Origin of the sequence: Anabaena cylindrica UHCC 0172, from assembly GCF_034931625.1 — a bacterium.
In the GTDB taxonomy this organism is placed as follows: Bacteria; Cyanobacteriota; Cyanobacteriia; order Cyanobacteriales; family Nostocaceae; genus Anabaena; species Anabaena cylindrica_A.
The window spans coordinates 1-57,671 of record NZ_JAYGGY010000079.1; the positions used below are offsets into that span (position 1 = coordinate 1).

The following is a 57,671-nucleotide window of genomic DNA, read 5'->3' on the forward strand; positions in this document are numbered from 1 at the left end:
CACTACGTTACGCTCAGTATGACATAAGTCCAAATTTCACCCGTTTGCAGTATATTACTGAACTGATAAAGCATATTCAGCATCAGCATTTGAAATATGAATACGTTGTTCAAGTCTGACAATATAAGAAATAAACTCTATACTCTCACCATTCTCAAGTTTAAATGCTCGAATTACATTAGTAATTGTGTCCTTTTGTTCATCACTCAAATCATCAATAATTAAAAGAATTTGTAGTGACTTCTGGAAAGCCTCTGTGAGAACTCGATCAATCTCTCGTCCAACAAGTCCAACAAGCTGATCTGAAAGTTTTGGACGAATTTGCTTGATCCAACCTGAGACTAGGCTGATGTATTTGGGATTTGAGTATATATAATTTATGATTTTATCAACCCATGTCTTAATAGTTTGGTCTCTGATCTGTTTGTCAGTAACAATACTAAATGCAGAAGCAAACCGCATGAGTTGAGGAATTACTTGTCCATTGAAATAATTTGACTTTTCCTGAGAGCGTGTCTTATTTTCGCCAAAGCACTCATACTCGATTAGTGCAATCTTAAAAGGTTGCTTTTCATGTTCACTGTAGACAATCAAAATTGCGTCAGGAATACCTCTAATACCTTTGATGATTTTTTCACCACGCGCTTCAACACCAGATGACAAGAAAAGGCGATTCTCTGAAATAAGAAGTGAGTGATCAGGGCTATAGCGAGGAAATAGATTATAAAAATTCTCGTTGACAAGGCTTTCAAGACCACTAAGAGGATCTGTCTCATTTTTAAATAGAATTGTCTGAAACGTACCCATGACATTAATTTTAGCGTCTGGTACTTCTGACAAAACTTCTGAAAGTTCACTGGGATCTACTTCGAGAAGGTTATCTTCTTCGTCTTCTTGCGTGTTTAAAGGAAAAGTCACAGGTATTTCAACACGATTTTTATCAAACTCCTCATGAAGTGCTTGGATAGCGTTCTCATCTTTTATGGCTTTAGCGCCTTGTAAAAACTTAAGAGACCAGCGGTTACCACCATATTTTGCAAGAAAACGAATATCAAAGGTATTCGCATACTCAATATCAATGAGTTTATAGACTGCAACATAACGATCTGCGTCAGGCCACGGCTTTTGATCTGTGGGTTCACCTAGTTTTGCCCTAAGTCCACAAACAGTTTGTTTCTCATGGCTTACTACAAGGAAAATAATGTCGCCCCTTTTTTGTCCTTGCTTGGTGAAACCGGCAACTGAATACTTAATAGAAAGATTGTAGTTAGTCAGTGAATTTCCACAGTGAAGAATGCGACATGACATTTATATTTTTCCTCTTACTTACAGTCATCATTCAATAGCAATTTCTTTTCTTATTACGAATTACCAACTACAAAATTACCACTCCTTGGATATCGAGGGGAAGTGATCGCACCCTAGATGTAATTCCTGCCTATTTCCAAGCATTAGCCATCCAGCATCTCATGGAAAGGGTTAAGTTGTTGCTAAAACTCACATTTGAGGGAGCGATCGCTTATCGAAGATATTGCTTGTCTGTTATTAATACCGGAGAGCGATCGCCTTAACCCTTTATTTAAATTTCCTCAGCCTCTGAAAATTTTGGCACCAACAATCCAGTAGCATAGATGCGGGCATTTGTTTGGGCAACTATACTATAAGACTGACGAACATGAGCATTTATAGCGACTGTTTTCACATCGTACATCTGCATAGCCACCTTGGGATAGAAACCAATACCGATAATTAGCACCAAAAAACAGGCCGCAATAAATACTTCACGCGGTCTAGCATCAGTATAAATAGTTTCATTTGGTAGTAAACAATCTGTACCAAAACAAGCCGTTCCTTCATCTTCCTGATTTTCCAAACCTGCATTGTTAATGTCACAGATTAGGTCTGCACCAGAACCATAAAATACCTGTCGCAGCATGGAAAGTAGATAAATAGGTGTGAGGATGACTCCTACAGCCGCTAGAAACACAGTGACAGTGCAGAAAGCAGAACTGTAAACATCGCTACTAGTTAATCCGATAAAAACCGAAAGTTCACCAACAAAACCACTCATTCCAGGCAGTGCTAAGGATGCCATTGCACCTATTGTAAACAGGGCAAATACTTTCGGCATAGCTTGACCAATCCCACCCATATCTGCCATTACCATAGTCCGAGAGCGATCGTAAGTCACACCTGCTAAGAAGAATAACACCGATGCAATCAAACCGTGAGATATCATTTGCAACATCGCACCGTTGATACCCAAATCAGTAAAGGAGGCAATACCCAGGAGTACAAACCCCATATGGGAGATTGACGAATTAGCCAAACGCCGTTTCATATTCGTTTGGGCAAAAGAGTTCAATGCACCATAGATAATATTGACAACACCGAGAATGGCTAGAACTGGTGCAAAGTAAATATGGGCATCAGAAAGAATTTCCAGATTGAGGCGAATCAGTCCATATCCGCCCATTTTCAACAACACACCAGCCAGAATCATCGACACGGGAGAAGATGCTTCACCGTGGGCATCCGGTAGCCAAGTATGGAAGGGAAAAATAGCAAGTTTGACACCAAAGGCAATTAACAGACCTGCATACAGCAGCAATTGCAGAGTCAGGGGATATTCTTTATGTGCAAGTTCAGCTATATCAAAGGTGACATTTCCCCCACCATATAGACCCATTGCTAAAGCGGCGACTAAAATAAATATGGAAGCGGCGGCGGTATAAATCAAAAATTTTGTAGCTGCGTAGCGTCGCCGTTGCCCACCCCAAATACAAACTAGTAAATATACGGGAATAAGTTCGACTTCCCACATGATGAAAAATAACAGCAAGTCTTGGGCAACAAACACCCCTATCTGTGCCGAATATAGCACTAGCATCAAAAAGTAAAAAAGGCGTGGTCTCCGGTCAACTTGCCAGGCCGAAAAAATCGCCAGTGTGGTCACAAATCCCGCCAGGAGTACCAGCGGTACCGAAAGACCATCGACTGAGACTGCCCAGTTTAGTCCTAATTGAGGCATCCAAGCATAATTTTCTACAAGTTGAAAGCTGGAACTACTGGCATCGTAATGGTTCCAAAATGCGTAGCACATTAAAGCAAAGTCTGCTACACCTACACCCAGTGCATACCAACGTACCAGCTTGCCATCTTTATCAGGCAATACAGGAATCAAAAAGGAAGCAAGGAGTGGCAGCAGGATAATTGCAGTCAGCCAAGGAAATTGATCCGCCATCATGTCAATAGGAAAAAATACTTATCAGTGAATATTGTTATTGTACTAAACTTTTTAACAATTTCTTTATAAGTTTTTACCTCAGGTTGACATAGGGAGAATATATACCTAAGAAAATTTTATGCTGAGGATTGAATTGAGTAGATGAGAGAATGTCTATTACTTGATGTATCTCATTCATATTATGCTTGAAAATTTGTTTAAATTCCTATAAATCATTTTCTACATCCAATATCCTTTTTCCGTGAATCACAGATGCAATAGTGATGGTCTCATTCTCAATTCGATAGTTAAACCTCATCCATTTTGAAATCTGGAGTTTTGAATGATTGGTTTGTGTCATTGCGACGTAAGGAAGCAATCGCAAAGCTTTGGTAAAAAAACTACAGTTCTCAAGTTATACTGCCAACGGGTAAAATCTGGACTTATGTCATACTGAGCGTAACGTAGTGCAGCGTTCGCGTAGCGTGCCGTAGGCTCTAGTATCTCGGAGATTCTTCACTTCGTTCAGAATGACACTTTTAACCCGTTTTTAGTATAGATGAGGTTTATATGCAAATTTTTCTCTAATATTATCTTCGTTTAATTCTGGTACTACACGACCTGAAAACGGAAAGTTGCCCAAGTTGTGAGTAACATCAACTATTTTGTGAACTACTGCTGCTGCATACGCAGATGAATCATGGGATATGTAGGTAGCAATTGCTTCTACATCCTCTATTGCAGCAGAAGACCAAACTACTTGATAAGCCATTTATTCAACCGTTCTTCTACAGCTACTTGTGAAATAGTCCCTTCTCTATCAGCTACTTCTAAACCACGACGGACTTTTTCAATTACATATAAATGATATTGAATATCTTCAATAGAACAATCATCTGGAAGTTGCTGTAAAAGAGATTGGACTTGATCTTTTGTGGTACTCATAATTTGATTTTGAGTTAATTTACTTTTGGGCTGGGTAAATCCCAGCCTACTTTTTTAGAAGTTGCTAAAGTTAGTAATTGCTTCTGTTATCTTACCCGCAACCTCATCTACAGTTATTGCACCCAATTCCCCAGACGCGCGGGTACGAATACTCAAGCTGTTGATTTCTACTTCCTTGGCACCAACTACCGCCATTACAGGTATTTTATCCTTTTCGGCGTTGCGAATCAACTTACCCAAGCGATCGCCACTCGTATCCACTTCCGCACGAATACCCAATGCAACCATCTTGGCTACTACCTCTTTGGTAAAGTCTAACTGGAGATCACCTACAGGTAAAAGCCTGATTTGCACAGGTGCTAACCATAAGGGGAAATCACCAGCATACTCTTCAATCAAAATCCCAATCAACCGTTCCAAAGAACCAAACGGTGCGCGGTGAATCATTACCGGACGTTTGCGGGAACCATCTTCAGCCACGTATTCCAAATCAAACCGCTCTGGTAAATTATAATCTACCTGCACCGTTCCCAATTGCCATTCCCTTTCCAAGGCATCACTGAAGATAAAATCAAGTTTTGGCCCATAGAAAGCCGCTTCCCCAATCCCTTCAAAGTAATCCATTCCCAATTGTTCCACAGCGCGACGAATCGCACCTTCAGCTTTATCCCAAGCTTCATCAGAACCAATATATTTATCACTGGCTGGATCTCGGAAACTGAGTCTAGCTTTAAAATTCTTCAGTTGCAGACTTCCAAACACCGACAAAATCAAATCTACAACATTCAAAAATTCGCTGTCTAGTTGTTCAGGAGTGACAAACAAGTGAGAATCATCAACGGTAAAACCGCGCACTCTTGTTAAACCACCCAGTTCCCCAGATTGTTCATAACGATAAACTGTACCAAATTCCGCCAAACGCATCGGTAATTCCCGATAAGAGCGTAATTCACTCTTGTATATTTGGATATGGAAAGGGCAGTTCATCGGCTTGAGGACAAAACCCTGCTCTAATTTAACTGCTTCCTCATCTTCAGCCATTAAAGGAAACATATCTTCCTTGTATTTTTGCCAGTGTCCCGATGTTTTAAATAAATCAACTCTGGCAATATGGGGAGTAACTACAGGTAAATAACCCCGTTTTAATTGTTCTTTTTTGAGGAAGTCTTCTAAAATCGTCCTCAACAAAGTACCTTTAGGAGTCCACAAAGGTAAACCTGGCCCTACTAAGTCAGAAAAGATAAATAAACCCAGTTCTTTACCTAGTTTACGATGATCACGTCTTAAAGCTTCTTCTTTGCGGCGTTTATATTCTGCTAGTTGTTCGGGAGTTTCCCAAGCAGTAGCATAAATGCGCTGTAATTGGGCTTTTTTCTCATCTCCACGCCAGTAAGCACCAGCTACGCTTTCTAAACTTATCGCTTTGGCGTTAATTTCCTTGGTGTTTTCCAAATGGGGACCGGCGCACAAATCCCACCATTCATCACCTAAATGGTAAATGGTGATGGGTTCTTGTTTAATATCTCCCAGGATTTCTAATTTGTAAGGTTCTTTAATTTCCTCAATCCGGCGTTGTGCTTCTTCCCGGCTGACTTCTTCTCGAACTACCGGCAATTTGCGATTAATAATCTTCACCATCTCTTTTTGGATGGCTTTCAAATCCTTATCACTGAAGGGTTCTGGACTATCAAAGTCATAATAAAACCCATTTTCAATCCAGGGGCCAATTGTAACTTGCGCCTTAGGAAACAGCTTTTGTACGGCCATGGCCATGACATGAGAAGCCGTATGGCGAATCTTTTTTAATGTCTCAGATTCGCTGGTACGCGGTAAATAAATTTTTTCTGGTTGTTCTGGGTTTTGGGGTTCTTGATTAGGCGACATCGGCTGTTAAAGGCGAAGTGATTACAAATAGAATTCTGAAAATATATTCTCAAAATCATAGTCCACCTGCTGATGACGCTGCCGCCATTACCTGTGGACTCTCCTAATTTATCACCCTAATCGAAAAGACCCCAACTGATACTGTTTCACTTTCAGATTGATACAAATAGGCAGCAGGGGTAAAGAATTAAAAACGAATGATTTTTTTTATCAGGCTATTTGTTAAATGGATGGTATGAAGCGCCGCAAAACTTGGGAATAATAAGAATTTGGCTCGTTCGCAACTTTTGACGGATATTTTCAATTTATGTTTCCTCCTTTAGATAGAGAAAGACTGATCCCTAGGGATCTTTACAAATCTATTGCCAAAATTATATAATTGTGCATTGTATAACAAGTTACAGATTTTTACTCCACATAACTGAAGGAGAGATATAAGAAAATTGTTAAGAATCGTAAATAACGCTAATATTAAAAAGAAATTAGGAAATATGCTTCTCATATATGGGAGATTCAAATCCATCAAGTACTGAATTGCTCAAGACAATCTTGGAACCGTTGTTAGAGGATTTTCACTACTGGTTTGAGCGATCGCTCCAATTACTGGAAAATGAGAAAATCCAATTTATGAGCGAACAAGAGCAACTTGATTTGTTACAACGGGTCAAAGAAGCACAAGCAGAACTTAGCACAGCCAAAATGCTATTTACTGCAACCAATAAACAAGTCGGGATTGATATGGCGACATTAATGCCTTGGCATCAACTATTAACCGAATGTGGAAATGTGGGAATGCGCTACCGTCAGTCAAAACAAGAATGACTTCACTGTGTGACAAGACTATATACAAGTCGCAAAGATAGGACAAAAAACTTAACATTGTTTTCATAAAAAAATAGTGTATCCCATGTTACCGTAATCTGATATATAGGATTACCAAATATCAAATCAGAAATAGATAATGTAACATTCGCCATCACGAAATTTACGGGTTAGCGAAAGTTAAGCACTTAAAAGATATAAAGTTTTAAACCCTGTTGCCCTGGAGGATAATTCTATGCTACACCTACTCTACATTCTCGCTTTCACAGTCCTTGCATTTATTGCTGTGGGTAATTTAATTCGCAATCTAGTCATGTTCAGTTTTGATAGGGAGCGTCCTTATCCAGCAAATTCCTCTTCAATGGGTAATCAAGGTAGCTATGGCTATTATGGAGCCAAAAGACAGTTTGTACCCCATCCAGAATTATTAGATAATGCCGGTAATATAATTAAAGAGCCGCTGTTAGTAATGCGTTCAATTAACGTGGAAGATGCACGCGAACAGTTAGATGCTCTTTATGAATCCTCTCCTGGTCAAAAAATGGAGCGTTCAGAAGAAGCTTAATTTGTAATTGTTATAATTCGAGTTTCAGTAGGGGTTTAGCAATATGCTTTACCCCTAATTTTTGGATTTATTTAATTAATAATTAAAGATGATTTATTGTGTCAGAAATGGCTTTCGCCACGCTACGCGAACAGGATGTCTAGGATTTAAGAATTAACAGGATTGAGATTGACATTTTTATTTTCAATCTAAAAAATCATTTTTTATGAAAGTTATTCAATGTGAAAAACAAGATTTTTCAGATTTAAGGATTTAGAAGATTTAGTATTGTTTATTGTGTCAGAATCAGGATATCCAGGATTTAAGGATTAACAGGATTTAGATTGATATTTTTTTTAAATCATTAATCCCACCAATAAGCAATCACTACACCATCTCGCTGTTCCCAATGTGACTCACCTTCCAAACCACCTTGTAACCTCATTTGTAACCGGCGCTGAAGTCGCAAACCATACTCTTCATTATTACCATCAGTAATATCCACTGAGTCCGCACGCCACTTTTTGCCCAAATCTAAAAGTTGAGAAACTATAGTATCTTGGTTTTCTGTCAAAATGTAGAGAGTATCTCCAGGATAAGCTACAAAGTGAATCATACTTGATTCTGGCATCGGGCGATAATTTGCCATTGCTAATAAAGTATCCACTAAACCACCAAAACTTAAACCATGTTCATCTGGTGCAAAAATCGGTTTCGTAAACACAAAACTCGCCCATAGATCAGAATGCAGAGTAAGATCCCTAATCACCTCTTCTCCGTTAAACTCATTAAAGCGACGTTGCCAAACCAAAGCTGCAAAAAGTTCCTGGGGACTGTATTCTTGAGCTAGGGTTTGAATTTTGGCGAGGTCTAACATAGGGATTCAATTACAGTTTGACTAAATAGGTCTATTCTCTCGACCGTGATAGATGCGTAAAATAATCACATCATCGTCAAGAATAATATAGTGAATTATAAAACCGTATTTACCAAAAGATACTAACAGTCTTTTTTATCTTTTTGTCTGAATCAGGATATCCAAGATTAAAGGATTAACGGGATTTAGATTGACAATGTTTTTTGCTCATCCTGTATATAAATCATTAAATGTGAGAAACAGGATTGATAAGATTCAAGGATTAAGAAAATGAAAGAATGAACATGATTGATTATGTATTCTCTCATTATCCTGTAAATCCTGATTCAGACATTTTTACGCTTCAATTACCACCCGCAAATTACCGCGTTTTTTCGCCACACGACAAGCGGTAGTGCTACCAACTCGCTCAAATTCCAAATCAAGAATAGTGCCACCAACACGCAAATTATGTAAAGATAAACGATTGATTGATTCTGGCAAAGCAGGGTCAATTATTCGCAAACAATTATTTTGTGCGTCAGGAACTAAATTCACCATCATTTGCAATAGTTGAAAAATGCTACCTGTCGCCCAAGCTTGGGGAGTACAAGCAACGGGATACTGTACAGGTGCATTATCGCCGTTTATTTCATAACCGCAAAATAATTCTGGAGGGCGTTGATAGGACTGCTGGGAAGTCATGTCAAACAAACCTTGAAATAATTCCAAAGCTTGATCTATTAAACCGAGCGATCGCAATCCCATCCCAATTAGAGAATTATCATGAGGCCAAACAGAACCAGTATGATAGCCCATAGGATTATAAGCAGGAGACAAACTACTTAAAGTCCGAATACCCCAACCATTAAACATATCAGGCGCTCGCAACCTTTCCGCTACACTGTAGGCTTTTTCTGGTGTAAAAATCCCCAATTGCAGACAATGGCCAGGATTAGAGCTAATACTATCTACTTGATTTCCTTCCCCATCTAAAGCTAAAGCGCAAAAATCTTGGTCTTCAATCCAAAAATCTTTGTTAAATCTAACTCTGAGATTTTGAGCTTCTTCTTGCCAGCGATCTGCCAAATCTAGACGCTTTTTCATCTTAGCAATTTCTGCTAATTTAATTTTGGCAGCATAGACATAAGCTTGCACTTCACAAAGGGCAATTGAACCATTAGCTAATTCACCTTTGCGGTTGACAATACAATCACCAGAATCTTTCCAACCTTGGTTAGTCAAACCACGTTTTGATTTCCGGTGATAGCTGAGATAGCCAGTTTGTTTGAGATTGCGATCAATCCAATCCATTCCTGCTAAAGCATTTCGCCAAAGTTGCTCTAGGGTTTCTTGGTCATGAGTCCAAGCGTAGTAATCAGCATACAACATTAACCACAGGGGAGTAGCATCAACTGTACCGTAGTAAGGTGTGTGGGGAATTTCTTGACAACGTGCCAATTCTCCCATTCGTAACTCGTGTAAAATCTTACCTGGTTCTTCTTCTCGCCATTCATCTTCTTTTTTACCTTGATGTACTGCTAACAGCATCAAAGTTTCTTTAGCAATTTGGGGATTTAACATCAAGGTTTGGGAAGCGGTAATAATAGAATCTCTACCAAATAATGTTGAAAACCAAGGTACACCAGCCGAAACAGTTTTATACTTGCCAAAAGATTGACGCAACAAATACAAGTCTTGTTCAGCCCTTTCAATCACTCGATTGAAAAGACTTTTATCAGAACTAATGCGAGTAATTTGTTGTACCCAAATTTGCTCCTCCATCAATTCAGAAGCTTTTGCTTGTCCCAAAGTCATAGCTGCATTCACAGTGGAACTAGTCTGGTTATTGGTGAGCATATTCAGCCGATAAGCGAGCTTTTGGGTTTCGTGAGAAGCTAAATCTAGCCGCCAAACCGCTGTGTAACCTTGGAAATAATCTGGTTGTCGGTGCTGGAATTGGATACGGGATTCCATGATTGCACCGTCTAAACCTTGATAAGCCAGTGTCAGAGATTCTTCTCGGTGTGATGGATTTTGTGAATGTGCCGCACCATCAGTTATTTCTTCTAAATGTGTTGGCTCTGCTAACCGCAACAATCTACCCCGTTTTTCGCGGTGATGACCTCGGACTTCAAATAAATCTACAAAATCCGCATCAAAGCTGAGACTGAGTTCAAAACTGATGCTAGTGGTACTGTAGTTAGCGACTTCTATTTCTTCAAAAAGTGCGCCATTAAGTACTATTTCCCGACGAATGCCTATGGTATCAGCATTTAGGTGATTGTTAATTTTGGGGTTAGTACACAAAACCGAGAGAGCAAAGCCTTTGTCAGCGGTGCTACTCAATAAAACAGGCGATCGCCCATCAATCTGCAATTCTAGACGACTCAAAAACCTTGTATCACAGCAAAATAGCCCCATACTAGGATTCCCGTCATTCAGGGAACAACCAGAAATGTTTCCGATAGTGTCTGTCACCAAAAATAAATCATCATCTTTAACAGTTAAAGTTGGTTGTGGTCTTTCAATAACCACACAAGGCCATTCTGGAATAGGTATCTGTTCTGCGGGAATAAAAGTCTTTCCATCCAATAAGATTTTTTCCGGGGTCATTAATGTATCCGGTGTCATGAGCTAAAATTCCCTATACAGGTTTAGATTTGCAGGACTTGGGCTGGGGAGGAGAGATGGGGCTAATAATCCAATTACCAAGCACCAAATCCTTATCACCAATCACCAAATCCTTATCAATTTATCTGTTCTCTTTTTGAAGTCAAGGCTGGAAATTGGGGATTTTTACCTGGTTTATTCGTTGATAAGCATTAAGAGATGGTATACGTAGAAAATGCTTATAATCGTGTACACTTAACAATTTTTTGAGTTTTACCAAGCCTATTTAAGTATACAAAATAACCAAGCCGTTTTTGGGTTTTTTCAGCAATCGCGCTCAAAAATTAGTAAAGCTTTAGCAACTTAGGTTTCGGCAGTATCCCATACTGTGATATTTTTGGTGTATTTGCTGAAAAAGCTATAAGTTACCTTTGCTAGGCTAAATGATAGAAAAGATAACCGAATGTATATTGGGCATAGGAACTTTGATCAATTTAAAAGAACTGGTAATGGGTAATGGGTGATGGGTGATAGGTGATAGGTGATCGTTAAGAGTTTTACCAATGACCAAGGACCAATGACCAATGACCAATGACCAATGACCAATCACCAGTTTTAATTTGTACAATTCTTTTGTGAAGTGGATCTTGTCTAGATTGGGCGTTTAACGATATTCATGAGCATTTCGACTTCCGTGCTGAGTGATTTGCTACAGTCACTACCCTACCTGCGTCCCCAGTTATATTTCAAGGCTTCACTAACGGCGCTCTCCCATGCAATGGAAGATCAGGTTTTGGCGGCCACCTTGGATCAGCCTCTGATTATTGCTAGTTTTCAAAGAGAGCGATTCTACCGCCAAGAAGCTCATCGCTATCAACGGCTTTCACTGCGTAGTAATCAAATATACGTATTGTCCGCACCAGAAACAGAGTTTGCTAATAGCTCGGAATACTATGAAAAGGTGGCTTTTGAACCGGATGATGCTTTAAGTCAAGAGTGGCATTTGGTGGTTGTTGCCGATAATTATGCTACCTGCTTGGTGTGCCGGGAAAGCCTTGGTTCTATTGCCAAAAATCAGCAGTTACCAGAAATTACTCCTGGGCTAGATATGGACACAGCGAGAAGATTTGAGGGAATTTGGACTTCGGAGAGAGGAGTCAGCCTCAAAGCGGCAGAGTTGATATTAAGCAGGATTGAGGTTTATCGACCAGATTTAGTGGACAAAATTGGTCTGGCACGTCAGAGATTTGAACTTGGTAAGTCAAGAAGAGAATCGGGAACAGTCCATAACGAATATGCCTGTGACATTGATACTGACCCGTTTGTACAGCGCTTGGTGACTTATCTGCAAGCTAGTCAGTATAAATTGCATAAAGCCTACCGTTCGATCGCTCTCCAAGCCCGCAAAGAACGCCTGGTTAACTCGATTGGGACAGCAATTAGGCGATCGCTTGACCCGCAATCAGTTCTCCAAGTAGCTGCTCAAGAATTGGGTCAACATTTGGATGCTGATCGCTGTTTAATTTATCGCGCTCAAGCAACTGATGACCAAGCTGTGATTGAACACGAGTTTTTGAATCCGGGTGTGGTTTCTGTACGAGGGCTAACTTGGGAATTAGAACAAAATCCTCTATTTCAGGAAATTACCCAACTAGGTGAAGGAATCTGTATTTCAGATACTTTAACTGACTATCGTGTTACTAGTTCAACTCCACTGTCTTTGATTGTCAAAAAGTTCGCCATTCGTTCTTGGTTGATGGAACCAGTGTTTTCTCAGGGAAGGCTACTGGGGATTGTGGAGTTACATTATTGTGATGTACCCATCTCCGAGTGGCAACCAGGAGAATTAGATTTAGTCAAAGCGATCGCCACTCAAGTCGGTGCAGCCCTGATTCAAGCCGAAGCTTTTGCTAATTTAGAAGAACTGAATAAGCAGCTAGAAGCCCTAGATCGTACCCGCAGTAACTTAATAGCCATCACTGGGCATGAACTCCGTACCCCCCTATCTACCATTCAAGTTTGCCTGGAAAGCCTCGCTAGTGAGCCGGATATGCCCCTAGAGTTACAGCAAGTCATGCTCAGTACGGCACTGTCTGACTCCGAGAGAATGCGGAAACTCGTACAAGATTTCCTCACGCTTTCTAACTTAGAAAGCGGTCGAGTGCAATGGCATCCAGAAACCCTAAGTTTACAAGAATGTATAGATTTAGCTCTCAGCCGCTTGCGTACCAGGTCATCGACAGAAAAGATACCCCAAATTAAAACGCAAATTCCGAAAACTTTACCTTTGATTAGGGCTGATGGTGATTGGCTAGTGGAAGTAATAGCCAAACTAATAGACAACGCTTGTAAATTTACACCAGCGGAAGGAGAGATTTACATCAAAGCAGCTACTAGCAAACGCAATCAAATGGTTGAGGTGACAGTAGCGGACACAGGCAGAGGCATAGAACCAAATCGTCTAGAAATAGTCTTCGATCGCTTTTATCAAGAAGAGGGAGCCTTGCGACGGACTGCGGGAGGTACAGGTCTAGGACTGGCAATTTCCCGGCAAATTGTCACTGGTTGGGGCGGTAAAATTTGGGCAGAGTCCACAGGTAAAGACCAAGGCAGCAAGTTTCATTTTACCATTCCCATTGTTCAGGGTGGTGCAGAGGAAAAGCAGTCGTTTGTGAAGAGCAAAAAATAACATAAGGACTTACGCACGACGATTTTCCCGAAAGCCTTATTTTTGCGTAGCGGTAATTCATATAAGAGAAATCCACAAAAAAGATGTACTGCTTGCAGCAGCGCTAGTTCCCTCCGGGACGCTCCGCGTAGCAAGATCCCGTAGGGTACGCTATCCAATTTCACCAAATCAAAGTGACTTTTCTTCCCCCTGCTCCCTGCTGTCACAACGACGGGATATTTTGTTAGTTGGAAGTCTCTTAACCGGACTCAATCACTAAAAACTGTTACAGTCTATGACGCGATCGCAATATAAGCTGTTAGGGGGTGTTAGTATGCCCTAAAAACGTTGAAGGACATTTTTTTATGGCAGCAACTCTCACTGGAAAAACTCCCCTCTTCGGTGGCAGCACTGGTGGACTGCTCAACAAGGCAGCAGTAGAAGAAAAATACGCTATCACCTGGACTAGCCCCAAAGAACAAGTTTTTGAAATGCCTACAGGTGGCGCAGCCACAATGGTATCAGGTGAAAACCTACTCTATATCGCTCGCAAAGAGTATGGCATCGCTTTGGGCGGTCAACTCCGGAAATTCAAAATCACAGACTACAAAATTTACCGGATTTTACCCAGCGGTGAAACCACTTTGATTCACCCAGCTGATGGTGTGTTCCCAGAAAAAGTTAACCCCGGTCGTGATAAAGTACGCTACGTACCCCGCAGAATCGGTCAAAACCCCAGCCCTGCACAACTCAAGTTCAGTGGTAAAGCCACTCACGATGCTTAATTAGTAATGAGTGCTGAGTGCTGAGTGCTGAGTCAAAATCAGGAGTCAGTACTCAGCGCTTATACTAAAAACGGGTTAAAAGTGTCATTCTGTAGCTTGCTTCCCGTAGGGTACGAAGTGAAGAATCTCCGAGATACTAGAGCCTACGGCACGCTACGCGAACGCTGCACTACGTTACGTATGGCTACGCCACGCTACGCGAACAGTATGACATAAGTCCAAATTTCACCCGTTTGCAGTATAATCAGCAGCTAAATATAAATAATAATTATGATTTTTCCCGATTTCACCCAGTTTAAGAAGCTCGCTTTAGAAGGTAATTTTGTCCCGGTTTATCAGGAATGGGTAGCTGATTTAGATACTCCCGTTTCTGCCTGGTATAAAGTATGTGCAGATCAACCTTATAGCTTTTTGCTGGAATCGGTGGAAGGTGGGGAAAAAATAGGGCGTTATAGTTTATTGGGTTGTGATCCTCTATGGATTTTGGAAGCTAGAGGTGATCAAACTACTCAAACACACCGTGATGGTTCTCAGGAAGTTTTTACAGGTGATCCTTTCACAGCTTTAAGCAAATGTTTAGCAGAATATCACCCAGTTAAATTACCGCAACTACCTTCAGGAATTGGCGGTTTATTTGGGTTTTGGGGTTATGAGTTAATTAATTGGATTGAGCCGCGTGTACCAATTCATCCTCAAGATAGCCGTAATATCCCTGATGGTTTGTGGATGCAGGTAGACCATTTATTAATTTTTGACCAGGTAAAGCGGAAAATTTGGGCGATCGCATATGCTGATTTACGTGACCCAGAAGTTAATTTAGAGATAGCCTATCAACAGGCAAGCGATCGCATTCAGGAAATGGTCAGCAAGCTATCTTTACCCCTATCGCCACAAAATACCAAATTAGCTTGGACAGCCCCCGGAAATAAGCCGAAAGCGGGAATAGAAGAATACACCAGCAACTTTACCCGTCCCGATTTCTGCGCCAGTGTGGAAAAGGCGAAAGCACATATCAAAGCTGGTGATATCTTCCAAGTCGTTGTTTCTCAACGCTTATCTACCGAATATACCGGAAATCCCTTCGCCCTTTATCGTTCTTTACGCCAAATCAATCCTTCACCTTACATGGCGTATTTTAACTTTAAGGATTGGCAAATTATCGGTTCTAGTCCTGAAGTCATGGTTAAGGCAGAATGCGACCCAGATGGGGGTATAATCGCCACAGTCCGCCCCATTGCCGGCACAAGACCAAGGGGTAAGACAAGCCAAGAAGATGCGGCTTTCGCTGAAGATTTACTCCAAGACCCTAAAGAAATCGCTGAACACGTCATGTTAGTTGATTTAGGACGCAATGATTTGGGGCGTGTGTGCGAAAGTGGGAGCGTGAAAGTTGATGAATTAATGCTCATTGAACGCTATTCCCATGTCATGCACATTGTCAGTAATGTGGTGGGTAAGTTGGCAAATGACAAAACAGCCTGGGATTTACTTAAAGCCAGCTTCCCCGCTGGTACAGTTAGCGGTGCGCCGAAAATCAGGGCGATGGAAATCATTAACGAATTAGAACCAAGTCGCCGGGGTGTGTATTCTGGTGTGTATGGCTATTATGATTTTGAAGGACAATTAAATAGTGCGATCGCAATTCGGACGATGGTATTGCATAATCATACCGTCACAGTCCAAGCTGGTGCTGGTTTGGTAGCTGATTCAGAACCAGAGAAGGAATACGAGGAAACGCTAAATAAAGCCAGAGGTTTATTAGAAGCAATTCGTTGTTTGCGATAAATTAAGTATATAGGACTCCTATTTGATTAAAGATTTTTGTATAAATACGTATTTATACTAATATTTTCGCATCTTGGACGTAAGAGAATATTATTATTCTCGTTTGAGCAGATGTGGAGTCAATATGGATCAGATAGTAGATAAAATAGCTGCGCTAGGTGTACCTGGTCTTGTATTACTTGTAGCTATGGCAGTTACAGGGTGGGCAGGTGCTGCGGCAATAACAGCAGCATTAGCTGTACTTGGCGGACCATTTGGAATGCTTGGAGGAATTGCTGTACTTGGGATTCTTGGCTTGATATCAAAAGGATTGGCAGAATATGGATTTGAAACAATTTTTAAAGCAACTGTAGACGAACTGAGAAAAAAAGGTAAGTCTAAATCTGACATAGAGCGCGAAGTTGAATCATATCCAATTTCGCATGATCTGAAATTGAAAATCAAAGATTATTTGAAAACGATTTCCTAGTTTCAAGATTCATGAGACCACGCTTTGATAAATTTACACTTAATATTTCAATTGTGAAACATTTACTGCCATATTTGTACATGGTTTACAAAATCAAATATGTTGAATTTATTAAGTGTACTAAGCTGTTACGCAGCTATTTTGTAGTGTAGAGTTCTGGCAGTAAGGTTTTTGGACAAAAAAAGTAAATGCGTAACAGGTTATTAATAGTAAAAATTCAACAATATTACACCTAGAGAAAAAATATTACGGATACTAATGAATCTAGTCCAGAAAAAAACTTTCAACAAAAGGAAACTAACCAAATATATGAAAATATTAACATTGAGACTCAAAAAACTGATAGAATTCGTGCTTACAGTGAATTAATTAAATCAATATCCAAGTTTATCTGGATTGCTGTAATTTTGATCATTATTATTCACTTCTTGGGCAGTTTTTCTACTAATCACATTAAGCAAAACATCAATCCAACAACAGTAAATATATCTATTCCTGAACAACAGCAATATCAAATTTCTACTGAAGTTACATCTGCCCTTGGTAAAGCTTTAGTCGCCTCTAGACAATCTGCATCCAATAATTTAGAACAGTGGAAAAATGAGGTGATGCACCGCGTAGATCATCCTTTTCTAGATTGGTACTACAACTACTTTAATCAATTAGGAATTGGAGCAAAATCTATTTGGATTAATTTGTACTCTATTTCAGAAGAAGAAAAAGCCGAGAAACTAATTGGCAGTTTTCAACAAGAATTTGCTAAACAAGTTTTTCAACCATCGTTAATGCAGCTAGAAATGGAACGTTTTACAAGACAAGCTGTTGATATATATGTTTCAGAAGCAAATCGCAATTTAGCAGGAGTTCAAAGTGCTTATAATATTCCTCAACCTACCTGGGAAAGATTTCTCGAAGGTTTAGGCAGCATAACTTATAATGCTGGGGGACAGCAGCAAGACCTTACACTTAGGGCTGTTTCGCGTGGTACAGGCTATTTAGCTACTACTGCAATGATCAAGGCTATTGGTTCTATTGGTACTAAAAAAGTTGTTGCAACTACAGTAAGTAAAGCAACTTCTAAAGCAGTAACGAAATTAGCAACCAAAACAGCAGCTAAAGCCGCAGCAGAGGGAAGTGGCGAAATGGCAGTTGGTCTTCTAGGATTAGAATTGTTAAATCCACTGGCAGGTTTGGGTATTATTGTTTGGGATGTATGGGATCATTATCATACTGTTCAATTAGAAAGGCCAATTCTACGAGCAAGCCTGGAAAGTTATTTGAATGAGGTCAAGGAGTCATTGCTAAACGATCCAGAGAATGGAATTTTATCTTCGGTCAATAAATTCCATGACGGAATTCTTAATAGTTTGAACAGTAGCTTAGGTGTGAGTTGATTTACATTACTGCATATAAAGATAACCGACTTCTGAGATTATTAACCTAATCAAGGATAAAATTAATCAAAGAAGTCGTGTATCTGAATTTATAAATTGTCCGAATCACGATTGATAGGATGATACTTAGATCAATATAATTTATTATTATCTAGAACATATTGAGCGATACCTTAAGTAAGCTACACCAATGAAGCCTTATATTTACCTAGCGTCTATCAGCATACTTGTAAAAATCCTGTAAATCCTTAAATCTTGGACATCCTGATTCTGACAACCATCTCATTCACAGCATCACAACAAACTTAACAATAAAAATCCTGCTATACTAAAAAGCACAAAGCACCCTAATAATTAAATTATGATTATCCATAAAATTATCCAAGAATTAGAACAAATTCCAGAAGAAAAACTAGCAGAAATTTATGACTTAATCCACTATTTCCGCGTAGGATTAAATCAAACAAAACCTCAACCCAGAACACCAGGAATACTAACAGGAAAACTCAGCAACACCTTTTTTGATCCTCTACCTGAAGAAGAATTGCAACAATGGGAATAAATTATCTGATTGATACCCATATTTTATTATGGTGGTTTTTTGATGATCCTAAACTTGATAGATCATGCCGAGAAATAATTAAAAATCCCGATCATCATATTTTTGTCAGTAGCGTATCCCCTTGGGAAATAGCCACTAAATACCGTATTGGTAAACTACCTGAAGCAAAAGACATATTACCAATCTATCCACAACTCTTAACTCAATCACAATTTATTGAACTAAATATTAATTCAAATCATGCTATTAGAGCAGGTACTTTACCTATAGATCATCGAGATCCTTTTGATCGTATGATTATGGCTCAAGCCGAAATTGAAAAAATGCCAGTTATTACTTATGATCAAGCATTTCATACAGGATTGATTGAAGTAATTCCTAATCCTGTAAATCCTTAAATCCTGATATGGCTTGCGCCACGCTACGCTATCAGACAAAAAAAAGCGGGCTAACCGCTATTATGTGGTTAACCCGTTCAGCTTTGGGAACGCGCAGAGAAATTATTATTGCAATACCAATTTGACATTGGCGTTTTGCAGACCGCGCTGTTTTACTTCAGCCAAGGTCTTGTTAACTGCGTATTTTTGGTTAATAGAGTTGATTAACTCGGTCTGGTTGTGCTTCTTAGCAACACCCCACAAGTCAGCGATAAGGTCAAAAGAACCATCACTGTTGCGAGACCAACCTAAATCGTATTCGCCTTCCAATACAGCAACGATGTCCGAACGTACACGCTGGCCGTTATAACCACGAACATCGGCTTCGGTCTTGACGCTGATACCTAAGTCGCGTAAAGAAGACTTTAGGATTTCGGCATCGGTGATCTTGGTACGCAGAGTGCTAAAGTGAGACATTTGGGTTTCCTCCAATGAGAAGATTGATGAGAAAAACGACAACGGTTTCTTTTCAGCCAAGCCGCGCTAATTTGGGAGCGGCTTTTTTCTTCTAAACTGTTAGCTTTGTAGCTAACCTTTCCCCCCTGGCATTGCAGGAGAAAGCTTTTAAAACTCCATGCGCTGATATTCAGCGACGGAGGATGCTGCGGGTCTAGCACGCTGTCTGGCCCAGTCTCTTAAGGCTGTGACCTGTTCTTGCATCGTTCGTGACAGCGGCAAAGTTGACTTCAATGCAGCAATAATATCTAATTGGGTGAACTCCCGATCTTGGGCAAAAGCTTCATACATAGCCGCAATGATCGCTTGTTCAATTTCTGCCCCAGAGAAGCCGTCAGACATTTTGGCTAGTTGTTCAAGATCAAATCTAGCAATATCTTCCCGGCGTTTGGTCAGGTGAATGTTGAAGATATCCTGACGTTCTTCAGGTGTGGGCAGATCCACAAAGAATATTTCATCAAAGCGCCCTTTCCTCAAAAACTCCCCAGGTAGGCGTTCTACGCGGTTAGCGGTCGCCATTACGAAAACTGGAGATTTCTTTTCTTGCATCCAGGTGAGGAAAGAACCAAAAATTCTATTTGATGTCCCCCCATCAGAATCACCAGAACCCCCACTACCCGCGAAAGATTTATCCAATTCGTCGATAAACAGAATCGTTGGGGAAATTGATTCTGCTGTTTTCAGGGCGTTTCGCAGATTTGCTTCACTCCGACCCACCATTGAGCCATCGTATACCCGCCCCATATCTAAACGCAAGATTGGTAAACCCCATAAACGGGAGGTAGTTTTGGCAATTAGTGACTTACCACAACCGGGAACACCAAGAATTAACATCCCTTTAGGTTGAGGCAAACCATACTCTCTTGCTCTTTCTGTGAAGGCATTAGAGCGTTGTTTGAGCCACTTTTTCAATTCTTCCAATCCACCAATGGCATCAATGGTTTCATCTTCTTCGATGTACTCTAGAATGCCATTGCGCCGAATCAGTTGCTTCTTCTCAGATAGAACTATATCTACTTCATCTTCCGTTAGTCTTCCAGTTGTTACCTGAGCCTTACGGTATACTTTTTCTGATTCGTCTTTAGTTAGACCTAAAGCTGCTCTGAGAAGTTTTTCTCGTGCCTCTGTGGTGAGTCTTCGGCCACGATGCTGTTCTTGGTGGTTAGTTAAAACTTTGTTCAACTCAGCCATATCTGGCAGTTGGAAGTCTAAAACAACAACCTCTTTTTCTAGTTCGATGGGAACTTGCTGCATGGGAGACATTAAAATAATGTTCTTTTGCATTCCCTTGAAACTAGCGATCGCATCCCGTAGCGATCTGGTTGTTGCTGGCGCATCAATAAACGGATGTAAATCTTTAAGAATAAATATACCGGGTTCTTTCTGGCGAATAATCCACTCAATCGCTGCCTCTGGAGACACTGTATTATGTTGAGTCACATTCCGGGGTTGACCGTACTCGACGATACCGTGAGTTACTGTCCACACATATACCCGGCGTTGGGGCTTTAATAATTGAGCGATCGTGTTAATTGCTTGCTCTGCCCGCTCTTCCTCGGAGGTCACAAGGTAGATTAGAGGGTATTGAGCTTGAATGAGGATATTGAGCTCTTCTTTCATACAATCGACCTACTTGAGACCTTATAGAGACAGTACAGTCATCGCTGCTTGTTATAGATAACTGAAACTATGAACTAACTTATTCATAATTCCTATATCTAGCAAGGAACTAATTCTTCCTCACCCTTGGGATGAGTTTCATCTTGTTCCATTTCGTCAATGGATAGATGATCGTGACCTATGACTCCTGGTTGATTACCTAAAGCTACTAGTTCGGCATTACGTAAGGTAAGTGAACTTTCACAACTAGGACAGGAATAAACTCTATGTGTTCGCCCATAAGCAGAAGCTTCTAATTCTTCTACCAATTCTGAATTTGTCAGGTAGAAATTCAGGGCGCGTTCTGCAAGTTCTGACATCGGTTCAGAATCAACTGCTGATCGAATTTTCAATCTTCTGTGCAGTTCTGGCGATAGATACAAAGTAACCTTTTGCTTAGTTTGCATATGACTAAATAGCGGTCTTACCCGGGTATGTAACTAACGTTATCGGCTCTTTGATTTCCTGTCAAGATGGTAAAACGTTTTAACAGCTATTTTGTTACATATCTTAATGAATGTTGCCCTCAATTACCCACAACATCATTAAGCTGAGTGATGTATGAAACAATAAATCTAGTGGAGAAACCGGGACTAAAAGAAGTTTATTCCTCTTGAGAATGAGGATAGAAGCTGATCTAACTCTACTATCGGTAAATTGGGTAAAGGGTGTAATTATGTCTATTGCTGCGGTCAAAACCTATAATTTGAGGCGAATAATTGTGGCTTTAGTCTCCGGTGTTGGCACAGCTATGATTTTTTCAGGGTGTGGTACTAGTTTCCCAAACTCCAAACTGACATGGGAGACTTACCAAAATCCTCGTTATGGGTTTGAGTTTCCCTATCCGAGCAATTGGACTTCTTTAGCAGCACCAGACAACAACGATGGAGTTACTTTTATTTCACCACAAAACCAAAACGTAGAAATTCGGGCTTGGGCAAGTAAGGAGTCACCAGAGTCAATTACCCAAGACCAAGAGACGATAAAACAGATAGATCATAACTTTGAAACGTCTCAAGGCGTTTCTGGAGTCTTAGTAGTAGAAGTTGGTCAACAGGTCAGTTCCATGAAACTGACCATTACGCAGGGGCAAGAAGTCTATTATTGGCAAGGACAAACCAACAGTCAAGAATTTAAAGATTACTATCAATTGTTTTATTACATTGCCCAGCATTACAAGATTAGGTTAGAGACTTCCAAATAAAAAATATCCCGTCGTTGAGGGCAGCACTCAGAACTCGGTACTCAGAACTCGGTACTCGGTACTCAACACTCAGCACTCATCACTCAGCACTCAGAACTCAGTAATGACTAGAATTAATGAACCAGAGGGGACACAAACCTGATAGATTTAGCTATCAGCGAGTAAAAACTGGTAAAAATGAAAGTCCTGGTTATTGGTGGCGATGGGTATTGCGGTTGGGCAACTGCACTCTACCTTTCTAATCGAGGTTATGAAGTTGGAATTTTAGACAGTTTGGTGCGGCGGCATTGGGATAATGAACTCGGTGTTGAGACTTTAACCCCAATTGCACCAATTCAGCAGCGTCTCCAGCGATGGCAAGATTTGACTGGTAAATCTATTGACCTATTTATCGGCGATATTAACAATTACAGTTTTCTGCACAAAGCTTTACACCAATTTCAGCCAGATTCCATAGTGCATTTTGGTGAGCAGCGTTCAGCCCCGTTTTCGATGATAGACCGCGAACACGCAGTTCTCACTCAGGTAAATAATGTAGTCGGTACATTGAACTTGCTGTATGCAATGCGGGAAGATTTCCCTGATTGTCATTTGGTGAAGTTGGGGACAATGGGTGAATATGGGACACCCAATATCGACATTGAAGAAGGTTTTATCACCATTGAACACAACGGACGCAAAGATACTTTGCCCTATCCTAAGCAGCCCGGATCAATGTATCACTTGAGTAAAGTGCATGATAGCCATAACATTCACTTTGCTTGCAAGATTTGGGGCTTACGGGCAACAGATTTAAATCAAGGTATAGTTTACGGCGTTCTCACCGAAGAAACGGGGATGGACGAACTGTTAATTAACCGTCTTGATTATGATGGCGTTTTTGGTACAGCATTGAACCGTTTTTGTATTCAAGCTGCGGTAGGACATCCTCTCACTGTTTACGGGAAAGGTGGACAAACTCGCGGACTGTTGGATATTCGGGATACGGTGCGATGTATTGAATTAGCGATCGCTAATCCTGCCCAACCTGGTGAATTCCGCGTATTTAACCAATATACGGAACTATTCGGTGTTGGTGACTTGGCAATGATGGTGAAAAAAGCCGCAAATTCACTGGGATTAAATGTGGACATCCATAACATTGATAACCCCAGAGTTGAAAAAGAAGAACACTATTTCAACGCTAAAAACACTAAACTGCTCGATTTAGGCTTAGAACCACATTTTCTCTCTGATTCTCTACTTGACTCGTTGCTAAACTTTGCCGTTAAGTATCAACAACGAGTTGATCACAAACAAATTCTGCCCAAAGTATCTTGGCATAGAAAGTAAGTGAGAGTACTGAGTACCGAGTACTGAGTACCGAGTGGTTAAAAATTATTCCTACTCATTACTTGTTACTCATCGCTCGGTACTGACTTGCTCCTCCTGACTCCTGACTCCTAACTCCTAACTCCTGCTTTCCAGTTTTTTATGAGAATTGCCCTATTCACTGAAACCTTTTTACCCAAGGTTGATGGGATTGTTACCCGTCTACGTCACACTGTTGATCATCTGCAACGGGATGGTAATCAAGTCTTAGTATTTGCTCCTGAAGGGGGCATAACTGAACATAAAGGCGCGAAAGTTTACGGCGTGAGTGGCTTTCCCTTACCTCTGTATCCAGAGTTGAAATTGTCACTTCCTCGTCCAGCCATTGGTTACGAACTAGAGCGATTTCAGCCAGATATTATTCATGTTGTTAATCCTGCCGTTTTAGGATTATCGGGGATTTTTTATAGTAAAGTTCTCAAACTTCCCTTGGTGGCTTCTTACCATACACATTTACCTAAATACCTGCAACATTACGGACTAGGAATGTTAGAAGGTTTACTTTGGGAAATGCTCAAGGGCGCTCATAATCAAGCTGAATTAAATTTATGTACATCCACAGCGATGGTGGAGGAACTATCTGGACATGGGATTGAGAGAGTAGATTTGTGGCAGCGAGGAGTGGATACAGAATTATTTGATCCTGATTTGGCAAATCCAGAAATGCGATCGCGCCTGACTCAAAATCATCCTGACAGTCCCTTACTGTTGTATGTAGGTCGTCTTTCCGCCGAAAAAGAAATTGAGCGCATTAAACCAATTTTAGAAGCCATTCCTAATGCCAGATTGGCATTAGTAGGGGATGGACCCCACCGTCAATCACTAGAGAAACACTTTGCCGGGACAAATACTTATTTTGTCGGTTATTTAATGGGGAAAGAATTAGGTTCTGCCTTTGCTAGTTCTGATGCCTTTATTTTTCCTTCCCGCACAGAAACATTAGGATTAGTCCTACTAGAAGCAATGGCTGCTGGATGTCCAGTAGTTGCAGCCCGTTCTGGAGGAATTCCTGATATTGTTACAGATGGGGTAAACGGATATCTTTTTGATCCAAAAGCAGATATTCAAGAGGCAATTGATGCTACAGTTTGTCTATTGCAATACCAACAAGATGTAAATATTATCCGTAAAAATGCCCGGAAAGAAGCAGAAAATTGGGGATGGGCAGCTGCTACACGCCAATTACAAGATTACTATCACAAGGTAGTCACATCTAAAAAGTTGACCAATGCTTTCTAAATTGGCTTTTGCCTAGGGCGGTCAAATCCGCCCCAAACTTAGCAGAAAATAATATAAATAATTAGTCCTAACCCTTTCAAGTTGGTGGAATTTGGTTGTTTCAACCTTCAAAAAATCCAAAATATGAGCGAAAGATTCAAGATGATAGTAATGAACAATACCTTGTCCATTTTCTGTAGGTTGGGTTAAGCTACAGCGCAACCCAACGCATTTGTTGGGTTTCATGCTGATTGCTCCGCAACGCTAACGCGAACAACCCAACCTACAAATCAAGGCTTTTTCCAATTTGGACAAGGTATTGAATGAAATGACGTATTTCCGTTAGTCATCTTGAAAGGTCTAGTCCTAATAATATTTAACTAATCTAAAATTTCAATCTAAAATCCCAAATCTAAAATCTAAAATCCCATGACACTCCCAAACGCAGGTAGCGTCTTGGCTACATTGACTGAACTCACTCAAGTTAATCGCACTCAAGCCCTACTTAGTCGCGTCAAAGACCTGTCTGTAAATGAATTTGTTTGCTTACTGGACTTTATCACAGCGGAGTTTCAGCAATTTCTCAGAGCTATTGATCTGATCAATAATGAGGCTCTAGAAAGTATGTTGGAGAAAGTCCTAGAAGCCATTACACTCAAAATTGGTCAAATTCTCCAAGCTGAACATACAGCTATTTTTTTAGTTGACTATGACAAAGCTCAACTCTGGTCAAAAGTTCCTCAAGATAATAGCCAAAAATTTTTAGAAATCCGCACTCCCTTAAATGTGGGAATTCCTGGCCATGTGGCTAGTACAGGCAAATATCTCAACATTGCGGAAACTATTACTCACCCTCTTTTTAGTCCTGAGTTAGAAAAACAAATGGGCTATAAGATCCGTAATCTTTTATGTATGCCTGTTGTGAGTAGCAAAAAGCAAATTGTAGCTGTAGTCCAACTAGCTAATAAAGCTGGGGATGTGCCTTTTAATGAGGATGATGAGGAATCTTTTCGAGACTTTGCTGCTTCTATTGGCATTATCTTAGAAAGTTGTCAGTCTTTTTATGTGGCAGCTCGTAATCAACGGGGTGCAACTGCTTTGTTGCGTGCGACGCAGACTTTGGGGCAAAGTTTGGATTTAGAAGCAACTTTGCAAATAGTGATGGAACAAGCCCGGATTTTGATGCAAGCAGACCGTAGCACGCTGTTTTTGTATCGCAAGGAAATGGGTGAATTGTGGACGAAAGTAGCCACAGCTAATGACAAAAATTTAATAGAAGTCCGTATTCCTTCTAATCGCGGTATTGCAGGTTATGTAGCCTCCACTGGTCAAGCACTCAATATCCCCGATGCTTACCAAGACCCCCGCTTTGATCCGACTACAGATAATAAAACTGGATATATAACTCGTAATATTCTGTGTTTGCCAGTTTTCAACTCTGCTAATGAATTAATTGGTGTCACACAGTTAATTAATAAACAACAAGGTAGTTTTAGTACTTCCGATGAAGAATTTATGCGGGCTTTTAATATCCAAGCGGGAATAGCTTTGGAAAATGCTCGTTTATTTGAAAGTGTGTTGTTAGAGAGACAGTATCAAAAAGATATTCTCCAGAGTTTATCAGATGCTGTAATTTCTACAGATATGCAAGGTCAAATTGTGACTATTAATGATGCAGCACTAGAGTTACTGGGTTGCCCGTTGAAGTCCAGCAATGGTAAAAGTAACAAGCTGTTGTGGAAACAAAATTTATTAGGTCGTCAAGTTTGGGAGGTAGTACCGATTGAAAACCTGCAAATGCGGCTGGAAGATAGTTTAAAATACGGGGCTAGGCATTATGTGCCAGAACAAACTCTGCTGGTGGGATTATATCAACGAGAGAGTGGTGAAACTCAAAATTCAGAAGCGATCGCTCAAAAGTTAATTCTAGCTGTGCGCGATCGCACTAACCCAAATATTTTTGTCCCTTGGAATCAACTCCTCACTGCCCAATCTGAATTACTCAGTGCTGATGTAGTCAAAACCTTAGAACGTAGCATCAATCTTACCGTCAATCCCTTAACTAACCCAGAAGGTGGAGTTAGGGGGGGTTTGGTGGTATTGGAAGACATCAGCCGAGAAAAACGCCTCAAAAGCACTATGTACCGCTATCTCACACCCCACGTAGCCGAGCAAGTTATGGCTTTGGGAGATGATAGCTTAATGGTGGGTGAGCGCAAAGAAGTAACTGTCTTGTTTTCCGATATCCGTGGTTACACTACCCTGACGGAAAACTTGGGAGCAGCTGAGGTAGTATCCTTGCTGAATCAGTATTTTGAGACGATGGTTGAGTCAGTTTTTCACTATGAAGGAACTTTAGATAAGTTTATTGGTGATGCTTTAATGGCTGTATTTGGTGCGCCACTACCATTAACTGAAAATCATGCTTGGCGAGCAATACAATCAGCTTTGGATATGCGTCTCCGACTGAAGGAGTTTAACTTGAAACGGGTGATTCAGTCCCAACCACAAATTCGGATTGGGATTGGCATTAGTTCGGGGGAAGTGGTTTCGGGGAATATTGGTTCACGTAAAAGGATGGACTATACAGTAATTGGAGATGGAGTGAATTTGAGTTCCCGCTTGGAAAGTGTCACCAAGGAATATGGTTGTGATATAATTCTGAGTGAATTTACTTACAACTTGTGCCGCGATCGCATTTGGGTACGTCAACTTGATAGAATTCGTGTCAAAGGTAAACATCAGGCTGTAGATATCTACGAATTAATTAGCGATCGCTCTACTCCCCTAGATGCCAACGCGGAAGAATTTTTGCACCATTACAATGCCGGACGTGCTGCTTATGTATCACGGGAATTCTCCCAAGCGATCGCTTGCTTTGAAACTGCTCAACGTCTCCGACCCCAAGACCAAGCAGTGGATACCCACCTAGAACGTGCCTACAATTACCAAAAAACACCACCTCCAAAATCTTGGGATGGTGTCTGGACAATGATGACAAAGTAGTTATTGGTAATTAGGCATTGAGTAAAATTTTTTCCCTTACCTAATCTTCAAATTCAGAATCATCGTTTTGGAAGGGTTCTTCACCTATCCTTAGCTGCTTTTTCGAGCGTTTTAATTCCTTCCACAACAGCTTGATTTGTTTGTAAGCTTCCTCTGGTGGGAGTTTACCACCTGTTTCCAAGTTACAGATATAACTTATGCGCTGGGCAAATTCTTGTAAATTGGCGTTGAAAACTAAATTTTCCGGTTGTACATGACCGTAGTAGCGACCACGAGGATAGAGAAAATCGCCTTTGTCCATTATTTTTTTCTCCATGTATTTAACACTCCTGCTGATTTTCTTGTTTGCAGCAGAACCACTAGTACCGCAGGGCGGAAATCAAAAGTCAAAAGTCAAAACGAATACAGTGTAAGTTTTTCAGAGATTGGGAATATTTGGTTTATTTACGCCGTTCTGTACTAGCAACTCTTCATCTCTATTTTTTGAGGACAGGAGAAAGCAAATGATTACACTTTAAACGATCACAATCTATGTAGGGCAAGCCCTTGGCGCTATTGGTAAACTTTAACTTTGACAAAACAATCAAAACATCAGCCACATAAGTTAAGTCATTAAACAGGGGTTTGTAAAAAATTTATGTCAAAGTGACCAAAGCTATTGACGAGCAATCACCCGATATATCTTCTTGTAAAGAAATATTACAATTTCCTCAAAATAGATTTTAACAATGCTCCTATGCTCGCAACTATTTTATTTTATTCCTTCATCCGTAAAAATGGGTTTTAATTGACTTCAACAAAAAAAATTATTAAAGGTATTAATCTATACTTTTTAGATTATTATATAATTTTATTTACCAAAATTACAAAAAGTTAACTAAAAATCTTAGAGGTTTTATGTAGAGTTGACCCGTTTCATTGAAAAGACGGGGGAATAGGGAAGAGAAAACACAATGAAATTAGCACCTTGTTAACTCATCACCAATGGCTAATAACTAAAGATAAAATGGTTAAGCCGAAGATCACTGCCTAGAACTGTACCTACCATGATGTCTGTTAATACCAAGCTATACGAAGGCAAAGCGAAAATTCTATATACCACAGACGACCCTGAAGTCTTGTTGGCTGATTTTAAAGATGATGCGACTGCATTTAATGCTCAAAAGCGGGGCAGTATTCAGGGAAAAGGCGGCATAAACTGTACTATTTCCAGTAAATTGTTTCAAAAGTTAGCAGCCTATGGCATCAAGACTCATTTTATTGATTGTCCAGCCCCCAATCAAATGCGGGTCAGGGCTGTGAAGATTTTGCCATTAGAAGTAGTTGTCAGAAATATAGCTGCGGGTAGTCTATGTCAACAAACAGGGCTGCAAATAGGTACAGTTTTGCAACAGCCTTTGGTAGAGTTTTATTACAAAGACGACCAACTAGGAGATCCGCTGCTCACACGCGATCGCTTGCGGCTGCTGAAACTAGCCACTGAGGAACAAGTTGATAGCATTATCCATCTTGCATTGCAAATCAATGATTTTCTCCAGAAATTTTGGCAACAGTGTGGCATTACCCTAGTAGACTTTAAACTCGAATTTGGTGTGGACTCACAACAGCAGTTGCTCTTGGCCGATGAAATTAGCCCTGATACCTGCCGTTTGTGGGATATGGCAGAAAACGATCCTAACCGTCGAGTTATGGACAAAGACCGTTTCCGTAGAGACTTAGGGAATGTAGAGAATGCCTACCAGGAGGTTTTACAAAGGGTATTGCAAAATGTTGAGAGTTGAGTATAAACTCGTTTGCTTCAAGGCTTTGAGTGATTATAACTGCGAGTGAGTAGTCCTATGCCTTTGATGGCTAAAGACTCATAATTAAATTTGTAAAGGTGTGTGTGGTAGTGAAGAAGAATATGAATAAAATGCATTTATCTCCTGTATTGTTGGCAGTTATTGCGATCGCTGCCCCTTTGGATAACTCAATGAGTGCGATCGCAGCGCCCAAACCAGATATCACCCAAACGCCTAATGTCCAGCAGCAAGTAACAGAAGTTTCCACTCTAGAAACAAATCAGCTGTTACAACAAGAAACTAATCAAAATAGTGAAAACCCAGAATCTGATTTAACTGCAAAAGCAGTAGTCATCAAAACTGAACCTCACCAATCTGCGATCGAGGTCAAAGTCTTAAACCCTAACTCAACATCAATAGCAACACCAGAAGTAATTTTACCAACAGCTACGATAACGGCAAAAACTGCACAAGCATTAAAAGCAGCACTATCTCCCCAGTCAAAAACGGTAGAAACACCAGAAGTAATTATCCCAAAAACTACAACAACAGCAAAAACTGCACAAGCATTGAAAGCGGCACTATCTCCCCAGTCAAAAACGGTAGAAACACCAGAAGTCATTATCCCAACAGCTACAACAACGGCAAACACTGCACAAGCATTGAAAGCAGCACTATCTCCCCAGCCAAAAACGGTAGAAACACCAGAAGTCATTATCCCAACAGCTACAACAACAGCAAACACTGCACAATTTGCCCAAGCAGAACCTTCCCCAACCCCTGACACCGTTCCTACTGAAGAAAATATCGATCCACCCACAGTGGAACCTGTCTTCCCAGCTACTCCAGAAACAACAGAAACCACAGAACCCACAGAAACAGCAGAACCCCGTGTATTAGTTTCAGAGGTAGCTGTCCAATCTCCCACGGGGCCAATCTTACCCAAACTGGAAGAAGAAGTTTATAAAGCCATTCGTACCCAACCAGGACAGACAACAACCCGTACCCAATTGCAACAAGATATTAATGCTATCTTTGCCACAGGCTTTTTCTCTAACGTGCAAGCTGTTCCAGAAGATACACCTTTGGGTGTGCGTGTTAATTTCGTTGTCAATCCTAACCCTGTCTTGACTAAGGTAGAAGTGGATGCTAATCCTGGTACTGGTGTTGCTTCCGTAATTCCTGCGACTGCTGTGGATGAAATATTTAAAGCGCAGTATGGAGAAATCTTAAACCTGCGGGATTTGCAAGAAGGTATCAAACAATTAACAAAGCAATATCAAGATAAAGGTTATGTCCTAGCCAACGTAATTGGAGCGCCGAAAGTCTCAGAAACTGGAGTTGTGACTCTACAAGTAGCAGAAGGTGTAGTTGAGAATATTAAAGTCCGTTTCCGTAATAAAGAAGGACAGGAGACAAATGATAAGGGAGAACCAATTCGCGGTAGAACTAAAGAGTATATTATTACACGGGAAGTAGAATTAAAACCGGGTCAAGTATTTAACCGCAACATAGTACAACAAGACTTGCAAAGGGTCTTTGGGCTGGGATTATTTGAAGATGTGAATGTCTCTCTTGACCCTGGTACTGACCCCAGCAAAGTAGATGTAGTATTAAACGTGGCTGAACGTAGTAGCGGTTCAATTGCGGCCGGTGCAGGTATTAGTTCGGCTAGTGGATTATTTGGTACTATTAGCTACCAGCAACAAAATCTGGGGGGTAGGAACCAAAAACTAGCATCAGAAATACAGCTAGGTGAAAGAGAACTGTTGTTTGATCTCCGCTTCACAGATCCTTGGATTGCAGGTGATCCTTACCGCACTTCTTATACAACCAATATTTTCCGCCGTCGCTCAATTTCTTTGATTTTTGAGGGCAAAGATGACAATATTGAAACCTTTGACCCAAATAATATTACTAATGAAGATCAGCAGGATCGCCCCCGGATTACCCGGTTAGGTGGTGGTATATCCTTTACCCGTCCCCTTTCCGCCAATCCCTACAAAAAGTCAGAGTGGGTTGCTTCAGCGGGATTGCAATATCAACGGGTTTCTGGTCGTGATGCAGATGGCAATCTCAGAAAACAAGGGGCAATATTTGATGATAACGGTAATATCATCAGCCAGCTAGTTCCCTTGACCCAATCGGCAACAGGCGAAGACGATTTGCTATTGTTGCAATTGGGCGCACAACGCGATCGCCGTAATAATCCTTTACAACCAAGCAGTGGTTCTTACCTCCGTGTCGGAGTTGATCAGTCTGTACCCATCGGACAAGGTAATATTTTACTTACCAGATTACGAGGTAATTACAGCCAATATTTACCCGTTAAATTCCTCAGTTTTGGTAAAGGCACACAAACCCTAGCATTTAACCTCCAAGGAGGAACAGTTTTAGGTGACTTACCTCCCTACGAAGCCTTTACTCTTGGTGGTAGCAATTCTGTTCGGGGTTACGACGAAGGCAGATTAGCTTCTGGACGCAGTTATGTGCAAGCATCTGTAGAGTATCGCTTCCCCGTTTTCTCTGTAGTGAGCGGCGCTCTATTTTTAGATTATGGTAGTGACCTGGGAACTAGTACTAGAGCATCTGAAGTGTTGAATAAAAATGGTAGTGGCTACGGCTATGGTCTAGGCGTGCGTGTACAGTCACCATTAGGGCCAATTCGCATAGACTATGGCATGAGCGATGATGGCGATAGCCGGATCAATTTTGGTATAGGGGAAAGGTTTTAAATTAGTACCGAGTATCGAGTACCGAGTATCGAGTACCTAGTACCAAGTACTTGCTAATTTTCACCTTTGCCTTAATACTATTCCCCATACAGTTGATCAGCGTTTCTACTAAATAACGTAAGTTGCTAGTTAGGGAAAATGTCTGATATGGCTAACGCCACGCTATGCCTACGTCACACTACGTGAACGCGAACAGGATATCCAGGATTTAAGGATTTACAGGATTAAAACAGAAAATTATTCACTAATGACCAATGACCAATGACCCATTACCGTTCTCAACTAGATAACTAGCAACTTGAGTTAAATACAGCAAATGAGCAATACTAATCAAAATATATCGGCTGTTCGCCTATGCACCAGCACACTTTAGCTGGGGAAATTACCCAAACAGGTGTGGGGCTGCATAGTGGTGTGAGTACCCATGTGCGGATATTACCAGCAGAGGTGGGAAGCGATCGCGCGGGGCGCAGTGCTGGAAGCAATCGCTATTTTGTGCGAGTGGACTTACCAAATTCGCCCATTATTCCTGCCCAAGTTAGCGCAGTTAGTCAGACTATGCTTTCCACTCAATTGGGTGAAGGTGAAGTCTGTGTCCGCACGGTAGAGCATTTGTTGGCTGCTTTGGCTGCTATGGGTGTAGATAATGCCCGCATTGAAATTGATGGATCAGAAGTGCCGCTTTTAGATGGTTCTGCCCAGATATGGACTCAAAGCATTGCCGCAGTTGGCTTGGCATCACAACCAGTTAGCAACACACAAGCATCTATAACTATTCAAGAACCAATTTGGGTTTATCACGGTGATGCTTTTGTTTGCGCCCTGCCAGCAGAAGAAACCCGTTTTACCTATGGGATTGATTTTGAGTTGCCCGCTATTGGTAATCAATGGTACAGTTATTCACTAATTACCAATTTAGAAACCGCCGACAATACTGAAAATACCTTTATTACAGAAATTGCTCCTGCCCGTACCTTTGGTTTATTGCATCAGATCGAACATCTTCAGCAGTCGGGTTTAATCAAAGGTGGTAGCTTAGATAACGCCTTGGTTTGTGGATCTGAAGGTTGGCTAAATCCACCATTAAGATTTGCAAATGAACCAGTTAGGCATAAAATTTTGGACTTGGTAGGAGATATGAGCTTGCTGGGTAAATTTCCTGTTGCTCACTTCTTAGCATACAAAGCCAGTCATAATTTACACGTTCAACTGGCACAAAAAATTTTAGAATTAAACCCAAAATTAACTAAAATTTAAGATTGTATGCTATTTTTTAGCCTACTTTATTTCCCCATTCCCAATTAACTCAATTACTAATGTCAACTCTCACCCAAGCTAACTCTACTGAAGTGACTACATCTGAAGGAGATGGACTCAACAGCAACACACCTGAAATTAAAACAACGTTCACAGTTGAAGAGATTCAGCAACTATTACCTCACCGCTATCCCTTTTTACTCGTAGATAAAATTATTGACTATGTTCCTGGGAAACTAGCAGTGGGTGTTAAAAATGTCACTTTTAATGAACCTCAATTTCAAGGTCATTTTCCTGGACGTTCACTGATGCCTGGTGTTCTAATTGTGGAAGCAATGGCACAAGTAGGCGGCATTGTCATGACGCAAATGTCTAATTCACCTGGTGGTCTGTTCGTATTTGCAGGTATTGATAAAGTCCGTTTTCGCCGCCAAGTAGTGCCGGGAGATCAGCTAGTTATGACCGTGGAACTGTTGTGGGTCAAACAACGTCGTTTCGGTAAAATGCATGGTCGTGCTGAAGTTGACGGACAACTAGCTGCTGAAGGAGAATTGATGTTTTCTTTAGTGAGCTAAAATTTTATTTTGCTGGTCTGGGCATAACCGTGAACTGCCCTCAGTCAATCCTAAAAGAGCGTAACAGTAAAAACAAAAAACCACAATAGTATTTACTGATTTCTGGATTTTCGCCCCTCACACATTGTTTGCCCGACACTTTTTTTCACTGAACATTTAATACACAGCACTCAGTTCTGGAGAGTCCCCTTTGAAAACGCTTATTCATCCAACTGCTGTAATACATCCTAATTCTGAACTCCACTCAACAGTGCAAGTCGGCGCTTATGCTGTGATTGGAGCGAATGTCAAAGTCGGTGCGGAAACTGTGATTGGCGCTCATGCTGTGCTAGAAGGCCCATGTGAAATTGGGGCGCGAAATCATATTTTTCCTGGTGCAGCTATCGGTATGGAACCCCAGGATCTCAAGTATGTGGGAGAACCTACTTGGGTCAAAATTGGGGATAATAATTCCATTCGTGAGTACGTTACTATTAACCGCGCTACTGGTCGCGGGGAAGCGACGGTAATTGGAAATGGTAATCTACTAATGGCTTATGTTCATGTAGGTCATAACTGCTTGATTGAGGACTCGGTGGTAATTGCTAATTCTGTGGCTTTAGCGGGTCATGTTCACATTGAGTCCAGAGCTAGATTAAGCGGGGTTTTAGGTGTCCATCAATTTGTACATATTGGTGGTATGTCTATGATTGGTGGTATGGCACGTATTGATAGAGATGTTCCTCCTTATATGTTGGTGGAGGGAAATCCTTCAAGAGTGCGATCGCTTAATCTGGTGGGTCTAAAACGCTCAGGAATGTCGGTTAAGGACTTCCAAATCCTCAAAAAGGCTTTCCGTATTCTCTACCGTTCTAATCTGCTTTTTAAGGATGCTTTGGCTGAGTTGGAACAAATTGGAGATACGGCACAATTAGAACATTTACGCCGATTTTTGCTACTTTCTAAGATGCCGGGAAGACGCGGTTTGATTCCTGGAAAAGGCAGAAAAAGCACTGGTGATTAGTCTTGATAATTCATTTGATTAGGGAATATGGCAATACTCCCTAATCACTGGAAGAAGAATATGGATTGATTGAACCGCGAAGGCGCGAAGAGCGCGAAGGAAGAAATAAAGAAGAAGGAAGAAGGAAGAGAAGAAAATACAACATCTAAAATCTAAATGCGTATATTTATTAGCACGGGTGAGGTTTCGGGTGATTTGCAGGGATCACTTTTAATTGCGGCACTTCAGCGTCAAGTTGCGGCTACGGGTTTGAAGTTGGAAGTTGTGGCTTTGGGTGGGGATAAAATGGCCGCAGCTGGTGCGACAATTTTAGGCAATACTAGCGGTATTGGCTCGATGGGTATTATTGAGGCTCTACCTTTTTTTATTCCTACTGTTCAGGTACAACGCCAAGCGATCGCTTATTTGAAGCAAAATCGCCCTGATTTGGTGGTGCTGATTGACTACATGACTCCTAATATCGGCATTGGTAGTTATATGGAGCAGCACTTTCCTGATGTGCCTATAGTGTATTATATTGCACCGCAAGAGTGGGTGTGGTCAACGAGTTTTGAGAGAACGAAACGAATTGTCAGTTTTACAGATAAGCTATTGGCAATTTTTCCCGAAGAAGCTCGTTATTATCAGCAGAAAGGGGCTAATGTTAATTGGGTGGGTCATCCCTTAATTGATAGGCTGGAAAATACTCCTAGTCGAGAAGCAGCACGGACTAGTTTGGGAATTAAACCAGAAGAAATTGCGATCGCGCTTTTACCAGCTTCTCGCCAGCAAGAATTAAAATATCTATTACCCCTCATTTGCCAAGCTGCTCAAAATATTCAATCTAAATTACCAGAAACCCATTTTTGGATTCCTCTCTCTTTAGAAGCATTCAGACAGCCGATAGAAAAAGCAATTCAAGATTACGGTTTAAAAGCTACAGTTGTATCAGGTCAACAGCAAGAAGTTTTTGCAGCGGCTGATTTTGCAATTACCAAATCTGGTACTGTTAATTTAGAATTGGCATTGTTAAATGTACCGCAAGTAGTTGTTTATCGCCTGAATACCATTACTGCTTGGATTGCGCGGAATATCCTCAAAGGTTCCATTCCCTTTGCTTCCCCAGTCAACTTAGTTGTAATGCGGGGAATTGTGCCAGAATTGCTGCAAGAGCAAGCCACAGCCGAGAATATCACGCAAGCAGCGATGGAATTGTTACTCAATCCTGAGCGCAGACAGCAAACTTTGGCAGATTATCAGGAAATGCGGCGATGTTTGGGAGAAGTAGGAGTATGCGATCGCGCCGCCAAGGAAATTCTACAAATGCTACCCAATTAGAACTTTTTGATGGGGAATTAGTCCGAAAAAATAAATATAAAAGACCAATAGCTGTTGAATTATTTGCTGGTGCTGGGGGAATGACACTTGGTTTTGAACAAGCAGGTTTTGATGTTCTCGCAGCAGTAGAAATTGACCCAGTTCATTGTGCAACCCACGAATTTAATTTCCCTTTTTGGCAAATTTTTTGTAAAAGTATTGTTGAAATTACCGGAGAAGAAATTAGAAAATCATCTAAAATTAAAAATCAAGAAATTGATGTTTTATTCGGTGGACCACCCTGTCAAGGATTTTCTTTAATGGGTAAACGCTTATTAGATGATCCTCGTAATTCTCTAGTTTTTCACTATATTCGTTTAGTTCTAGAGTTACAGCCTAAATTTGTAGTTCTAGAAAACGTCAAAGGCATGACTGTCGGTAAACACCGTGAGTTTATTTTAGAAGTTATTTCTGCTTTTGAAGCAATTAATTATAAAGTTTATCAAGATTATCAAGTTTTAAATGCAGCTAATTATGGAGTTCCACAAAACCGAGAAAGATTATTTTTATTAGCTTGTCGTCAAGATTTAGACTTACCAAATTATCCCCAACCAGTTAGCATACATATTAGAAAAAAGAAAAATATTAATAATCAGCTTTCATTAACACCTACAGTTAAAAAAGCACTACAAGATTTACCAATAATTGAAAATTATCCAGAACTATATGAACAAGATTGGGTGTTAGCAGATTTTGGTAAAAGCAGCAGATATGTTAACAGACTAAATAGTTTTAATTCTAAATTTAATAACTACAGTTATAAACGTATTTATGATCCAAAAATTCTCACTTCCAGTTTAAGAACCAAACATACAGAAGCATCAATTCAAAGATTTGCAGATACTTTACCAGGCAAAATTGAACCAATTAGCCGCTTTTATAAACTTGATTATAAAGGTATTTGCAATACATTAAGAGCCGGAACTGCTAGTAATAAAGGTGCATTTACTTCTCCCCGTCCAATTCACCCATTTATTCCTAGATGTATCACTGTCAGAGAAGCAGCAAGATTACATTCTTATCCAGACTGGTTTAGATTTCATGTGACAAAATGGCATGGTTTTAGACAAATTGGTAATTCTGTACCTCCTTTATTAGCTAAAGCTATAGCATCAGAAATTATTAAAGCTTTGAATATAGAACCTTCTAGACCTAGAACAATTAAAAATCTTGGAGATGAGAGTTTATTGCATTTTAATATGTCGGAAGCAGCTAAATATTATGATGTAAATGCAGATATTATTGAACCTAGAATCAAAAAAGTAGGGGCGTATTGCAATACGCACTTACAGAAGTCTAAATAGGGCTTGCTGAATAAGTCCTCAAAGCGAACCTAGATGCCACACAGTGCGAAAAATGGTGGCTTGGGAGATTGGTTTCCAAATTCAACCCTTATTTTTCCATAGAAATGCAAGGATTTTGAGGCTCTAAATGCCATAGCCTTGCACTTTTTTGTTCTCAAAATCCGCGAAACCCTTATTAAGAAGCGGTTCTAGCTTTACTCAGCAAGCCCTAAATAAACAAAGCCAACCATGATTCAATCTCAGCATGGATTATGGGATTTAGATGCGTTTAACCTGAGGATTTAATGGATACTTTCTTGGCAGTTGCTATAATTTTATACAAATGAAATTTTCTTAAGATGATCTGGAACTGAATATGTTAAATAACCATCAAGTGATTGATAAATGTCTGAAATTACTTTCTCAAGGTTTATATCCTTATGTGGAACAGAAAATGAGATTGGTGTATGGTAATCAATGGCTTACTCAAGCTGGACAATGTTTGTCTTCAGATACAAATTTAAAACGAACTACAGAAGAAAGTTTACAGCAAGACATATCATCATTACTTTCTGTGATGACAAAAAGATGGGATAAAGCATTTAAAGATAAAGAGCATTTATCTAATACTGAAAGGGCATTTGCAAGTGAAATTATTCAGATTCGCAATAAATGGGCGCATAATACACCATTTTCTACCGAAGATGCTTATCGCGCTATAGATAGTATTTATCGTTTATTGCAAGCTATTGAAGCTGAAGAAGCACAAGAGGTTGAAAAATATAAACAAAAGATTTTTCAAGCTTTAGTACAAGAGCAAAATCGTAGTCAAAAACGAACACAACAACTATCTACTCAAGAAATAAAAAGTAAGGAACGTTTAGCAGAAATTCTTAACGATATTCCTTTTGAAGATGTTACCTTGTTAGAAAGATCGTTAACTCATCGTTCTTATGCCTATGAAAATAGAATCAATAAAGATAATGAACAATTAGAATTCTTAGGAGATTGTATTTTAGGTTTTTTAGCAGGTGCTTATATTTATGAATTGTGCGGGGATATTTCTGAAGGTGAATTAAGTAAATTAAAAGAGCGACTAGTTGATAATCCCCAATTAGCAAAATTAGCTAATCAATTAAATTTGGGAAAATGGATATTATTAGGAAAAGGAGAAAAATTACAAGATGGTAGCAAAAAAGAATCTCTATTGAGTAACACTTTTGAGGCTATTATTGGTGCGTACTATCTGGATTCTGGTATCCAAGCAGTCCAAGAAATAGTATATCCTTTATTTGAATCAGTAGGTGAGGATAAAATTCCTGAAAATATCAGTTTAGAAAATTTAGAAAATGCTAAAGGATTATTACAACAATACGCTCAAAAAAATAGATTTGATATTCCTGAATATACGACTATTCAAGAAACTGGAACAGATCACAACAAAGAGTTTACTGTTCAAGTTGAAATAGGAGGTAATATTTGTGGTCAAGGAAAAGGTAAGAGAAAGAAAGACGCTCAACAACAAGCAGCGGCAAATGCTTTGAAGAAACTCGGAGTAAAAGGATATGGCACTTAACGATTTCAGAGCAGTATTTCTTCCCTATTGCCTTCAGAAACAACCTGATGGAAGATATGTAGTCCTTAATAGGCGATACAAACCACTAGGTTTTAATACCAAAGAACATATCGAGTATGAAGACTATCCTATTAGTGTTAAATTGAAAGGTATAGGTTCAGCAACGGCAGAAAAACTATCGTGGAATTGTGATTCAAATACAGATATAATTTATCTGTACAACGATGGTTGTTTTCCAACAAAAAGTCCTGAAGATATGAAAAATTATCTTAAACGCTTAGAGATATTGGCGAAACTAAAAGTTGATTCGTGAGTTAATAGCAATTAGTGTCAGCAAAAGATATATTTCACGAATCAGTAAAAAAGGCTTAACAAAAAGAGCAATGGATGATTACAGATGATCCACTAAAATTTAAATTTGGCAACGTCAAATTCAATATAGATTTAGGTGCTGATAAATTAATTGCGGCTGAAAGAGAAAGTGAGAAAATAGCAGTAGAAATTAAGAGTTTTGTTAATCCTTCGGCTATTACAGACTTTTATGCTGCTTTAGGTCAGTTTCTCAGCTATCGTCTGGCTTTAGAAGCTCTTGAACCAGATCGTATACTATATATGGCAGTTCCATTTGAAGTTTATCAAACCTTTTTTCAACTTGAGTTTACACAAATTGCACTAAAAAGGTATGAAGTTCTATTAGTGGTATATGAACCAGATAATGAGGTGATTGTAAAATGGATAACATAGCCAAATATCGAAAATACATTCAAACCCTACTCACAGATTACGCCAAAGACGATATTTCAACTGACGAAGTAGATGTGGAACTCATCTTTGATACAGAACGTGACCATTACCAGTGGATGAACATTGGTTGGGAACATTTAAATCGTGTTTATATGACTGTGATTCACTTTGATATTAAAAACGGCAAAATTTGGTTACAACAGAATTTAACAGAAGAAAATCCCGCAGAAGATTTAGTAAAAATGGGTGTTCCCAGAGAAGATATCGTCCTGGGTTTACATCCTCCTTATAAACGTCCGTATACAGATTATGGAGTTGCTTAGAGAATGTTTTAAACGGAGCATTATTCATTAATAGTTAAACTCATAATTTAATCTCCTTGAAAATAACAAATTTCCTGCAAAATCAGGATTCAGAAGATTTGAAGTGAAGTAGTTTGGGTTGATTATAGAATTTATTGTCTGAATCAGAATTTAAGGATTTACAAGATTTCAAGATTTTTGTGGTTATCAAAAAATATTTTTTCCTGAAAATAATTTAATACTAGTCATCCTGATTCAGACATTGTTATCATCATTGGCAAAATTTTCATATTAACAGGATTTCGTTGTCATCAAAAATATTTAATCCCTGAATTTCTTAATCCTGCAAATCCTTAAATCCTGGATATCCTGATTCAGACATTGTTATCATCATTGGCAAAATTTTCATATTAACAGGATTTCGTTGTCATCAAAAATATTTAATCCCTGAATTTCTTAATCCTGCAAATCCTTAAATCCTGGATATCCTGATTCAGACATTTTCATAGCTTGATTAAAGATTCCTCACACTGACGATATTTAGCAATTAACTTATGTTGTTTTATGGGTGAATAAAGCAGCATACAGTATTCCCACACATAATATTAAAGTAACATTTTCTCAGACAAAAAAATCTCTAAAATAGTAAAAACCCCCAATTTAACGGAGGTTTTAATTAAGAATATTCTATTTGGTAGAGAATATTCTTATCTTGTAATCTAAATTAACCCTACTTCTCCCACTTAACAAAAACTAATTTTTCTTTTGTCCAGCTAAATCATTAGGATTAATATTAATCAAAGGAACCGCACCATTACCACCCATAACCATTGGGAAACGTCCATCCCATTTTTCTATCGCTTGCTTTTGCAATAACTCCGGTGTTAAAGTTAGCCTTTGTAATCTTTGTGCTTCAGCTTGACCTTTTGCACGGTTAACATCTGCTTGTGCTTCTTGAGTTGCTTTCTGAGCAATAAAACTTGCTTGTTTTGCTTCTTGTTCAGCTATTTGTTTAGATTCAATTGCTCTACTAAACTCTGGAGAGAAGGAAAAATTTACTAGAGAAACATCATCTATAAGTATACCATATTCCTCTATCCTTTTTTTGAGATTACTATCAATCTCTTCTTTAAGTTCTGTTCTTTTAGTGATGATTTCTTCTGCTGTTTTTTTAGCTGTAGCTGCTTTTAAAACTTCTGATACTGCGGGTGTCATAATGCCATCAATAATTAAATCTTCATCTCCAACTTGTTGAAAAACCTTGTTTACCTTAAGTGGATCAATATGCCAATTAACAGCGAGTTCCGTTGTAATTGTTTGCAAATCTTTAGAAGCAGCACCAGCTTTAAAACTATTTTGTTGAACCCTAACATTAAGCCTTTTAACTGATGTGACTACTGGCATAATTGGGTGAATTCCTTCATCTAAAATTGTATCTTGGACTTTGCCAAACCGCATAATTACACCCCGTTCCCCAGCATTTACAATGGCAAAGGGGCGTAAAAATATTGATACAAAAAGTAATAAACCTAGTCCCCCACCAAGATACAAAATGAATGAGAAATTATTGCCAGTATTTCTGATGGTATTATACATAATTTTTGGGTAAAGTAAATGATATATAGTGATCCTAAAAAATCATGAAAACAGATTTCCTCGTAGATGTTAGGTTATGACGTAGTTTGATGATTTATCTGTGAGCTTTATGAGTTAATTGCTGCATCTAACCCAAGTTACAAGGTGTTCACAACCGCTGCAAGGATTACTATATATGGATACACCAATAGAACGCACTATTTCGGAATATCAACATTTTTATTCCCAATTTAAATATGAAGATTCAACAAATTCATTCTTGGCCTTCCACGGTTGAAGAAGCTATAACCATTCAAGAAACCCTGCGAAATCAAGTAATTACTATAGATGTACTTAAAGAACCTATCAAGTACATTGCAGGTGTGGATATGGGTTTTCTTGAAGATGGTAAAATTAGTCGTGCAGCAGTTGCAGTACTGAGTTTTCCTGATTTGCAAGTAGTGGAAACGAGTTTAGCATACCGTCCTACGGTCTTTCCTTACATACCTGGTTTCCTCTCTTTCCGAGAAATACCTGCCCTTTTGGATGCTTTAGAAAAGATTCAAACTATACCTGATATAATATTGTGTGATGGTCAAGGAATTGCCCATCCACGAAGATTTGGCATAGCTTGCCATTTAGGATTAATTGTGGATATACCAACAATTGGTGTAGCAAAATCTCTATTTATTGGTAAATATGAAGAATTACCAGAACCTAGAGGTAGCTGGCAACCATTAATACATAAAAAAGAAACTATTGGCGCAGTTTTACGCACACGCACCGGAGTAAAACCTCTTTATATATCTAGTGGACACCGTATAAGTTTACCAACAGCAATTGACTATGTGTTACGCTGCACGCCAAAATATAGGTTGCCAGAAACCACTCGCATTGCGGATAAATTAGCATCAGACAGATAAATTTTACTTACGCAAATGTTACTCAATATCTCTTGCACTAGCATATTAGTAAGGTGCGTCAGGCTTTATAATTCGTTAATATTCAACAGATTTTCAACATCTGACGCACTCGACAAGAGACTGATAAATTGTAGATATTACAGATCATTATTTATTAAAGTTGATTTTCAAGACTTGCTTACTATTCCCGAATTATGTTAGGAATCGCACAATCAAGAGTTGAAGTAGCTAAATAAAAGTTACCTAAAAATAATGAATACATTAACTTTACAGTGGTACGATGCAGGACAGAGTAAAACTCAACAAATTGATGAGCAACAATCCAGCAAAAATACTGGTACTTTCCGCATTGGTCGTGACCCTTTACGGTGCGATATTATTTTAACTCATCCGACTGTCTCTGGGTTACACGTAGAAATATTTTTTAATTCTCAACAACAACGTTTTTATATTAGAAATTTGCGGGAAGTAAACCCCCCTCAAATTGATGGTAAGTCATTAATACAAGGTGAAATGATGTTAAGTGAAGGGAGCATAATTTATTTAGGACAGCAACAACTCCAAGTTACTGCAATTGCTATTAATAGTATTCCTGCAACAATTTTAGTTCCACCTCAACAACCTGCATATCAGCACCAAAAAAAATCAGCACCTACACAACCAAAATTAACTTATGGTTTGCAATGTTTTAAATGTCATAAAGTTTCGCCACCAGAAAATATGCAAGTAGGTTGTCCTTGGTGTGGTACGTCTTTAGCAGGAGCGGTAAGTGTGCTAGTAGCACCAAAGAGTTAAGTGTTTAACTAATATTTTAATATTTCTCATGACCAATGACTAATAACTAATGACTAATAACCAATGACCAATGACTAATTTACAAATTCAATTAAGTTGGGAAGATCCAGCGACAGGAGAAAGACGAGAACCTAAGTTAAGTTTACCTATTGCTTTTGGCCGAGAATTTGCCCGTTTGCCAGATGAAATTAGGGGTCAACGTGTCTCACGGATGTTATTGGATAGTAATGAGGTATCTCGCTATCACGTTCTTATTGATTGGGAACAAGACTGGGAAGACAATAATTTTGTAGTAATTGACCAAAATAGCGTTAATGGCGTATTAGTCAATGGTCAACGCCAAACGCGCTGTCAGTTGGCTAATGGGGATACCTTGCAAATTGGCCCCTATATGATCACGGTGCAGTTTGGTCTGAATACTACCATTCCTAGTCCTAATCAACCTTCCACAATTCAATTTAATCCTCAGACTAATCTCCCCGACTCTAGTTTATCTCCAGTCCCTTCTGTCGAACCTGTTAGCAGTAATTTTCCACCACCAGCTTTTCAGGAGATAAAAGTTGATTTACAGGCGCTTCATGCTACGGGTTTACCGGTTGATGAATGTGATTATCTAGCAGTTGGCGCTGGTTTGGGTAGTTTTATTTGGGTTGATTTACTGAGAATCAGCGGGATTAAAGCTGAAAAAATTATCGCGTTAGGACTAGAAGCGGAACCCTATGCGCGTTATAAACGGCTTTGTCTGAATTCGCAAATTCCTTTACGTGAAAGGTTGCGTTCTAATTCTGATTCTTGTCCTGATAATATTTGGGGTTGGCCTAGTTATGCTGTGAGAGAATTTTGGCATGATTTAACTAAAGGTCAATTAAAATCGGCGGTTCAATATTTATGGCAGGTTTTTGGTGAACCAACTTTTGCGGAAACTTATACTCCCCGTGCTGAGAATGTTTTTAATTCTATAGATAGAGAAGTAAAACGTATTAATTGGGATCAAATTTATCGTTATGGCAGGGTGCGGTCAATTCGTAAAACTGAAGATGGTAGATATTGTATTGCTTATTCACGCAGTCCGGGAAATTATGCTTTTTTAGTTTGTCGTTATTTACATTTAGCTACGGGATATCCGGCGATTCAGTTTCTCCCAGATTTGCAAGCTTATAGAGAAAAATATCAAGATTTCAAATCTGTGGTTAATGCCTATGAAGACCATAATCATGTCTATGAACAGCTAGAACGCCAAGGTGGGACTGTGTTGATTAGGGGTCGGGGTATTGTGGCTTCGCGGATTATCCAGCGGATTTATGAGGCCAGAAAGCAAAATCGCAATATTACAGTTTTGCATTTAATGCGATCGCCTAAACCACAAGGCAACAAATTTCAAAAAGCCCAGCGTACAGTTAAAAATCACTACGAATTTCAACCCTTTAACTGGCCAAAAGCCTGTTGGGGTGGGGAACTACGGGTGATGTTAGAAAAAGCCACACCAGAAGAACGTCAGCGACTATTAGCAGACTGGGGTGGAACTACTACCGCAGACCGTCAAGACTGGCAAAATATCGTCGAACAAGGGATTAAAGAAGGTTGGTATCAAATTGCTTTTGGTCAGGTAATGGATGTAGAACGAGATAACGAAAATCACACCATTACCCACATTCAAGAAAAAGGTTTTGGGGAAATGAAGTTAGCCGCTGATTTTATTATTGATGCGACTGGATTAGATGCCAAAGTTGATGCTAATCCGTTGTTAGAAGATTTGGTTAAACATTACAATTTACCCCTAAATCATTTAGGGCGGTTAGTAGTAGCAAATAATTTTGAATTAGTAGAAATGCGAAACACCAAGGGTCAAATGTATGCCGCAGGAGCAATAACTTTAGGCGGACCCTATGCAGCAGTTGATAGCTTTCTGGGTTTGCAGTACTCGGCTTTAGTTACTGTTGATGGACTATACACAGCCCGCGCCCCAGGAGTTGGTCATTTGAATACCTTCAATTCATTTAAACAATGGTTGAAATGGGTATCAAATCAGTCACCATAATAGAGAACAGGTAATAGGGAACAGGTGACAGGAAGATAAGAAAGTTCTACCAATTACCAATTACCAATTACCAATTACCCCTTTAATCTGCTGCTAATCGAAATGCAGGATAGGGAAAAAGACTTTTTAATCCCGTTAAACGTTCATTTAATGATTCTAAAGAACTATTCCAAAGACTTTCGTAATAGAAAAAAACCACACCTAAACCCCGCTGTTGGGCGGCTCGTACTTGAGATTTAATTTGTTTTATAGATACTGGTTTAGTTCTTAACCCTGCCATAATTCCGACTCCCGCAGGAATTATTTGCTGTACTTCTTGCATTTCTGGGCGAGAAATTTTGGCATTAAAATGATTCATGTCAGCGCGATATACTTGCACAATTAACTCATCTACTATGTTTAACCGCACCCATTGTAGCCAGTCTTGCAGTTGCAACTTGTAAGCAAAATCGTAGTAATTAGGCGAAACAGAAAAAATTGCTTTTGGCTTTATTTGCTTAATTCTTTGGTTGAGTCTGACCATGAAATCAGTAATCTTATTTGCACGCCAGCTTACCCATTCTGGGTCTTTAAAATTTGCGGGAGGATTCTTTTTAGTTTCTTGACGATACAAGGCAACTGTATATTGATCATAACCAAATTCATGAGGCAAACTCATGTGATCATCAAACTGAATACCATCAATATCATAGTTGTTAGCAAGTTCTAACAGCAGATTGGTAATAAAATCTTGTACTTCTGGATGAAAAGGATTTAACCATGAAACCTCACCAGCCGCACTAATAGAAGTTTCGCCACCGTTCCGTTTTTGTGTGAACCATTCTGGTTTATTTAATGCTAATTCCGAGGTAGGAGGAGCCATAAAACCAAACTCAAACCAAGGAATAACAAGTAAGTTTTGACGATGAGCTTTATTAATTATATCAGCCAGAATATCATGTCCATCTGAACCGCGAAAAACAAATGGTTGAATATCTATACGTTTGGCTACGTTGCTAGGATACATGACATAACCAGAATTCCAGACTACAGGATAAATAGTATTAAAATTGAGCTTTCGTATTTGTGTGACGGCATCTTGAACTTTGGCACGATCTTTGAAGATATTAAGATCGTTGTTGGTGATCCACACTCCACGAATTTCTTGACGAGGCGTTTGAGCGGTGGCAGAGGTAAAAGTATTTACCCATAAAACGGCGACCAAGGACATTAAAAATAACACTGGAAACAGAGTTTTCAGTAATTTAGAATACAAATTCATTGTTTCTCCACACTGCGAAACTAAAGAGAATAAATTTATTTTCATCCTGGTGAAAGATGTATTGATTGTAGATTTATGTAGCTGCATCAGATTTTGACAGAATCTACGAGTCATATGATCTAAGAGCATTAGGAATTTCGATTTGGTAGTTGTTTATTCAATGCGATGCCTTGTATTAGGCATTGTATTAGGCTAGGAAATTAATCCCATCTGATTGAGTAAATGTAGATTTGTTGACGTAGCTAATTAAAAGTAGTGCCTGGGTTAGATATTTTTTTGGGTAAAGCCATATCAAATTAATTTTTCAAGGTTTTTAGATCAAAATAATTCTGATTTCTTATGTTAAGCATTAAAGAGATGACAATTTTGTAAAATTCAAACTCATTTTGATAAATTTGCCAAATTCAAAGTTAAATTGCCGAAATTTTTGATATATATTTGTATTATATACAAAATTAATACTCTATCTATAATATATTTACTGTTGACTTTAAAAAAGTAATATGATTCACAAATAATTCATAGGTATTAAGTTGTACTATTGGTATAATGGCTGAAAATTTTTTTTGTATCTCCTCAAGTCCAGAGTCTAGTGAAACAGTCCAACAGAGTTAATTTACCGTGTTTCAGATGAAAAGATAAAAAAGATACCATACAATAGTGCAAAGATGTATAGAATCTTGTAAAGACATAAATTACAATTACACTGCTGTTTTAAGATGCAAACCCAAACCTTGAAGCCTTCCTCCTCAATGCTGCCTGTAGCGCCAAAATTATGCCAGCCTCTCAAGATTGTCGCCTTGGGAGATAGTTTAGTATATGGATACGGCGACCCGGATAAAGGTGGTTGGGTGGAACAACTAAGACGGTGGTGGATGTTACCGGATAGTGTCGGTCATGTGCTATATAATTTGGGAGTGAGGGGCGATCGCACTCAACAAGTTTCCCAAAGGCTAGAAATAGAGTTTCGCAATCGCGGAGAAGTCCGTAACCGTTTCCCTGACCTGATTATTTTATCTGTCGGAGTTAACGATACACCCCGCTTAGGTCGTCCTAACGGTAAAAACTACACAAATATCTCTCAATTTGAAACAGATATCGCCGCATTATTAGACCAAGCACAACAACTGTGTCCCGTCGTCTTTGTAGGAATGGTTCCCGTAGACGAAACCAAAATGCCATTTCTCGATTGTCTATACTACAATCACACTGACCAATATCGCTACAAAGAAGCAACTCGCATCGCTTGTAACCAACGGCAAATACCTTATTTAGATATTTTCGACCAATGGATGGAACGCAGTCCAGATTGGCGAGAAAAACGCATTACTTCTGACGGACTCCACCCCAATACTTTAGGTTATCAAGACCTTTTAGAAGCTGTTCTCAACTGGTCAGAATTAGCAAAATATCATTGCCAATTAGATTACCAACTAGAATTAAAAAATTCATAATTTTTAATATCATAGCCCCCTCCTCGCTTGCGGGGAGGGGGTTGGGGGAGGGGTTCTTAAAAACTCTATAAAATAGTGATTTCAATTCTTTAACGATATTTATTTATGACTCCAACTTTATTTGGTCGTTGGCAAACTAGATTATTATTATTAGCAACTGTCGGCATATTAATATCTATCCCTTTTGCTATTGGTTTAATTGGCAACCGTCCTCATGCCATATATTTTTGGATACTTGCCTATGTTGCTATTTTTGGTTTAGGTTGGGATGTTGTTTATAATTATCTACAAAAATCGCGTTGGGATAGGGACTGGCCAGCAGCTTATCAACTTTTTGCAGGTATTTGGGAAATGGTATTTATATTTTGTGGAGTTAAGATTTTTGGCTTTTTACCCATACCTATGCCTAAAGAAGAATTACCCATAGGATTATTTTTTCTCCATTACAGTATTGTTTGGATAGCTGTTTTTATCACTTCACAAAGTTTAATGAGGATTGTTTTTCCTCGCTGGCGTTTTCGGGGTGGACAGTGGTTATGAAACGCAGAGGTATGAGGAGGTAAACGCAAAGGAACGCAGAGGGTTTTTTAATTTGGTGACGAGGGTCCGATGATTTTTATTCCTTGTTTTTCTTTTTCTGCCAGTTCTTTGTTTAAGTTGAGGAGTTTTTCTAGAATATCGTCGTTCGGGTGGAAATCATAGGCTTGCATGACTAGTTTATCTAATTGTTGATGCAGTTTATAAAGTTGGCTGGTTGGTTCGTGGAAGAATTTATTATAAAGTGTGGTAATTCCCCACTGTTTTGACTCCATTTGTTCTGTCCGATATTGATGAAGTTCTTCAGCTTTAGCGCGAATTTGTTGTACTAATTTTGTATTGGGTATTTGGGGAAATGGGAATGTTTCAAAACAGGTGTTGTGTGTGTAACGAGTGTCTCCTTTTAAAGTAGAACTTTGCGCTTTTACCCAAATGCGATGTATGTTAGATGTGAGAATTCCTAATATATAAAAGTCATCTGATGCTATAACTGTTGTTGAGTCTGCTGGTAGCCAATTAGATTGACCAGGAATGAAAATAAACCATTTAGAATGCCTGGGAACAACGAAGTAACAAGATAAATTTTTAATTGCTTTTCTCATTCCTGGACGCTTTTCACCATGTTGCCACCAATTAATTCTAGTTACCTCTCTTCTATTGTTTTCTCTTTCTATTTTAACAGTGTCTTGAATATGTAAAAAAATCATTTCATAATCACTAGCTTCTTCTACCGTCATATCATTAAAATCAATAATCCAACGACTGGGAATACCATTGGGTTCATCAGTTATATCTGCACCAGATAATAATAATTTAAGTAATATTTTATTTTTTGATTCAACCTTAATCCAGTTTTTTACCTGTGTTTCAGTTACAATAAAACCCTTCCCACTTGGCTGAACACCTTTAAATGAGTAATCTAGATTGCTTTGTAGTCGAACAGCTATAGAAACATCTATAGTCGATTGAAGAGAAGAACTAATTGATTTGACTATCTGATTATTCAAATAATATACTTGTGGTTTTTGATAACACCAATTGACAATACTAACATGAACTTTTGCATCACCTGACCAAGGCTGAGATGAAATAGCATCATGGATAATACCACTATTTTGAGTTATATAATCTAGTCCGGCTCTACGAGTATTACCTTGACTAATAGTATTTGTACCAACTAAACCTACTCTACCTTTTTCCTTAATATATTCATGTGATAACCGTAACCAATAACCACAAAAATCTACCTTATCTTTAACTTCAGAAAATTTACTAAAAATTTTTTCAGCATAATCATCACCTAAATTTTGTCTTATTCTATGTCCACCTAAAAAAGGCGGATTTCCAATAATAGCATCAGCTTTTACCCATTCAGTAAATAAAGCATCTTGACAAATAATATTATTATCTAAAGTATCCAGCGGTAATGCTGGTTCAGTTAAATTCAAATTATCAATTGCAATCTTCCGCGCAATCATCAAAGTCACCCGTGCTAATTCCACAGCAAAAGGATTTGTATCCATTCCATAAAATTGTAATGGAGTCACCAAACCCATTTGCATTTGCTTATCTTCAGATTTTCGTTTTTGTTGCATTTTCTCTAACAGCAAAGTTTCAATTCTCTTCAACTCCTGATAAGCCATATAAAGAAAATTGCCAGAACCACAAGCGGGGTCAAGAACGCGATAACTTTGCAACTCTAATTGCAGTCTCGAAAGTTCTTTAATTGTATTCGCTTCCTCAATTCTTTTTTCCCAAAAACGGCTAATAGTCGGACGGACAATTTTCATGATATCCGCTTCAGAAGTATAATGAATTCCTCTCGCGTGACGCTCTTTTTTATCCACCGTCCCTTCAAATAAATTCCCAAAAATAGCCGGACGTACCTTACTCCAATTCTCCCGTGCAGAGACATCTAAAAAATTTAATTCTTCTTTTGTTAACTCAATTGCATGAATTTGTGAAAATAATCCACCGTTAAAATAATCTACTCCTTGATAACGTCCCGCAGGTGTTTTACCCAATTGATTCATTTCCCGAAATAAACCACCCAAAATATCATAAGAACTGCCCCCATTTTTGCAATCCTGCACACAAGAAACAAACATATCACGAGGTAAAAGTTGTCTATCTTCTGCGAACATCGCTAACACACATTGCAAAATAAATCGCTGTGCTGTTAACTTCTCAATTCCTCGTTTTTCTAACTCTAATAATAATTCTCCCATGCGCCGTGCAGCGCGTTCTGTCACCTCAACCTGATTATTTTGGAATACAGGAGTTTTTTGCCCTAATTCCATAAATACCAAAGCTCCCACCCGTTCTGGCAGTTGCTCCAGCGCTATTTTATCTACAGGTGTATCTAACTGAATATCAAAATCAAATATCCAAAACTCATCAAAATTGCATAAAATTACATATTTAGGACGATTAGGAACCAACCGCGTCCAATAATCAAAAGCCTGAGAATAATGCTTACTTAAATCTTCTCCCCGCTTTTTCATCTCAATCAAAACGCGAGGTTTCCAAACCAAATCAGCAAAACCAGTTTTCCCCTGTTTGCTACTTTTTTTAATCGCTTCCTCGTAAGTTGCACCAGCTTCCAAAGCCCCCTCATGTCCAAACGCCCGAAAAAATCGGTCTAAAAACGTTTGTGCTTCCTTCCGTTCCTGTCCCGTAATGTGCTGCTGACAAAAACTCACAAACTTTGCCAAACTTTCCGGTGTAGCTGCTACCATTTTCGCAAGGAAATTATCTTAAGTACCTGTAATAATCTCCATGTTACAAATTAATCAACAAAAAGAGTAAAAGCATTTGATAAATACCCAAACTCATCTTCTTCCCTCTTCCTTCTTCCCTCTTCCTTCGCGCTCTTTGCGTCTTCGCGGTTCAATAAATCCATATTCATCTAATCGCAAGAGACAAAAAAATCAACCTTCCCAATCTTGCCGAGTATCATGTCCATATCCATCGTCACGAGTATAATTAAACTCACTTTTGCTTAATCACCTGTAGCTTCCACCACAGCAGCTAACCTGTCCGCTGCCGCTTGCACAATTTGCGCTACTTGACTCAAAGGCATATGTTGGATTTGCCTCAAAATTAAAACCAAATCTGAGGTTTCTTGGATTGGCTTACCATCTAAACAACTGAGTAACTCTTCCAGTGTGTAACCCGCTCTCGCTGCGATTTTTGCCAAATTCTCAGTATCTGGAACTTTTACGCCTTTTTCCCACATCTGAACTGAGGTAGCAGAAACACCCAAAAGTTTGCCAAATGCCCGTTTACTCATCTCACCACGAGCTAGTTTGATAATCTCAATCAGTTTTTCTCTGCTTTCAATATTCACTGCTTCTATAGGTAACTAGTCAGTTGTTTGGACAACTTTACTTTTAATATTACAACTTTAGTTTTATATTGACATCTACGGTTTTTGGAATTAAACTATAACTAAAGTTTTTATATATAAACTTAAAGAAACACAAGAGTGGTAAATTATCTCAACTAGCTTGAAGTGAAAGGAGTTAGTTGGTGACAAGGATTTAGCTACCAACTCTAGATTTCTGCCAATCCTATTCCAGGTGCATCATGTCTCGCCATTTACGCGAAATTAATAAATATCGCCGCAAAGGTAAAAACTTAATTAGCTCTAATAAAATTAAACCACAACAGTGGGACATTTCGGAAGCTGAAGCCCAAGAAGCTTTACAAGCTAAAGGCTACAATGTGAAGCAAATCAAAAAAATTCACTGTCTCAAGCATCAGGTGTCTATTTCTTATTGGGATAATCAAGGTAACATTTGCAGCAGTTTTTTCAGCTATCGAATTTTTACCCGTTGGTACAAAGAAGTAGAAAAGTTAATTGATAACTGCCAAAATCTCAAGGAATGGACGAGATTAAACTACGTTATAGGTTATGAGTTTATCTATTACAATTATCTGAGTAAGATTGAATATGCGCTGCATCAGTTATTAGAAAACCGCCTGTCTGAGTTAAAAGCAACAGAACAACAAGCGGTTTTTCAGAATACGTGATAGTGGAAATTAGCTGCCAGAGGTAGCTAATTCAGCTAAACGCTCTTGCTGATCTTGAGAAATACAAGATTGGATAACTGTTTCTAAATCGCCTTCCAATACAGGATTAAGGGTGAAATTTTGACCTAATCGGTGGTCAGTAACCCGGCTATCTTTATAATTGTAGGTACGAATTTTTTCGGAACGGGAACCTGTACCGACTTGCGATCGCCTCATAGAAGTGACAGCTTCTTGTTGTTCCCGTAATTTCATCTCATAGAGTTTAGCCCGCAGAATTTGCATAGCCCGTTCTTTGTTTTGCAACTGGCTACGTTCTTCTGTACAGAAAATTCTGATTCCTGTTGGTTTGTGGAACAAGTCAGCGGCTGTTTCCACTTTGTTGACGTTTTGTCCACCAGCACCACCAGAACGGGCTGTACTCATTTCAATATCTTTCGGGTCAATATGAATTTCTACATCATCCACTTCTGGCATAATAGCGATCGTGGCTGTAGAAGTGTGAACTCTACCTCCAGCTTCTGTTGCTGGGACACGTTGTACACGATGTACTCCTGCTTCAAACTTCAGCTTGCTGTAAACGCTATCGCCTTGAATTTCCAGAATCACTTCTTTGAAGCCACCCATCTCACCTAGAGACTCGCTGACTAGCTTCACTTTCCAACTCTGAGTATCAGCATAGCGGGAATACATCCGCAACAAATCACCTGCCCAGATACTCGCTTCATCTCCACCAGTCCCAGCGCGAATTTCCAACATGATGTTTTTATCATCATTGGGGTCACGGGGTAGCAGCAAAACTTTCAAGCGACTTTCTAGGTATTCTAGCTTTTCTACTAATTCACTAACTTCCAAAGCTGCCATTTCTTGCAACTCAGGATCATTATTTGCTTCTTTGAGTACTTGACGTGCGCCTGTCAAATCTTCCTGAGCAATTTTCCAAGTTTCATAAGTATTTACTACTTCTTCCAAGGAAGAACGAGACTTGGCAATCTTTTGATACTCGTCAGGATTTTTAGTCGTATCAGGGTCGCCTAACCGACGTGTTAATTCATGAAAAGTTTGTTCAACAGATTTCAGTTTCTCCAGCAGGTATGATTCAGCCATGAGTACGGTTCCTTACAATAACAAATTGGCTCAAGCATTAAATGACAATCGACCCAGCAGATGCAGGGTCGTCGTTAACAGCTACAGCCAATCCGCTACTTTGTAGTTTCGCCAGTTTCTTGAGTACTGCTCATGCCGTACTTGCGGAGGAAACGTTCAACTCGACCCTCAGCGTCAATCATTTTCTGAGTACCAGTGTAAAAAGGGTGATTTCCAGACCAAACATCTACGTGCAGTTCGGGTTTGGTTGAACCTATGGTCATGACAACTTGACCGTTGCAGTAGACTTTAGCTTCTGGATACCACTTGGGATGAATATCAGATTTAGCCATTGTTCCTTTTGTGGTGAATCTATACAAATTATAACTTTTAGCCTTGGCAGGCTGGTATAACTTCAGATTTTAGAATTTCTAAGTCAATCCAAAATCCAAAATCCAAAATCCAAAATGGATTACCGTTTGGAGTATTGAGGAGCTTTCCGCGCTTTGTGTAAACCGTATTTCTTCCGTTCTTTAGCTCGTGGGTCACGAGTTAGGTAGCCTTCGGTTTTCAAAGGTGGGCGATTATCTGGGTCTAGTTGACATAAGGCACGGGCTACTCCCAAGCGAATGGAATCTGCTTGTCCTGTTAAGCCGCCCCCTTCTGCTTTGACTAAAATGTCATATTCGCTTTCTAGTCCCAAGGTCTCTAAGGGCGCTTTGATAGCTCCTAGATAGTTGGCATTAAATTGGAAATACAATTCTCCATCTTTGCCATTGACAACAAACTTACCTTCGCCTGGAACTAGGCGTACCTGCGCTACTGCGGACTTACGTCGGCCTGTACCCCAGTAAACGGCGCGACCGCTATTAGCTTCTGCTACTTGCATTAATTTTCTCCAGGAATTGTATTAATTATTAGTTCTTTGGGTTGTTGAGCCGCATGGGGATGAGTAGGCCCAGCGTATACTTTCAATTTAGTGAATAATTGCTTACCCAAGCTATTTTTAGGTAGCATACCTTTAACAGCGTGTTCTAAAATCCTTTCGGGTAGGCGCTGTTGCAGCTTGGCAAAGGTTTCTGTTTTCATTCCACCGGGACGACCAGAATGGCGACGGTAGATTTTTTGGGTACGTTTTTTGCCTGTAACTGCCACTTTTTCGGCATTGATGACAACTACGAAATCACCTGTATCCATGTGGGGGGTATATTCAGGTTTCTTTTTCCCTCTGAGGATCATGGCGATTTCGGTTGCCAGACGGCCGAGGCGTTTATCGGTGGCATCTACTACGTACCAGTCACGCTCAAGGGTTGCTTGAGGAGGAAGGTATGTTTTACTACTCATTGTTATTTGTCCTTTGTTTTTTGTTCTTAGTCAGTTGTGCTAATGACTACTGACTAAACACTAAATATGGCAGGGTGTCGTACCAAATTTCGCTGGGAAAGGGAAAATCGGGATAACCGACTCTTAACAAGCATAAGCCCTGGGGAGGTGCGGCATATTTCACTTCTTCCCGGCGTTCTTCTTTCCAGATTTCGGTGAAATTATTCAGCGTCCTTTGTCCAGAACCTACTTGTACCAGCATCCCTACCAATAGGCGCACCATGCCATATAAAAATCCATTTGCTTGAATTTCAATATGGATAAATGGCCCACTGCGATGACATTCGGCTACTTGTACTTCTACCCAGGAATGCGATCGCGCAGATCCTGCACGGTGAAAAGCAGCTAAATGATGTTTTCCCAGTAGAGGTTCAAGGGCAGCTTGAATTAAAGATTCATCCAAGGGAGCATAATAATAATGCCAACTGAAGGGAGTTACGAACAAGTTCGGTAGTGCTTCAGTATAGATAGTGTAGCGATATCGTCGAGATTCTGCACTAAAGCGAGCGTGCCAACTATCACTTACACTGGCTGAAGCTCTGATTAATATATCTGGGGGCAGATAGCTGTTCAAAACTGTTGCCCATTTATGAGCCGGAATTAAACCTGTGGCATCAAAATGAGCTACTTGAGCAGCTGCGTGAACTCCGGCATCGGTTCGCCCTGCGCCGTGGAGTGTCACATGATACCCCAGAACAGTAGCTATAGCTGTTTCTATTTCTTCCTGGACAGTACGCTGCGCCTTTTGCCTTTGCCAGCCATGAAAGCGAGTCCCTAAGTACTGAATGACTAAGGATACTCTGTGGGTTGGGGTAGGCTGGCGGCTTTCTAACATACTGGTTTTTGTCAGTGGCAAGAGGCAAGAGGCAAGAGTTTTTAGATTTTTAATTTATTTTTCTCTTAATTCCCTATTCCCTATTTCCTATGACTAATGACTTTAAACTAGTTCAATAATCGCCATTTCAGCATTATCGCCCCGACGGGGAATGGTATGCAGAATGCGAGTATAACCTCCTTGACGGTTAGCATACCGAGTGGGAGCTTGCTCAAACAAAGAATGAACTAGTGTTTTGTCGAAGATGTATCCTAGAGCTTCCCGACGTGCTGACAAGGAGCCATTTTTAGCTAGGGTAATCATCTTATCCACTTCACTCCGCAGGACTTTAGCGCGGATTAATGTGGTAGTAATTCGACCATGACGGATTAGCTCGGTGGTTAGCGATCGCAATAAAGCGCGGCGCTGGTCAGCTGGTTTACTGAGTTTTTTGACTCGACAACGGTGACGCATAATAAGGCACTATGAATTATTAAGGATTGTAGTTAGGTTTGCTTTGAACCTCTTTCTTGCGGTAAGGTAATGCCTAAACGTCGCTGTAAAGCTTCCACTACCTCTTCCGCTGACTTTTGACCAAAGTTTTTGATTTCTAGGAGGTCTTCTTGGGTGTAATCCAACAAGTCTGCCACAGAGTTAACTTGCGCTCGTTTGAGACAGTTATAAGCTCGGACAGAAAGTTGCAACTCTTCAATAGGAATCTGAGCAGTTGGATCGTCTGGAATATCTGAACCTGTATCTGTTGGTTCCAGGGAGATATCTTTCAACGGGTTGAATAAATCTACCAAAATTCCGGCTGCTGAAGATAGAGCCTCTTGAGGAGAAAGACTACCATTTGTCCAAACTTCTAATAGCAATCTGTCTTTTAGCGATCCATCCCCACGAGCTTCCTCAACACTATAGTTGACTTTCCGCACTGGCATAAACACCGAGTCAATTTGCAGAAAGTCCAACGATGTGGCTTCTTCCCGTCCTCGTTCTACAGTGCGATATCCTTTGCCTCTCTCGATCCTAAATTCCATTTCCAGTTTGCCGCCATCTGCTAGGGTAGCTACATACTGGGTCGGATCAATAACCTCTACTTCACTGGGTAAATCAAAATGCGCCGCAGTAACTGTTACTGGACCGTTAACGAGTAACCGACCAATCTGAGGTTGGGAGGAATAGTTTTTGAGGATGACTTCCTTCATTTTCATGAGGATTTCCAGCACGTCTTCTCGCACGCCTGGAACTGTGGCA

The 57,671-nt window shown here is 39.7% G+C and carries 51 protein-coding genes and 1 pseudogene (1 of these 52 running past the window's edge); 30 read left to right on the forward strand and 22 right to left on the reverse strand.

What is annotated here, in order from left to right; genetic code table 11:
* Window positions 1–54 precede the first annotated feature (54 nt).
* The 5 genes from VB713_RS14855 to thrS form a co-directional block, all read right to left on the reverse strand.
* The gene (locus VB713_RS14855) at window positions 55–1,308 is read right to left on the reverse strand and encodes a hypothetical protein (RefSeq protein WP_323312290.1); all 1,254 of its coding nucleotides are present in this window, start codon (window positions 1,306–1,308) and stop codon (window positions 55–57) included.
* A gap of 271 nt (window positions 1,309–1,579) precedes the next feature.
* Complete coding sequence (locus tag VB713_RS14860) at window positions 1,580–3,247, reverse strand: NAD(P)H-quinone oxidoreductase subunit 4 (RefSeq protein WP_323312291.1); 1,668 nt, start codon at window positions 3,245–3,247, stop codon at window positions 1,580–1,582.
* Between the two features lie 529 nt (window positions 3,248–3,776).
* Window positions 3,777–3,998 (reverse strand): type II toxin-antitoxin system RelE/ParE family toxin, encoded by a 222-nt coding sequence (locus VB713_RS14865; RefSeq protein ID WP_323312292.1) that lies wholly within the window; start codon window positions 3,996–3,998, stop codon window positions 3,777–3,779.
* Window positions 3,983–4,171 (reverse strand): hypothetical protein, encoded by a 189-nt coding sequence (locus VB713_RS14870; RefSeq protein WP_323312293.1) that lies wholly within the window; start codon window positions 4,169–4,171, stop codon window positions 3,983–3,985. The genes VB713_RS14865 and VB713_RS14870 overlap by 16 nt, the downstream gene beginning before the upstream one ends.
* A 54-nt stretch (window positions 4,172–4,225) precedes the next feature.
* Complete coding sequence (gene thrS, locus VB713_RS14875; protein WP_323312294.1) at window positions 4,226–6,055, reverse strand: threonine--tRNA ligase; 1,830 nt, start codon at window positions 6,053–6,055, stop codon at window positions 4,226–4,228.
* Window positions 6,056–6,559: 504 nt separating this feature from the next.
* On the opposite strand from thrS, the gene VB713_RS14880 reads away from it, so the two are divergent.
* Both VB713_RS14880 and VB713_RS14885 read left to right on the forward strand, forming a co-directional pair.
* Window positions 6,560–6,877, forward strand: coding sequence for a DUF2605 domain-containing protein (locus VB713_RS14880; protein WP_323312295.1), 318 nt, complete (start codon window positions 6,560–6,562; stop codon window positions 6,875–6,877).
* Between the two features lie 235 nt (window positions 6,878–7,112).
* Window positions 7,113–7,442 carry a DUF2973 domain-containing protein gene (locus VB713_RS14885; protein ID WP_323312296.1) on the forward strand — a complete coding sequence of 110 codons (330 nt, stop codon included), beginning with the start codon at window positions 7,113–7,115 and terminating at the stop codon, window positions 7,440–7,442.
* A gap of 343 nt (window positions 7,443–7,785) precedes the next feature.
* On the opposite strand, the gene VB713_RS14890 is transcribed toward VB713_RS14885, so the two are convergent.
* Window positions 7,786–8,298: a hypothetical protein gene (locus VB713_RS14890; protein WP_323312297.1), complete on the reverse strand. Its 513-nt coding sequence runs from the start codon at window positions 8,296–8,298 to the stop codon at window positions 7,786–7,788.
* A 336-nt stretch (window positions 8,299–8,634) separates the two neighbouring features.
* A complete protein-coding gene (locus VB713_RS14895) occupies window positions 8,635–10,911 on the reverse strand; it encodes an amylo-alpha-1,6-glucosidase (RefSeq protein WP_323312298.1) in 2,277 nt (758 codons plus the stop codon).
* A gap of 655 nt (window positions 10,912–11,566) precedes the next feature.
* On the opposite strand from VB713_RS14895, the gene VB713_RS14900 reads away from it, so the two are divergent.
* From VB713_RS14900 to VB713_RS14930, 7 genes are all read left to right on the forward strand, one after another.
* Window positions 11,567–13,579 (forward strand): DICT sensory domain-containing protein, encoded by a 2,013-nt coding sequence (locus VB713_RS14900; RefSeq protein ID WP_323312299.1) that lies wholly within the window; start codon window positions 11,567–11,569, stop codon window positions 13,577–13,579.
* A 344-nt stretch (window positions 13,580–13,923) separates the two neighbouring features.
* Window positions 13,924–14,343, forward strand: coding sequence for a photosystem I reaction center subunit II PsaD (locus VB713_RS14905; RefSeq protein ID WP_323312300.1), 420 nt, complete (start codon window positions 13,924–13,926; stop codon window positions 14,341–14,343).
* Window positions 14,344–14,613: 270 nt separating this feature from the next.
* Window positions 14,614–16,128: an anthranilate synthase component I gene (gene trpE / locus VB713_RS14910; RefSeq protein ID WP_323312301.1), complete on the forward strand. Its 1,515-nt coding sequence runs from the start codon at window positions 14,614–14,616 to the stop codon at window positions 16,126–16,128.
* A gap of 124 nt (window positions 16,129–16,252) precedes the next feature.
* Window positions 16,253–16,597, forward strand: a complete 345-nt coding sequence (locus tag VB713_RS14915; protein ID WP_323312303.1) for a hypothetical protein — start codon at window positions 16,253–16,255, stop codon at window positions 16,595–16,597.
* 407 nt (window positions 16,598–17,004) lie between these two features.
* A complete protein-coding gene (locus tag VB713_RS14920; RefSeq protein ID WP_323312304.1) occupies window positions 17,005–17,991 on the forward strand; it encodes a hypothetical protein in 987 nt (328 codons plus the stop codon).
* 361 nt (window positions 17,992–18,352) lie between these two features.
* A complete protein-coding gene (locus VB713_RS14925) occupies window positions 18,353–18,553 on the forward strand; it encodes a hypothetical protein (protein WP_190904947.1) in 201 nt (66 codons plus the stop codon).
* Window positions 18,544–18,951 (forward strand): type II toxin-antitoxin system VapC family toxin, encoded by a 408-nt coding sequence (locus tag VB713_RS14930; protein ID WP_323312305.1) that lies wholly within the window; start codon window positions 18,544–18,546, stop codon window positions 18,949–18,951. The genes VB713_RS14925 and VB713_RS14930 overlap by 10 nt, the downstream gene beginning before the upstream one ends.
* A 105-nt stretch (window positions 18,952–19,056) precedes the next feature.
* Here the strand turns inward: VB713_RS14930 and VB713_RS14935 are convergent, their stop codons facing one another.
* From VB713_RS14935 to VB713_RS14945, 3 genes are all read right to left on the reverse strand, one after another.
* Window positions 19,057–19,407, reverse strand: a complete 351-nt coding sequence (locus tag VB713_RS14935) for a DUF1257 domain-containing protein (protein ID WP_048868763.1) — start codon at window positions 19,405–19,407, stop codon at window positions 19,057–19,059.
* Window positions 19,408–19,554: 147 nt separating this feature from the next.
* Window positions 19,555–21,066, reverse strand: a complete 1,512-nt coding sequence (locus VB713_RS14940) for an AAA family ATPase (protein ID WP_323312306.1) — start codon at window positions 21,064–21,066, stop codon at window positions 19,555–19,557.
* Window positions 21,067–21,164: 98 nt separating this feature from the next.
* On the reverse strand, window positions 21,165–21,512 hold the full coding sequence (locus VB713_RS14945; RefSeq protein ID WP_323312307.1) for a hypothetical protein: 348 nt from the start codon (window positions 21,510–21,512) through the stop codon (window positions 21,165–21,167).
* A gap of 269 nt (window positions 21,513–21,781) precedes the next feature.
* Between VB713_RS14945 and VB713_RS14950 the strand changes: the two genes are divergently transcribed.
* From VB713_RS14950 to VB713_RS14965, 4 genes are all read left to right on the forward strand, one after another.
* On the forward strand, window positions 21,782–22,309 hold the full coding sequence (locus VB713_RS14950) for a hypothetical protein (protein WP_323312308.1): 528 nt from the start codon (window positions 21,782–21,784) through the stop codon (window positions 22,307–22,309).
* Window positions 22,310–22,486: 177 nt separating this feature from the next.
* Window positions 22,487–23,641, forward strand: coding sequence for an NAD-dependent epimerase/dehydratase family protein (locus VB713_RS14955; RefSeq protein ID WP_323312309.1), 1,155 nt, complete (start codon window positions 22,487–22,489; stop codon window positions 23,639–23,641).
* 141 nt (window positions 23,642–23,782) lie between these two features.
* Complete coding sequence (locus VB713_RS14960; RefSeq protein WP_323312310.1) at window positions 23,783–24,919, forward strand: glycosyltransferase family 1 protein; 1,137 nt, start codon at window positions 23,783–23,785, stop codon at window positions 24,917–24,919.
* A gap of 408 nt (window positions 24,920–25,327) precedes the next feature.
* On the forward strand, window positions 25,328–27,904 hold the full coding sequence (locus tag VB713_RS14965) for a GAF domain-containing protein (RefSeq protein ID WP_323312311.1): 2,577 nt from the start codon (window positions 25,328–25,330) through the stop codon (window positions 27,902–27,904).
* 40 nt (window positions 27,905–27,944) lie between these two features.
* Here the strand turns inward: VB713_RS14965 and VB713_RS14970 are convergent, their stop codons facing one another.
* Window positions 27,945–28,220, reverse strand: coding sequence for a hypothetical protein (locus tag VB713_RS14970; protein WP_323312312.1), 276 nt, complete (start codon window positions 28,218–28,220; stop codon window positions 27,945–27,947).
* A 733-nt stretch (window positions 28,221–28,953) separates the two neighbouring features.
* On the opposite strand from VB713_RS14970, the gene purC reads away from it, so the two are divergent.
* The 11 genes and pseudogenes from purC (at window position 28,954) to VB713_RS15025 (ending at window position 40,537) form a co-directional block, all read left to right on the forward strand.
* Entirely contained in the window at window positions 28,954–29,685 is a 732-nt protein-coding gene (purC, locus tag VB713_RS14975; RefSeq protein WP_323312424.1) for a phosphoribosylaminoimidazolesuccinocarboxamide synthase, read from the forward strand.
* Between the two features lie 122 nt (window positions 29,686–29,807).
* Window positions 29,808–32,420, forward strand: a complete 2,613-nt coding sequence (locus VB713_RS14980; protein WP_416242449.1) for a BamA/TamA family outer membrane protein — start codon at window positions 29,808–29,810, stop codon at window positions 32,418–32,420.
* 354 nt (window positions 32,421–32,774) lie between these two features.
* A complete protein-coding gene (lpxC, locus tag VB713_RS14985; RefSeq protein ID WP_323312313.1) occupies window positions 32,775–33,677 on the forward strand; it encodes a UDP-3-O-acyl-N-acetylglucosamine deacetylase in 903 nt (300 codons plus the stop codon).
* 59 nt (window positions 33,678–33,736) lie between these two features.
* Window positions 33,737–34,252 carry a 3-hydroxyacyl-ACP dehydratase FabZ gene (fabZ, locus tag VB713_RS14990; protein WP_323312314.1) on the forward strand — a complete coding sequence of 172 codons (516 nt, stop codon included), beginning with the start codon at window positions 33,737–33,739 and terminating at the stop codon, window positions 34,250–34,252.
* A gap of 190 nt (window positions 34,253–34,442) precedes the next feature.
* A complete protein-coding gene (lpxA, locus tag VB713_RS14995; RefSeq protein ID WP_323312315.1) occupies window positions 34,443–35,255 on the forward strand; it encodes an acyl-ACP--UDP-N-acetylglucosamine O-acyltransferase in 813 nt (270 codons plus the stop codon).
* Between the two features lie 156 nt (window positions 35,256–35,411).
* On the forward strand, window positions 35,412–36,572 hold the full coding sequence (gene lpxB / locus VB713_RS15000) for a lipid-A-disaccharide synthase (RefSeq protein ID WP_323312316.1): 1,161 nt from the start codon (window positions 35,412–35,414) through the stop codon (window positions 36,570–36,572).
* Window positions 36,527–37,915 carry a DNA cytosine methyltransferase gene (locus tag VB713_RS15005; protein WP_323312317.1) on the forward strand — a complete coding sequence of 463 codons (1,389 nt, stop codon included), beginning with the start codon at window positions 36,527–36,529 and terminating at the stop codon, window positions 37,913–37,915. Before lpxB ends, VB713_RS15005 begins: the two co-directional genes overlap by 46 nt.
* A 355-nt stretch (window positions 37,916–38,270) precedes the next feature.
* On the forward strand, window positions 38,271–39,470 hold the full coding sequence (gene rnc / locus VB713_RS15010; protein ID WP_323312318.1) for a ribonuclease III: 1,200 nt from the start codon (window positions 38,271–38,273) through the stop codon (window positions 39,468–39,470).
* The gene (locus tag VB713_RS15015; RefSeq protein ID WP_323312319.1) at window positions 39,460–39,783 is read left to right on the forward strand and encodes a hypothetical protein; all 324 of its coding nucleotides are present in this window, start codon (window positions 39,460–39,462) and stop codon (window positions 39,781–39,783) included. Before rnc ends, VB713_RS15015 begins: the two co-directional genes overlap by 11 nt.
* A 14-nt stretch (window positions 39,784–39,797) precedes the next feature.
* Window positions 39,798–40,214, forward strand: a pseudogene (locus tag VB713_RS15020) (XisH family protein).
* Window positions 40,202–40,537 (forward strand): XisI protein, encoded by a 336-nt coding sequence (locus VB713_RS15025; RefSeq protein ID WP_323312320.1) that lies wholly within the window; start codon window positions 40,202–40,204, stop codon window positions 40,535–40,537. The pseudogene VB713_RS15020 and the gene VB713_RS15025 overlap by 13 nt, the downstream one beginning before the upstream one ends.
* A 732-nt stretch (window positions 40,538–41,269) precedes the next feature.
* Here VB713_RS15025 and VB713_RS15030 read toward each other — a convergent pair.
* Window positions 41,270–42,112 carry a prohibitin family protein gene (locus VB713_RS15030; protein WP_323312321.1) on the reverse strand — a complete coding sequence of 281 codons (843 nt, stop codon included), beginning with the start codon at window positions 42,110–42,112 and terminating at the stop codon, window positions 41,270–41,272.
* Between the two features lie 236 nt (window positions 42,113–42,348).
* On the opposite strand from VB713_RS15030, the gene nfi reads away from it, so the two are divergent.
* The 3 genes from nfi (at window position 42,349) to VB713_RS15045 (ending at window position 45,847) form a co-directional block, all read left to right on the forward strand.
* Window positions 42,349–43,014 carry a deoxyribonuclease V gene (gene nfi, locus VB713_RS15035; RefSeq protein ID WP_323312322.1) on the forward strand — a complete coding sequence of 222 codons (666 nt, stop codon included), beginning with the start codon at window positions 42,349–42,351 and terminating at the stop codon, window positions 43,012–43,014.
* 252 nt (window positions 43,015–43,266) lie between these two features.
* The gene (locus VB713_RS15040) at window positions 43,267–43,809 is read left to right on the forward strand and encodes an FHA domain-containing protein (protein WP_323312323.1); all 543 of its coding nucleotides are present in this window, start codon (window positions 43,267–43,269) and stop codon (window positions 43,807–43,809) included.
* A gap of 70 nt (window positions 43,810–43,879) precedes the next feature.
* The gene (locus VB713_RS15045) at window positions 43,880–45,847 is read left to right on the forward strand and encodes an FHA domain-containing protein (protein ID WP_323312324.1); all 1,968 of its coding nucleotides are present in this window, start codon (window positions 43,880–43,882) and stop codon (window positions 45,845–45,847) included.
* A gap of 82 nt (window positions 45,848–45,929) precedes the next feature.
* Here VB713_RS15045 and VB713_RS15050 read toward each other — a convergent pair whose 3' ends face one another.
* Entirely contained in the window at window positions 45,930–47,108 is a 1,179-nt protein-coding gene (locus VB713_RS15050; RefSeq protein ID WP_323312325.1) for a glycoside hydrolase family 10 protein, read from the reverse strand.
* 719 nt (window positions 47,109–47,827) lie between these two features.
* Between VB713_RS15050 and VB713_RS15055 the strand changes: the two genes are divergently transcribed.
* Both VB713_RS15055 and VB713_RS15060 read left to right on the forward strand, forming a co-directional pair.
* Window positions 47,828–48,562 (forward strand): GDSL-type esterase/lipase family protein, encoded by a 735-nt coding sequence (locus VB713_RS15055; RefSeq protein ID WP_323312326.1) that lies wholly within the window; start codon window positions 47,828–47,830, stop codon window positions 48,560–48,562.
* Window positions 48,563–48,667: 105 nt separating this feature from the next.
* A complete protein-coding gene (locus VB713_RS15060; protein WP_323312327.1) occupies window positions 48,668–49,102 on the forward strand; it encodes a hypothetical protein in 435 nt (144 codons plus the stop codon).
* Window positions 49,103–49,149: 47 nt separating this feature from the next.
* Here VB713_RS15060 and VB713_RS15065 read toward each other — a convergent pair whose 3' ends face one another.
* Both VB713_RS15065 and VB713_RS15070 read right to left on the reverse strand, forming a co-directional pair.
* On the reverse strand, window positions 49,150–51,837 hold the full coding sequence (locus VB713_RS15065; protein ID WP_323312328.1) for a DNA methyltransferase: 2,688 nt from the start codon (window positions 51,835–51,837) through the stop codon (window positions 49,150–49,152).
* A gap of 263 nt (window positions 51,838–52,100) precedes the next feature.
* A complete protein-coding gene (locus tag VB713_RS15070) occupies window positions 52,101–52,448 on the reverse strand; it encodes a helix-turn-helix transcriptional regulator (RefSeq protein ID WP_323312329.1) in 348 nt (115 codons plus the stop codon).
* A 239-nt stretch (window positions 52,449–52,687) separates the two neighbouring features.
* Here VB713_RS15070 and VB713_RS15075 point away from each other — a divergent pair, with 239 nt between their 5' ends.
* Complete coding sequence (locus VB713_RS15075) at window positions 52,688–53,134, forward strand: hypothetical protein (protein ID WP_323312330.1); 447 nt, start codon at window positions 52,688–52,690, stop codon at window positions 53,132–53,134.
* Between the two features lie 9 nt (window positions 53,135–53,143).
* Here VB713_RS15075 and prfA read toward each other — a convergent pair whose 3' ends face one another.
* The 7 genes from prfA to VB713_RS15110 all read right to left on the reverse strand — a co-directional run.
* Window positions 53,144–54,238: a peptide chain release factor 1 gene (gene prfA, locus VB713_RS15080; RefSeq protein WP_323312331.1), complete on the reverse strand. Its 1,095-nt coding sequence runs from the start codon at window positions 54,236–54,238 to the stop codon at window positions 53,144–53,146.
* A gap of 95 nt (window positions 54,239–54,333) precedes the next feature.
* Complete coding sequence (gene rpmE / locus VB713_RS15085) at window positions 54,334–54,570, reverse strand: 50S ribosomal protein L31 (RefSeq protein ID WP_323312332.1); 237 nt, start codon at window positions 54,568–54,570, stop codon at window positions 54,334–54,336.
* 119 nt (window positions 54,571–54,689) lie between these two features.
* Window positions 54,690–55,106 (reverse strand): 30S ribosomal protein S9, encoded by a 417-nt coding sequence (rpsI, locus tag VB713_RS15090; protein ID WP_323312333.1) that lies wholly within the window; start codon window positions 55,104–55,106, stop codon window positions 54,690–54,692.
* Entirely contained in the window at window positions 55,106–55,561 is a 456-nt protein-coding gene (gene rplM / locus VB713_RS15095) for a 50S ribosomal protein L13 (protein WP_323312334.1), read from the reverse strand. The genes rpsI and rplM overlap by 1 nt, the downstream gene beginning before the upstream one ends.
* Window positions 55,562–55,607: 46 nt before the next feature.
* Window positions 55,608–56,435 carry a tRNA pseudouridine(38-40) synthase TruA gene (truA, locus tag VB713_RS15100; protein ID WP_323312335.1) on the reverse strand — a complete coding sequence of 276 codons (828 nt, stop codon included), beginning with the start codon at window positions 56,433–56,435 and terminating at the stop codon, window positions 55,608–55,610.
* 102 nt (window positions 56,436–56,537) lie between these two features.
* A complete protein-coding gene (rplQ, locus tag VB713_RS15105) occupies window positions 56,538–56,888 on the reverse strand; it encodes a 50S ribosomal protein L17 (RefSeq protein ID WP_323312336.1) in 351 nt (116 codons plus the stop codon).
* A 32-nt stretch (window positions 56,889–56,920) separates the two neighbouring features.
* A protein-coding gene (locus tag VB713_RS15110; RefSeq protein ID WP_323312337.1) for a DNA-directed RNA polymerase subunit alpha crosses the window boundary here: on the reverse strand, window positions 56,921–57,671 show its 3' portion. The gene runs 194 nt beyond the window's last position; the window shows 751 of its 945 coding nt (coding positions 195–945); the start codon falls outside the window, past its right edge — the gene reads right to left on this strand; it ends in the stop codon at window positions 56,921–56,923.

What these genes read in the sequence shown, in the direction of transcription:
- VB713_RS15030 (WP_323312321.1), bottom strand. Translation starts at nt 42,112, where the DNA reads ATGTATAATACCATCAGAAATACTGGCAATAATTTCTCATTCATTTTG.
- VB713_RS14915 (WP_323312303.1), top strand. Translation starts at nt 16,253, where the DNA reads ATGGATCAGATAGTAGATAAAATAGCTGCGCTAGGTGTACCTGGTCTT.
- rplQ (WP_323312336.1), bottom strand. Translation starts at nt 56,888, where the DNA reads ATGCGTCACCGTTGTCGAGTCAAAAAACTCAGTAAACCAGCTGACCAG.
- VB713_RS15040 (WP_323312323.1), top strand. Translation starts at nt 43,267, where the DNA reads ATGAATACATTAACTTTACAGTGGTACGATGCAGGACAGAGTAAAACT.
- rpmE (WP_323312332.1), bottom strand. Translation starts at nt 54,570, where the DNA reads ATGGCTAAATCTGATATTCATCCCAAGTGGTATCCAGAAGCTAAAGTC.
- purC (WP_323312424.1), top strand. Translation starts at nt 28,954, where the DNA reads ATGTCTGTTAATACCAAGCTATACGAAGGCAAAGCGAAAATTCTATAT.
- VB713_RS15075 (WP_323312330.1), top strand. Translation starts at nt 52,688, where the DNA reads ATGTCTCGCCATTTACGCGAAATTAATAAATATCGCCGCAAAGGTAAA.
- VB713_RS14935 (WP_048868763.1), bottom strand. Translation starts at nt 19,407, where the DNA reads ATGTCTCACTTTAGCACTCTGCGTACCAAGATCACCGATGCCGAAATC.
- rpsI (WP_323312333.1), bottom strand. Translation starts at nt 55,106, where the DNA reads ATGCAAGTAGCAGAAGCTAATAGCGGTCGCGCCGTTTACTGGGGTACA.
- VB713_RS14970 (WP_323312312.1), bottom strand. Translation starts at nt 28,220, where the DNA reads ATGGAGAAAAAAATAATGGACAAAGGCGATTTTCTCTATCCTCGTGGT.
- VB713_RS15015 (WP_323312319.1), top strand. Translation starts at nt 39,460, where the DNA reads ATGGCACTTAACGATTTCAGAGCAGTATTTCTTCCCTATTGCCTTCAG.
- VB713_RS14880 (WP_323312295.1), top strand. Translation starts at nt 6,560, where the DNA reads ATGGGAGATTCAAATCCATCAAGTACTGAATTGCTCAAGACAATCTTG.
- VB713_RS14965 (WP_323312311.1), top strand. Translation starts at nt 25,328, where the DNA reads ATGACACTCCCAAACGCAGGTAGCGTCTTGGCTACATTGACTGAACTC.
- VB713_RS15025 (WP_323312320.1), top strand. Translation starts at nt 40,202, where the DNA reads ATGGATAACATAGCCAAATATCGAAAATACATTCAAACCCTACTCACA.
- VB713_RS15005 (WP_323312317.1), top strand. Translation starts at nt 36,527, where the DNA reads ATGCGATCGCGCCGCCAAGGAAATTCTACAAATGCTACCCAATTAGAA.
- VB713_RS14890 (WP_323312297.1), bottom strand. Translation starts at nt 8,298, where the DNA reads ATGTTAGACCTCGCCAAAATTCAAACCCTAGCTCAAGAATACAGTCCC.
- VB713_RS14950 (WP_323312308.1), top strand. Translation starts at nt 21,782, where the DNA reads ATGTCTATTGCTGCGGTCAAAACCTATAATTTGAGGCGAATAATTGTG.
- VB713_RS15055 (WP_323312326.1), top strand. Translation starts at nt 47,828, where the DNA reads ATGCAAACCCAAACCTTGAAGCCTTCCTCCTCAATGCTGCCTGTAGCG.
- fabZ (WP_323312314.1), top strand. Translation starts at nt 33,737, where the DNA reads ATGTCAACTCTCACCCAAGCTAACTCTACTGAAGTGACTACATCTGAA.
- VB713_RS15050 (WP_323312325.1), bottom strand. Translation starts at nt 47,108, where the DNA reads ATGAATTTGTATTCTAAATTACTGAAAACTCTGTTTCCAGTGTTATTT.
- VB713_RS14855 (WP_323312290.1), bottom strand. Translation starts at nt 1,308, where the DNA reads ATGTCATGTCGCATTCTTCACTGTGGAAATTCACTGACTAACTACAAT.
- VB713_RS14870 (WP_323312293.1), bottom strand. Translation starts at nt 4,171, where the DNA reads ATGAGTACCACAAAAGATCAAGTCCAATCTCTTTTACAGCAACTTCCA.
- nfi (WP_323312322.1), top strand. Translation starts at nt 42,349, where the DNA reads ATGAAGATTCAACAAATTCATTCTTGGCCTTCCACGGTTGAAGAAGCT.
- VB713_RS14885 (WP_323312296.1), top strand. Translation starts at nt 7,113, where the DNA reads ATGCTACACCTACTCTACATTCTCGCTTTCACAGTCCTTGCATTTATT.
- lpxB (WP_323312316.1), top strand. Translation starts at nt 35,412, where the DNA reads ATGCGTATATTTATTAGCACGGGTGAGGTTTCGGGTGATTTGCAGGGA.
- VB713_RS14895 (WP_323312298.1), bottom strand. Translation starts at nt 10,911, where the DNA reads ATGACACCGGATACATTAATGACCCCGGAAAAAATCTTATTGGATGGA.
- VB713_RS14865 (WP_323312292.1), bottom strand. Translation starts at nt 3,998, where the DNA reads ATGGCTTATCAAGTAGTTTGGTCTTCTGCTGCAATAGAGGATGTAGAA.
- VB713_RS15060 (WP_323312327.1), top strand. Translation starts at nt 48,668, where the DNA reads ATGACTCCAACTTTATTTGGTCGTTGGCAAACTAGATTATTATTATTA.
- rnc (WP_323312318.1), top strand. Translation starts at nt 38,271, where the DNA reads ATGTTAAATAACCATCAAGTGATTGATAAATGTCTGAAATTACTTTCT.
- VB713_RS14925 (WP_190904947.1), top strand. Translation starts at nt 18,353, where the DNA reads ATGATTATCCATAAAATTATCCAAGAATTAGAACAAATTCCAGAAGAA.
- VB713_RS14955 (WP_323312309.1), top strand. Translation starts at nt 22,487, where the DNA reads ATGAAAGTCCTGGTTATTGGTGGCGATGGGTATTGCGGTTGGGCAACT.
- VB713_RS14860 (WP_323312291.1), bottom strand. Translation starts at nt 3,247, where the DNA reads ATGATGGCGGATCAATTTCCTTGGCTGACTGCAATTATCCTGCTGCCA.
- VB713_RS14945 (WP_323312307.1), bottom strand. Translation starts at nt 21,512, where the DNA reads ATGCAAACTAAGCAAAAGGTTACTTTGTATCTATCGCCAGAACTGCAC.
- truA (WP_323312335.1), bottom strand. Translation starts at nt 56,435, where the DNA reads ATGTTAGAAAGCCGCCAGCCTACCCCAACCCACAGAGTATCCTTAGTC.
- rplM (WP_323312334.1), bottom strand. Translation starts at nt 55,561, where the DNA reads ATGAGTAGTAAAACATACCTTCCTCCTCAAGCAACCCTTGAGCGTGAC.
- trpE (WP_323312301.1), top strand. Translation starts at nt 14,614, where the DNA reads ATGATTTTTCCCGATTTCACCCAGTTTAAGAAGCTCGCTTTAGAAGGT.
- thrS (WP_323312294.1), bottom strand. Translation starts at nt 6,055, where the DNA reads ATGTCGCCTAATCAAGAACCCCAAAACCCAGAACAACCAGAAAAAATT.
- VB713_RS14940 (WP_323312306.1), bottom strand. Translation starts at nt 21,066, where the DNA reads ATGAAAGAAGAGCTCAATATCCTCATTCAAGCTCAATACCCTCTAATC.
- VB713_RS15045 (WP_323312324.1), top strand. Translation starts at nt 43,880, where the DNA reads ATGACTAATTTACAAATTCAATTAAGTTGGGAAGATCCAGCGACAGGA.
- VB713_RS14980 (WP_416242449.1), top strand. Translation starts at nt 29,808, where the DNA reads ATGAATAAAATGCATTTATCTCCTGTATTGTTGGCAGTTATTGCGATC.
- VB713_RS15065 (WP_323312328.1), bottom strand. Translation starts at nt 51,837, where the DNA reads ATGGTAGCAGCTACACCGGAAAGTTTGGCAAAGTTTGTGAGTTTTTGT.
- VB713_RS14905 (WP_323312300.1), top strand. Translation starts at nt 13,924, where the DNA reads ATGGCAGCAACTCTCACTGGAAAAACTCCCCTCTTCGGTGGCAGCACT.
- VB713_RS14960 (WP_323312310.1), top strand. Translation starts at nt 23,783, where the DNA reads ATGAGAATTGCCCTATTCACTGAAACCTTTTTACCCAAGGTTGATGGG.
- prfA (WP_323312331.1), bottom strand. Translation starts at nt 54,238, where the DNA reads ATGGCTGAATCATACCTGCTGGAGAAACTGAAATCTGTTGAACAAACT.
- VB713_RS14900 (WP_323312299.1), top strand. Translation starts at nt 11,567, where the DNA reads ATGAGCATTTCGACTTCCGTGCTGAGTGATTTGCTACAGTCACTACCC.
- VB713_RS14930 (WP_323312305.1), top strand. Translation starts at nt 18,544, where the DNA reads ATGGGAATAAATTATCTGATTGATACCCATATTTTATTATGGTGGTTT.
- lpxC (WP_323312313.1), top strand. Translation starts at nt 32,775, where the DNA reads ATGCACCAGCACACTTTAGCTGGGGAAATTACCCAAACAGGTGTGGGG.